Raw genomic sequence first — 57,671 nt, 5'->3', positions numbered from 1 at the left:
GACAAACTAGTACAATTAGAAAACTATCCCCAAAAAGGTCGAGTCATTCAGTTAGAATTGATCTTGTCTGAATCTCAGTCAGTACGCATTCCATTTACAGAAATCCCTCTAGCTGCAAATTGGGTGAAGTATTTACAGGGAGTATGGGAAGATTTAAATACACAACCACATCAGTAATAAACCACCGAATCTTTACCCAAATTTTCCATGAACACTCAAATAACTAACAGAGTACCCATAGCTTTAACCATTGCTGGTTCAGATAGCGGTGGCGGTGCGGGTATTCAAGCTGACTTACGTACTTTTGCTTTTCACCGTGTCCACGGTACCAGCGCCATTACCTGTGTCACAGCCCAAAATACCCTAGGGGTAGCGCGGGTTGATACTATACCCACCGAGGCGGTCATAGAGCAAATTCAAGCAGTGGTCAGTGATATTGGCGTACAAGCTGCAAAAACCGGAATGCTACTCAACCAAGAAATCATCTCTGCTGTAGCCCAGACAGTAGAAGCATTACAAATTAATAACTTAGTAGTTGACCCGGTTATGGTATCACGCACAGGGGCGCAACTCATTGATGATAATGCGGTGCAGACTCTGGCTCATACCTTGTTACCTCAAGCTACCATTGTCACACCAAATCGCTACGAAGCGCAGATATTAAGTGGTTTACCCATCAATACTTTAGATGATATGCGGGCGGCTGCTCAAGTCATACACCGCAATCTCAGGGTAAAAGCCGTTTTAGTCAAGGGAGGCGCAATGACGGGTAACTGTCGTGGTGTTGATATCTGGTTTGATGGGGAAAAACTGGCAACCTTGACCACAAAACAAGTAGAGACAAAAAATACCCACGGTACCGGTTGTACACTATCAGCAGCGATCGCCGCTAACCTAGCCCTGGGTAATGATTTGTGGACATCCGTACAACAGGCAAAGGAGTATGTTACTAATGCGCTGACTTATGCCTTAGATATCGGCAAAGGTCAAGGACCAGTAGGACATTTTTTCCCACTGTTACAGTTCGATAGCATATCTCTACCATCTATAACTTAATTTTTGATCCCCACCTATTTATTTATGCAAACAACCCCAACTTCAGTGCACGGACATCCAGCAAAACCGCCAACATCCCAAAATTACCCTACCTCTGTACCACTGTATGTATATCGGCAATTAGCAACCGAATTACAGTTAACACAAGTAAAATTAGAGACCATCACCAGTCAAAATCACCAACTAGAGCGAGAAAATCAATTACTACGCCAAGAAATTACCAAAGTAGTTCAGTCCTTTTCGCACCTGCAAAATTATGTTAATACTGGTTTTAATCCGAGTCATCCCCAAGCTACTCGTGCCACTGGTGAAGCAAGCAGTCCAGCACCCGTGGTTAACCAAACCAGCCATCACCCTGAGTTATCCACACCTGTAGAAATCAATCACCAGATACCACAAACATTTTATATAGAAGAGCAACCAGTCAACCATTATCCCCCCATGGAGAAAAAAGTCAAACAATTGAGTAGCTGGTGGTTAGCTATGAATATTGTGTTGTTGATGCTCACCGCATTTGGAGCAGCATATTTGATTGTGCCTCTTGTGTTTGAAGCTCAAAACCCCTAGTTTACACTTCCACAACTCCGAGTGACAACTAGGTAGGGGGTACACAGTTTAAAAAAAAGTTGCAATTTTTACATATTTTTGAAATTTAGCGGTAATGGTAAAAGTGGTTGACTTATATCTGCTTAGATAGATAAACAAACCTATTAGAAGTTAGGAGTGAAGATCATGAAAAAAGTAGAAGCCATTATTCGCCCATTTAAGCTTGACGAGGTGAAAATTGCCTTAGTTAATGCTGGCGTTGTGGGTATGACAGTTTCTGAAGTCCGGGGCTTTGGAAGGCAAAAGGGGCAAACAGAAAGGTATCGCGGTTCTGAATACACTGTTGAGTTTCTGCAAAAACTGAAAGTAGAAATTGTGATTGAGGATAACCAGGTTGATATGGTTGTCGATAAAATTATTGCCGCCGCCCGTACAGGTGAAATCGGCGATGGTAAGATTTTTATCTCTCCTGTAGATGGAGTTATACGTATTCGTACTGGCGAGAAGAATACAGAAGCTGTTTGAGTATGGGGTGGTGTGAAGTATGACCCTGAGTCAAGGAGTTCCGATATTGCCAAACAATGGCAGTGGGAACGCCGTTATTGCCGACTCGAGGCGGAGTCAGACCAAGAAACCGCAAGGTAGACGGGTATCTGTCAATCAAGCAGGCATCCTACACCGTAACATCATGTGAGTCAAATCAAAACATATCCCTGATTTTCTACAATAGCGGGCAAAATGCCCGCTCACCTCCCAAAACTCTACTGGTCATTAACTCAGCAATTAAAATTAAGTTTAGTCAAGAATAGTGTAATTTTAAGTCGAAATATTCTCAAATATTGCTGAATATAAGTTGAATTAAGACCCGATCATAATTCCTAATTAGAATTGATATATAGAGTGCGATTCGTTCTTCCTAAATGAGTAAAAATGCTCAAGGACGGAAGGCAAGACTGGATAAAAACCAGACTCTTGTAACTGTGTGTCCATGTGGGTGAGAATCCCACCCCCTAGGTGCAAGGGTGACAGCATCTTCCTTACGGTAGCGACTAGCCATCAATCCGTAAAGCACCGAAGAAAAGGCGTTCTTACTGGGAACCTAACCTGTTACACGTCGAGCAAAGTACCCATGAGTAGTCAACGAAGATGTGTTTGAAGCGTCGTTAATCAAAACCAGCCAAATTAGGTTGATAGGCTGGAACCAAAAGGTAAAGGATAAGGAAACGGCTAATTCTATGTAGACCGTTATGCACTTCCAAGAAACCCGGCGTATAGCATCACTCTAAAGGTACACAGAATGGACACACGGAACGAAGTAACCCCTTGTTAGCTCTTTTAGAAGGTCGAGTCTAGAAGTAGGTGCTAACCGGATGCTGCAAGTGGGAAAGATTGAGTCAGAAGCGAACGCTTAGGGTAATGCCTAAGATATGCTGACAGATTCACGGTGATATGGATGATAAAGTCTCAAGTAGCAATTATGTCTAAAACGAGTGTAAAGACTACGGTAGAATGGAACATGATTAACTGGAAACAGTTAGAACGTCGTGTTTACAAAATCCAAAAACGAATTTATCAAGCCTCAGCCCGTGGTGATGTCAAGGTTGTTCGTGGACTCCAAAAGGTGCTGATGAAGTCCTGGTCTGCCAAAGTTTTGGCAACACGTAGGGTAACTCAAGATAACCAAGGAAAGAAAACTGCCGGAGTTGACGGGGTGAAATCTTTATCACCTAATGAAAGACTAGAATTGGTAGAAGAGTTAAAACTAGGGTCTAAACCCAAACCAACCAGAAGAGTTTGGATAGACAAACCCGGAAAGGATGAGAAAAGACCACTAGGAATACCTACAATGTATGATAGGGCATTACAGGCGCTTGTCAAACTGGCATTAGAGCCAGAATGGGAAGCTAAGTTTGAACCCAACTCATATGGATTTAGACCAGGGCGCTCATGTCATGATGCCATACAAGCAATATTTAAATCCATAAATGTCAAACCTAAGTTTGTCCTGGATGCAGATATTGCTAAGTGTTTTGACAAGATTAACCATAAAGCATTGTTAAAGAAACTCAACACCTATCCTAAACTACGCCGACAAATCAAGGCATGGTTGAAAGCAGGTGTGGTTGATAGCAAAGTCTTATTTTCCACAGAAGAAGGCACACCACAAGGTGGTGTAATATCCCCTCTACTGGCAAATGTAGCCTTACACGGTATGGAAGAAATTCTTAAAGAATATGCTTCAAAATTACCAGGTAAAGGTAAAAGTTCTAAAAAGGAGAAGGCTAAAGCAATATCAATCATAAGATATGCAGATGATTTTGTTATCCTGCATGAAAATTTAGCAGTTATTGAACAATGCAGGGAAATCTTAGTCAAATGGCTAAATGAAATGGGATTGGAATTAAAACCTAGTAAGACCAGATTGGCTCATACCTTGTATGAACACCAATCAGAGAAACCAGGATTTGATTTCCTTGGATTCAATGTGAGGCAACACGCGGTTGGTAAATACAACTCAGGATTGAATACGCAGAAGGAAATACTAGGATTTAAAACCATCATCACCCCATCTAAGAAATCTGTTAAGAATCACTACGAAAAGGTTTCTAGCACCATCAAAAGAAACCTACCAACAACACAACTGGGATTGATAGGTAAACTTAATCCTATAATTAGGGGATGGTGTAATTACTACTCATCCGTAGTAAGTAAAGAAACCTTCAATAGTATCTCTTGTCAGATTTACCAGCGACTATACAGATGGGCAAAGCGCCGACACGCCAATAAAACTGATAAATGGATAGCCAAAAAATACTGGCATACAATCGGAGGTAACAACTGGGAATTTGCAGTAAAGATGGATGACAAATTCATAAAACTGCATAGACACCCAGAAACCCCTATTGCACGTCATATCAAGGTTAAAGGCAACGCTTCGCCATTTGACGGTGATTGGGTGTACTGGAGTTCAAGAATGACAAACCATCCCGAAGCCAACAAAAGAGTATCGACTCTACTTAAGAGGCAAAAGGGTAAATGTCCAGAATGTGGGCACTACTTTAGGGACGGTGATGTAATGGAAGTTGACCACATCTTACCCATATCTAAAGGTGGAAAAGATGAATATAAGAATCTACAACTATTACACAGACATTGCCACGATAAAAAGACATCCAATGATGGAAGTCTTGTAGGTATTCATGACAAGAACCATATTACCGAGGAGCCGTATGAAGCGAAAGTTTCACGTACGGTTTTGTAGACGAGTCGGTTGGGTGACTGACCGGCTTAGTTTAATAATCTGCCATGAAGGATCAATTTATTTCGTAAATAAATATTTTCTTGACAATGAAATTGGAGAAAATTATGAATTACTGTCCTTGTTGTTCCGGATTACTGTTAAGGGATATACGCCCTCCGGGTTTGGCTTGGTTTTGCCCCCATTGTTGGCAAGATATGCCAGTATTTAATCTAGAAAATCCCAGTTCATTAGAAAAGACTTTTGCCGCAGGTAGTTTAGTCGAGAAAATTAACTACCGCAATGGTCATAGAATGTATGAAATTTCTTCTCAGCCTTGATGTGAAAAAGGACTCTTAGAGAATGTTTGATAAGTTTTCCACAGGTAATTTTTATCTTAGGGAACAGGGAACAGGGAACAGGGAACAGGGAACACACCGAACAGGGAATGGGGAACACCGGAATGAGGAATGAGGAATGGGGAATGGGGAACCGAAACAATCAAATCCAATCCCCTTTCCCTTTATAAGGGAAAGGTGAGGGTGGGGTCAAACAATAGTTGATACACTAATCATGACTTATCAAACATCCTCTTAGAGGATGTTTGATAAGTTTTCCACAGGTAATTTTTATCTTAGGAAACAGGGAACAGGGAACAGGGAACACCGAACAGAGAACACACCGAATGGGGACTAGAGTCAAAGTCCCCCTTCTCAAGGGGGATTTAGGGGGATCTAAATTAGATACACCATGAGGGACTTTTCAAACACCCTCTTACAACAGCCCCCCACTTTTAAAACATCCTCTTACTCTCATGTTATTTGATATTTTCAACTCATATTGCGATCGCCCTCCAACTTGTTAGTTCGCTTTTTGGGGTGTGGGAAGAGCGTTAGCGGTAGCTTACCGAAGGAATCGCTCTCTTCCCCCTTACAAAGGGGGGTTAGGGGTGATCAACTTTGGAGATGTGGGAAGTGCGTTAGCGGTAGCTTACCGAAGGTATCGCCTTTTGGGGATGTGAGGGGCGATCGCTTTTCTATTCTTATTTGCTAAACTAGCAATTATGACAACAGCAATAAAACTCTATGTACTCTACCAGTCCACACCAAAAACTACTGGAAGCGATCGCAAACCTTAGTGAGCAACAAATTCCACTTGTTTTACAATTTATCTCATCTTTAGAAACACCAGTTAGCGATTATCAAACTCCAGCTAAAACAGTATTAGAAAGAATGGGTGGTTATCCCAAATTTTTACTAGAAGGATCAGGAGATTTGTCAGATAGAGATGTACGCAAAAAAGCAATTTCTGACATAATTCAAGCAAGAAATCAAACAAGAACTCATGAATAATTATCCCCTAATATTAATTGATACTGGGATTCTTGTTGCTTTCTATGATCGTCAAGACAAGTATCACCAAAAAGTTATTAACTTTTTTAGTACCTGTACCAGTCAACTAATCACAACAATTGCCTGTGTTACAGAAGTGATGTGGTTACTTGCCCCAAATACAAAAGTACAGAACGAATTTTTATCTGCTTTATCACTGGAAGTATTTATATGTGAACATTTACTGCCATCCGATTATAAAAGAATCCAGGAACTTAACACAATTTATCAGGATCTACCAGGAGATTTTACTGATTTATCGCTGATTGCTATTTCCGAAAGATTAAATATCTCTGCTATTGCCACTCTAGACAAAGACTTTAATATTTATCGGCATTATCGCAAGCAACCATTTGAGCGGATATTTTTACCTTAATTGAGAATAGTAAAACTGAACTTATATTATTTGCAAAGAAATGAATCATAGTCGATCGCTTTTAGAGGATGTTTGATAAGTTTTATCAGGTGATTTTAGACACTTCTTGACCCCCCCTAACCCCCCTTACTAAGCTATGCATTACCCACATTTTTCTTAACAATTAAACAAAAGACTTAACATCACAGTGAAAGCCTTGATGGCTATAGTTTTGAAAGAGGAGAGTGGGTAATGGCATCATGGAAAAGTGGGCAGCGAAAGAATTGGCACAGGTAAACTTAGGGGATGCACGTCGAAACAAGCGGTTAATCAGGATAGTAGAAGATTTAGCAGCACAACCAGATAGTAGTGTACCACTTGCTTGTGGAAATATAGCAGCAACAAAGGCGGCATATAATTTTTGGAAATCACCACATTTTCAAGCAAGTGATATTCGTGCTGTCCACACATCCAGCACCATAGAAAGAATCAAAAAACATGAGATAGTATTGGCAATACAAGATACAACAAACATAGATTTGACATCGCACCCAGCCACAAAAGGAGTAGGTTATCTTGACCACAGAAAATCATCAGGATTAAAAGTACATTCAACACTTGCAGCCACAAGTAATGGAGTACCGTTAGGAATTATTGAGCAGCAAGTATGGGCAAGAGAACAAGAGAATTTAGGTATTGCTAAAAAACGTCGTCAACGAGAGACAAAAGAAAAAGAAAGTCAACGTTGGTTGGATGGGTTGCAGACTACACAAAATTTGATTCCCTCAGAAATTGAAGTAATAACAATATGTGACTCAGAAGCGGATATATTTGACCTTTTTAGCCAGCAACGTCGAGAAAAATCACACTTACTAATTCGTGGGACTCATAATCGTAAAGTAGACCATTGTGGCAAATATCTACATCTTGCCATTCGTCAAATCGAAGCATCTGGAACAGTGACTGTAGAAGTCAAACGGTCTCCAGAACATAGTTCCAGACAGGCGAGACTGACAATTAGGTTCACGAGTTTTGATATTCAAGTACCATTACACCATATTGGACGTTTACAGCTAAAACCTGTCAGGTTACAAGTAATTTTGGCAGAAGAGGAAAATCCACCTCCAGGAACAAATCCCATTAGTTGGTTATTAATTACTAGCTTAGAAATTAACAGTCTAGAAGATGCTGCATGTTGTGTTCAATGGTACACTTACCGTTGGTTGATAGAACGTTATCATTACACATTAAAAAGTGGCTGTGGCATCGAGAAATTACAACTGGAAACTGCTGACCGAATTCACATGGCACTAGCCACTTATACTATTGTCGCTTGGCGATTGTTATGGCTTACTTATCAAGCACGAGTTCATCCTGATTTACCTTGTGATGTTGTTTTGGAAAACAGTGAATGGCAGTCCTTATGTGCCACTATCAACAAAAATCCTATTCCTCCAGACCAGCCACCTTCTTTGCATGATGCTGTGCGAATGATTGCCACTCTTGGTGGTTTTTTGGGTCGCAAAGGTGATGGTGAACCGGGTGTGAAAACCATTTGGCGTGGGCTACGACGCTTACACGATATTGCTGCTACTTGGCAATTACTTCACTCCGATTCCCCATCTCATCTTGATATTTAGCGATCGCCTATGGCGGAGGGGTAGCCCCTCGCCCCTGTATTCAAAAACTCAATCACCTGTTGGGTTTTCTCAATGTCCATACTTATTCTTTTTTGTCAATCCTCCCCACTATGCACATCTCTACAACCTTTATTGTGTTTGCCTTCCAGCAATGTTAAGAAAGATGTGGGTAATGGATAGCTTACTAAGGGGGGAACTAGAGTCAAAGTCCCCCTTCTCAAGGGGGATTTAGGGGGATCTAAAAATATTAGATACACCATGAGGGACTTGACAAACATCCTCTGAGAAGTTCTTGGCTATCTTCCTTAATGCCCCGATGTAATAGTATTCGGTTTAATCTTCTTCCCAGGTTTCATCACTCAATAGGTCAATAATTCTATCTCTGAGTAGATATTCATGCCTTTCCAGCTCCTTCTCAAACAATATCCAGTCACGATTAGGAACATACTTACATAGGGAGTAAATTGGTTGTTGGCGGTCAAGTAGTCCCTTTTTGACTAGTTGGCGTGCTTCCTCTCTAATCATTCCAATATCATATCTAACAACAGTATCCATAAATCATTCTTTTTCTTTTTTGAAGGAAATAAGTTTTCTGCGTGTATCTTCAACTGAGCAAAAAAAATAGGAAAAATTATCAAGGATCAAGAAACACCAACCCCACCACAGCCATCTTGTCTCCTGTAGATAGCAGTTACACAGATAAATTCCCCTTTTGGGTCAAGGTAGAGGAACTTTTTACCTCCACACCTTGCTCAGAATCGCATATCTAGGCAGGAATTGGTATCAGTCTTTAGGTAGACCCCTGGAAAACTCTTGTTGAGACTCCCAGACCTCAAAAAGTTTGACACCCCCCAGGGGATTTTAGTTTCCCCCTTGTACCAAGAAACCCTAGGGTAGACAGTTATCTGTCAATCAAGCCGGAAGCCTACACTGACCTAACGGTACTGTGTAGGTAGTTCACATTACCTGGAGATGAGATATCACCAGCCCTAGTACCTTGAGGAATGAGTTAAAGTACATAGGGACATCAGCATTGGGTGTTAGGCAAAGAAAGCAATCTTACAGATGGGGGAAGAACGACTTTTCCCTGATAACCTAGTCCTTCATTCCTCATTCCCTACTTATGACTGCTCCAGAAAAAAACCCTGAGTTTGAAAATCTACTGACTTATCTTAGACAAAGCCGGGGCTTTGATTTTACAGGTTATAAGCGTTCAACTTTGATGCGTCGGGTACATAAGCGCATGCAATATCTAAGTATAGAAACCTTTGGGGAATACTTGGACTACTTAGAAGTTGATCCAGAGGAATTCAATCACCTGTTTAACACAATCCTAATTAACGTCACGGCATTTTTTCGAGATATTTCCGCCTGGGAATACTTAGCTAAACAGGTGTTACCGAAGATTGTAGCCCGGAAAAATAACTCTGATCCCATCCGGGTTTGGAGTGCGGGTTGCGCTTCTGGTGAGGAGGCTTACACTGTGGCTATCCTCATGGCTGAACTTTTGGGAATCGAGGAATGTCGGCAACGGCTAAAAATTTATGCTACAGACATAGATGAAGAAGCTTTGAATCAAGCCCGTCAAGCTGTGTATTCGGCTAAGGATGTCCAGTTAATACCATGGGGACTGCAAGAAAAATATTTTGAGAGTACGGGTAATAACTATGTTTTCCGTCAGGACTTGCGACGTTCAGTAATTTTTGGTCGTCACGACTTGCTGCAAGATGCGCCCATTTCTCGCTTAGATATGCTGGTATGTCGCAACACACTCATGTATTTTAATTCTGAGACTCAGTCGCGGATTATGGCTCGGTTTCATTTTGCTCTCAATGATGGGGGTTATCTGTTTTTGGGAAAAGCAGAGATGCTGTTAGTGCACTCCAATTTATTCAATCCCCTAGAGTTGAAAGATCGGATATTTAGTAAAGTATTAGTAGCAAATATACGCGATCGCTTGCTAGGGATGGCAAATACACTAGAGCCAGAATCTAGCTACCGAGGATCTCGACATATCCGACTGCGAGAGATGGCTTTTGATTCCGCATCTGTAGCCCAAATAGTGGTAGATATCAATGGAATACTCGTACTAAGTAACCACCAGGCTCGCATTCTGTTTGGTCTTTCACCCCAGGATTTAGCTCGTCCTTTTCAGGATTTAGAACTTTCCTACAGACCAATAGAATTGCGATCGCCCATTGAACGGGCTTATATCGAACGCCGTAATATTACTTTAACAAATGTCCATCGCTATTTACCCAATGGAGAACAGCAATATTTAGATGTAGCAATTATACCTTTAGAAGATGTTGACAAGTCCCTGCTAGGTGTGAGTATCACTTTTCATGATGTGACTCGTTTTATTCAACTTCAAGAAGCCTTGCAACGTTCTGGACAGGAATTAGAGACTGCTAACGAAGAACTCCAATCTACTAACGAAGAATTGGAAACTACTAACGAAGAACTCCAATCTACCAACGAAGAATTGGAGACCATGAACGAAGAACTCCAATCTACCAACGAAGAATTGGAGACCATGAACGAAGAACTCCAATCTACCAACGAAGAATTACAAACAATTAATCATGAACTGAGCGATCGCACCACAGCACTCAACCGTACTAATCTATTCCTGACTGGCATTCTCAAAAGTCTACAAATGGGAATCGTAGTCATTGATCGCAACTTGAACATCGTACTGTGGAATTACATGGTAGAACATTTGTGGGGGTTAAGAACAGAGGAAGTTTTAGGAAAATCCTTATTTAGTCTCGATATTGGTCTACCTCTCGAGCAACTGCGATCGCCTATCCGCGATTCCTTATCTGCAAAGCAGAGCTTCCAAGAAATGATTTTAGATGCCACCAATCGCCGGGGAAGAACAATAGAATGTTATTTGGCTATTACCCCCCTATGTAGTACAGAAATTGAAGGAGTGGTATTAATGATGACAGATATAGAACAAGTTAAAAGTATGATTTCTCACGAAGCAATTGCTCAAAGACGACAACAGCAACAGAAGTAATCCAAACATAATGACCAGAAACTTAGAGGAAGCCATCGCCGGGGCGCATCAGCGACTAGAAAATTTATCCCAGCGTGCTAGTCAAATAGGACAGGAGAATGATCCCATAACAGCACTATTGCAAGAAGCCATCAGCGAAACTACAATTTCTTTGGAAGAGCTCGAAGTATTAGCCGAAGAACTCGCACAGCAAAACCGGGAATTAGTTGCTACTCGCCACCTTTTAGAAGTTGAGCGCCAGTGTTACCAGGATTTATTTAATTTTGCCCCCGATGGATATTTAGTTACTGATGTCAATGGTGTAATTCAAGAAGCTAACTATGCTGCGGCCAACTTACTGAATGTCCGCCAGTCTTACCTGATAGGCAAACCCCTGGCTGTATTTGTACATCAGACAGAATTACCCAAATTCTACCAAATCATCGGACAATTGCCCCGGCAAACAGAGAAACGCACAGAACAGTTACGGATATTTCACCAGGAAGGTAGAGTTGACTTTGCCGCTGAATTCACCCTGGGGGTAGCCAAAGATTATTCTCAGGGCAAAATCAAGGGTTGGAGATGGCTACTTAGGGATATTAGTGAGCGGATCAAAGCAGAGGAACAAATTCGCCAACAAGCCACACTACTTGATATTACCACAGATGCCATTCTAGTCAGAGATTTGCAAAACGAAATTTTATATTGGAATCAAGGCGCGGTAAATATTTATGGCTGGCGGGCAGAGGAAGTTATGGGCAGGAACGCCTGGGAAGTTTTATTACCAGAGGCTTCTCCTGAACTTCTAGGGGCGCTGAACACTGTTTTAAAGGATGGAACATGGAGCGGGGAATTACGGAAAGTCACCAAAAGCGGTAAGAAAATCATCGTTAATAGCCGTTGGACACTCATGTATGATGCCGCCATGTTACCCAAATCTATCATGAGTGTTGATACCGATATTACGGAGAAAAAACAACTAGAAACAGAAATTTCACGTACCCAGAGATTGTCAAGCCTCGGTACTCTGGCTCATGCGATCGCCCATGATCTGCAAAATATATTCTCCCCCATGATCACAGTAGCGCAACTTTTACCCCTCAAACATCCCGAGTTAAGTGAAAGTTCCCTACAAATGCTGAAATTATTGCAAAGCAATAGCAAACGGGGGATGGATTTAGTCCAGCAAATTCAGTCATTTACCAGTAACTTTCAAGTTCAAAGCTCAATACCGTCAGTATCACATCTGATCCAAGATGTAGAGCAGACAATCAAACGCATCTTCCCCAAATCCATAGACATTGATATTGATACAGATATACCTACCGATATAGAAATCCTACAGCCATACCATACCGAACTACATAAACTATTAGTTAAGTTACTAGTAAATGCCTGTGATGCAGCGCCTCAAGGTGTGAAGGTGGGAATTTCCGCTAACCAGACCTTCATTGACGAAAGCTATGTGAAACGGCATATGGGCGCTCAGGTGGGTTTGTACGTAGTAATTACAGTTACTGATAGCGCACTAAATATTAATCCTCAAGTCATCGATGAGATTTTCACACCATTTCGCCATACCCAAACTGGGAGTAAAAATACTGACATGGGCGGTTTTGTGGAAGTATCCAGTCAAGTAGGAGTTGGGAGGAAGTTTAAAATCTACATCCCCAGTAGTGAAAGTCATACTTCCCCCAGACTAGATCCGGGTAAACTCCCCACAGGAAAAGGAGAATTAATTTTAGTTGCAGATAAAGAGACGGCAATTACCCAAATTACCAAAACTACATTAGATATTCATAACTACAGGGTATTAATCGCCGAGAATGGGATTGAAGCCCTTGCCCTATACACCCAACACCAGCAGAACGTTAAACTGGTGTTAATAGATCTAATGATCCCATCCATGACAGGGGAAACTGTCATTCGCACCTTGCAAATCATCAACCCGGATGTACCAATTATTGTTATGAGTGAATTGGCTGCTGCTGAGGCTTTAGCACGAACTACTCTCACAGGGATTCAGGGATTTTTAGCAAAACCCTTTACTGCGGAGCAATTATTAAATGTCATACATCATGCGCTTGTGAGTACCACAACACCACCCTGGAAACAGCAGCGCTGAAGTTGGGGTAATAGCCCAGTGACACTGAGGTACAATGCAAACAAATATTTAAATTATGAGTGGCCGATTCATATGATTTCATCAGAAAATAACACAACATCCACCGATAAAAGCCTGGAAGCCATGCGGCACTTTTCCGAACAGTACGCTAAACGCACCGGCACATATTTCTGTTCTGAACCCTCTGTAACCGCAGTGGTGATTGAAGGACTGGCAAAACATAAAGACGAGTTAGGGGCCCTTTGTGTCCCTGTCGCCACTATGAAGACAAAGAAGCCGAAGTTAGCGCCACATATTGGAACTGTCCCTGTGTACCCATGAGAGAACGCAAAGAGTGTCACTGTATGCTGTTTCTGACCCCAGATAATGAGTTTGCTGGCGACCAACAAAAAATTAGTTTAGAAACTATCAAAGAAGTGCGAGCCAGCATGGGATGAGCGACATGATCCCCCCAGAGTTTTGGCAAGGTGTGGAGCAGTTTAATTCCAGACAGTTTTACGCCTGTCATGACACTTTAGAGGCTTTGTGGATAGAAGCCGGCGAACCAGAAAAAACCTTTTATCAAGGTATTTTACAAATTGCCGTCTCACAGTATCATTTATCTAATAGCAACTGGCGAGGTGCAGTAATTTTACTAGGAGAAGGCAGCAATCGACTGCGACCTTATCCCTCTGTTTATCAGGGTATTGATGTAGATCAATTATTGACTCAAACTGCAGCGTTGTTGTCAATATTACAACAAATGGGAGCAGATAACTTTCATGCCTTGGCAGATCCTCAGGCTTTACCTAGTCCCACAATTGCCCTAGTTCACGAGTAAAATATTACCCCGTAGGCTAGCCTACGGGGCTGTTTTTGCCAAAATATTGCATTTCCAGGTTAATCTGGCGGTTGTAGCGGCGGTGTTCTCAGGGAATTTGACGAATGTGTATATGGGTGAAACCTAGAAACTAGATCAAGCGTCAATATTTCAGGAGTTATCCCAACTTGCTCCTAAATCTTAAATGTAGATTTTATATTCGGAAAAAGAAATTGGGATAATTAATATACAATCTGATATCCTAAACTTATGGCTACAGTATTATGTCCTGCTACAAATTTCCAGTATCACAAATGCGTCGCCTGGGATTAGCCTTCATGCTACCAGTTGCACTCCTGGGCGTGGTAACATTTCCTAGCCATGTGCAAACTGTAACGGCACAAACATCTGAGCAAAATGGTCGCCTGACCATCAGCGCCGATATGCAAGAATATAACGCCAATACTCAAGTAGCAACCGCACGCGGTAACGTCCAAATGTTGTATCCTGCTCGCCAAATTAAGGCTACATCTGCTCAAGCACAATTTTTCAGCCGGGAACGCCGTATTGATTTGAGCGGTAACGTCCATATTGTCCAAAATGGAGTCAATAGCATCCAGGCCGAGAAAGTCACCTATCTGATTGATGAAGGGCGTTTTGTGGCTTTACCTCAATCCCGGGGTCAGGTACAGTCCATCTACATGGTCAATGATTCTGAACTGGGAAACCAATCTAATTAATCTGATCAGGATAAATTACCACTACGGGCGCAAATAGTGAAAATTATCTTAGAGAATATTTACAAATCTTATGGTAAGCGCAGTGTTGTCAATAACGTTAACCTCTCCATTTCTCAGGGTGAGGTGGTGGGGTTACTAGGTCCCAATGGTGCGGGTAAAACCACGACCTTTTACATTGCTACCGGTCTAGAAAAACCTAATCAGGGAAAAGTCTGGCTTGATAGTACCGAAATAACCGCAATGCCAATGCATAAAAGAGCACAGTTAGGCATCGGCTATTTAGCCCAAGAACCAAGTGTTTTTCGTCAGCTATCTGTACGGGATAATATTCTCTTGGTACTGGAGCAAACTCATGTCCCCCGATGGGAATGGTCAAAACGAATACAGGCTTTACTGCGGGAGTTTCGCTTGGAAAAAGTCGCTAAAAGCAAAGGAATTCAACTCTCTGGTGGGGAGCGACGACGGACAGAATTAGCTAGGGTTTTAGCAGCAGGTAGGGAAGGTCCGAAATTCTTACTGTTGGATGAACCATTTGCTGGTGTTGACCCGATTGCCGTTTCCGAAATTCAGCACATTGTCGCACAATTGAGCGATCGCGGCATGGGTATCTTAATTACAGATCATAATGTTCGTGAAACCCTAGCCATTACAGACCGCGCCTATATTATGCGCGAGGGACAAATTCTTGCTTCTGGACATCCAGAAGAACTATATCATAATCCCCTAGTACGACAATACTACTTGGGCGATAACTTTCAACTCTAAAGGAGGCCGGTTAAAAAAAATGGTAGTCCTATAGTTATTTTATGAGATTCAAGAAGCTCAATTTATTATACAGACTGAATTCCCTCTTACCCTTGACGCTCATCGACCGCTACCTGACCAAAGAATTGGTAGCACCTTTTTTATTTGGTGTAGGTGCATTTTCATCCTTGGGTGTCACTATCGATGCTGTCTTTGAGCTAGTGCGGCGCATTGTCGAATCTGGATTACCAATCAATATTGCAATTCAGGTTTTTTTATTAAAGTTTCCCAATTTTATCGTTTTAGCCTTCCCCATGTCCACACTCCTGGCTACTTTGATGACTTATAGTCGTCTTTCCAGCGAGAGCGAACTAATTGCTCTGCGTGGGTGTGGGGTCAGCGTCTATCGCATGGTGTACACCGCTGTGATCTTGAGTATGCTAGTCACAGGGATGACATTTGTCTTTAATGAGCAAATAGCACCCGCAGCCAATTACCAAGCAACTATTACCCTGGAAAAAGCCCTCAAGTCAGACAAACCCATCTTACAGCAGTCAAATATCTTTTATCCTGAATACCAAGAGACAGAAGAGCCAGATGGTACTAGAAACAGGAGACTGGCACGTTTATTTTATGCTGACAAATTTGATGGTCAGAAGATGAAGGGCTTAACAATTATAGACCGGACTGGAGAAGGTTTAAATAAAATTGTCGTCTCCGAATCTGCCGAGTGGAACACTGCTGAAAACGTTTGGGACTTTTATAATGGTACCATTTATTTAGTCGCTCCTGACCGTTCCTATCGTAATATTTTACGGTTTGAACATCAACAGCTGCAATTACCCCGCACACCATTGAATGTAGTCGAGAGAAGCCGAGATTATGGTGAAATGAATCTTGCTGAATCTTTAGAACAGTTAGAAATAGAACGGATCGCTGGCGACACTCAGAAGATTCGCAAACTTGAAGTACGTATTCACCAAAAAGTTTCTCTACCATTTGTATGTGTAGTTTTTGGTTTGGTAGGTGCTGCTATGGGAAGCAGACCCCAGCGCAGCGGAAAAGGTACAAGTTTTGGTGTGAGCGTGATCGTAATTTTTACTTATTATTTAATTTTCTTTATTAGCGGTGCCGTAGCACAAGCTGGTATTTTCTCACCCTTTATAGGAGCTTGGCTACCTAATTTCCTGTTTTTAGGAATAGGTTTATTTTTATTGATGCGGATAGCTGAACGTTAATAAATTGACAACTCTCCCCGTTCCCCCTTCCCCAAAACAACCTCTTATCTTTGATACTCCCCACGGCTAGAAGCCGGGGGATTCTTGAATAGTCCATAAACGAACTTTCAATGGTGCTATCAAAGACACCCTACTGACTCCACTTAGGTCTAAACCTAGTTTTATCGCTACTTTAGCTAAAATATTAGCTGCTCCATTAGCATCAGCATTTAAGAGAATATTTTCTGCTGTTCTGAATAATCCACGATTCACGCGTTTTCCTGATGATTGCCACTCTTCCGGTTTTGCACGAAATGCAGGTAGCACATCACCATCTAAAAATGAAGCTTTTGAGGTATATGATTCTTCAGTTTCCACAAATTGAAGCTTATATTGGTTGCACAATTGCTCAATACGATTCTTTAATTTAGCTGATGGAATTTGAACAAAGTTTTGGTTATTAAGTTTTCCCATATTAGCTTGATCTTTTTGCCTTTTATTCCATCCAAAGACAATCGTACCAATACCGTTAGTTAAACAATGATTAATTACCAATCTTGCAGCTTTATTAACAGCATCTCTAGCCTGACGATTGCGTTTTTCAGTTATGCAAGCTAATTTCTCATTCCAGAATCCTTGAGATTTATTTTCTTTAATGGTCGCAATTCGTTTGTTGTACCATTGATTCATTGATTTTAAGTGTTTTCCATCAATAATAAAACTTGTTCCCACATTAGAGACGCAAGTTAACCAATTGTTTATACCGTGATCTATACCTAATACTTTGGATTTATCTAGATCAACTGCAACATCGATCTGCTTGTACACATATTCGATATAAAAACATTTGTTTCTTGGTAAAATCCTAAACTCTTTAATGCTTTTAAACTCGATATTTGATGGCATTGGTAAGTAAAAAGCATCTAGTCCAAACCACGTTTTTACTTTAGTACCAAGGGGAAACCTTAAAAGTCCTTCTTTTAGTTTTACATCTGCTTTTGGGTAAGTAACTAAAGCTAAACCTCCTTTTCTGTATCCAGGTAGCCTAGGACGCTGTTCAATTGTTTTTTCTTTGATTGCTTTAAGTAATCCGATAAATGATTTAAAGGATTCGGCAACTGTAGTTAAACATTGTTGGGCGACGTGTGAATACATTGCCTGAAAATGTACGTTACTTTTAAATAATTTATGCAATTCGTATTTTCCAGGTATCTTGCCAGTTTTAAAGTACAATTAAACTAAGCCGGTCAGTCACCCAACCGACTCGTCTACAAAACCGTACGTGAAACTTTCGCTTCATACGGCTCCTCAATGATATGGTTCTTGTCATGAATACCTACAAGACTGCCATCATTGGCTGTCTTCTTGTCGTGGCAATGTCTGTGTAATAGTTGTAGATTTTTGTATTCATCTTTTCCACCTTTGGATGTGGGTAGGATGTGGTCTACTTCCATTACATCACCGTCCCTAAAGTAATGCCCACATTCTGGACATTTACCCTTTTGCCTTTTAAGTAGGGTCGCTACTCTTTTATTGGCTTCGGGATGGTTTGTCATTCTTGAACTCCAATATACCCAATCACCGTTAAATGGTGAGGCGTTGCCTTTAACTTTGATATGACGTACAATGGGACTCTCTGGGTGTCTGTACAGTTTGATGAACTTTTCATCTATATTTACTGCAAACTCCCAGTTGTTGTCTCCGATGGTATGCCAATACTTATTAGTTATCCATTTGCTGGATTTATTGGGATGTCGGCGCTTTGCCCATCTATAAAGCCGTTGATAAACCTGATTAGAGATATTATTGAAGATTTCTTTACTTACTGCTGATGAGTAGTAATTGCACCATCCCTTAATTATCGGGTTAAGTTTACTTATCAACCCCAATTGTGGCGTTGGTAAGTTTCTTTTAATGGTGTTGGAAATCTTTTCATAATGATTCTTAACCGATTTCTTAGATGGGGTGATGATGGTTTTAAAACCTAGTATTTCCTTATGCGGATTTAATCCTGAGTTGTATTTACCGACTGGATATTGCCTCACATTGAATCCAAGAAAATCAAATCCCGGTTTCTCTGTTTGGTGTTCATACAAGGTATGAGCCAATCTGGTCTTACTAGGTTTTAATTCCAATCCCATTTCGTTTAGCCATTTGACTAAGATTTCCCTGCATTGTTCAATAACTGCTAAATTTTCATGCAGGATAACAAAATCATCTGCATATCTTATGATTGATATTGCTTTAGCCTTCTCCTTTTTAGAACTTTTACCTTTACCTGGTAATTTTGAAGCATATTCTTTAAGAATTTCTTCCATACCGTGTAAGGCTACATTTGCCAGTAGAGGGGATATTACACCACCTTGTGGTGTGCCTTCTTCTGTGGAAAATAAGACTTTGCTATCAACCACACCTGCTTTCAACCATGCCTTGATTTGTCGGCGTAGTTTAGGATAGGTGTTGAGTTTCTTTAACAATGCTTGATGGTTAATCTTGTCAAAACATTTGGCAATATCGGCATCTAGTACAAACTTAGGTTTGAGATTTATCGATTTGAATATTGCTTGTATGGCATCATGGCATGAGCGCCCTGGTCTAAATCCATATGAGTTGGGTTCAAACTTAGCTTCCCATTCTGGCTCTAATGCCAGTTTGACAAGCGCCTGTAATGCCCTATCATACATCGTGGGTATTCCTAGTGGTCTTTTCTCATCCTTTCCGGGTTTGTCTATCCAGACTCTCCGGGTTGGTTTGGGTTTTGACCCTAGCTTTAACTCATCTACCAATTCCAATCTTTCCTTGGGTGATAAAGCTTTCACTCCATCAACTCCGGCGGTTTTCTTTCCTTGGTTATCTTGAGTTACCCTACGTGTCGCCAAAGCTTTGGCTAACCAGGACTTCATCAGCACCTTTTGGAGTCCACGAACAACCTTGACATCACCACGGGCTCAGGCTTGATAAATTCGTTTTTGGATTTTGTAAACGCGACGTTCTAACTGTTTCCAGTTAATCGTGTTCCATTCTACCGTAGTCTTTACACTCGTTTTAGACATAATTCCTACTAGAGACTTTATCATCCATATCACCGTGAATCTGTCAGCATATCTTAGGCATTACCCTAAGCGTTCGCTTCTGACTCAATCTTTCCCACTTGCAGCATCCGGTTAGCACCTACTTCTAGACTCGACCTTCTAAAAGAGCTAACAAGGGGTTACTTCGTTCCGTGTGTTCATACTGTGTACCTTTAGAGTGATGCTTTACGCCGGGTTTATTGGAAGTGCGTAACGGTCTAGTCAATAATAGCCGTCTCCTTATCCTTTACCTTTTGGTTCCAGCCTATCAGCCTGATTTGGCTGGTTTACGCTTACGACGTTATCAAGCACATCTTTGTTAACTACTCATGGGTACTTTGCTCGGCGTGTACCAAGTTAGGCTCCCAGTAAGAACGCCTTTTCCTCGGTGCTTTACGGATTGATGGCTAGTCGCTACCGTAAGGAAGATGCTGTCACCCTTGCACCTAGGGGGTGGGATTCTCACCCACATGAACACAGAGTTACAAGAGTCTGGTTTTTACCCAGTCTTGCCTTCCGTCCCTGAGCATTTCTACTCATTTAGGAAGAACGAATCACACGTTGACATCCGTAATTAGACATTCTTTTGGTTTTCGATATATTGCTTAATCACTGACAACGGCGCACCACCGACGGTAGACACAAATATGAAGATTATATGAAGTAATTTATGTAATCTTGAATGTGGCTAAAGCCACTGAATCGCTTTAATGCGACTAAAGTCGCAATCGACTTATCCCCATGTCTGAAGCCAGGGGCTTGCGTCTCGTTTACTGGTCAGAAACCCAAGTACCATGGAAACCATAAGGTACCCTTTGGGGAATTAGTACCCGCGCTCTGGGTCCCGCGGTGACATCTTGGGCGTTGACTATCACTAGTTCCGAAGTTTGTGAAGTCTCATCGTAAACAAAAGTAATTAACCAGCCATCATCTTCCTTTGTAGCATTAACACTCGGCGCAAATACTGCTTCACCGCCATAACGTCCCGAACCAAATTCATGGGTTTGAGATCTCTGATTATTAAAATCGTATTTAATTATACCATTAAATAGCGGGAGAGGCCTTTGTCCGATTCTCCCAGCATAACCGTATTGGGTTCGTTGCCCTAAAAAGTTTTCGTTAATGCGGGGAAATTCCGCCGGGACATCATCTAGCATTTCTTCTTGCACTTTCCCGCTGCTCAGGTCAAATCGCCAGCGATATAAACGCGGTATATCTGCTTCTCGGTCCGTTGGGGAATCATTAACCTTTAACACTGTGGTCGAGTTCATGCGACAGGCTATGAGTACTATTTCCTCTTCATCTTCGTAAGCGTTAAGTGTATGAAATATGTAACAGGGCGAACTTTCAAACCAGCGGATATTACTGTTATCCCCATAACGGGGGACAATACCAAAGCGACTGGGTCTATGGCTCTCGAACATCAAACCCGGTTCCCCCCTTTGCATTCTTTCCATACTGAAAGTTAAGGGTAAATCCATAAAAATTGTATAGTTCTCGGTGATGGCAAAATCGTGCATCATTACCCCCATCGGTAGCTCAATTGGCACTGTCCGCACTATTTCGCCTGTATCGGAAACTATGCTATATTGCAAGTATGGTGGAGCGAAGGAGTAACCAAAAAACATCATTTCACCCGTCTTTGGGTCTACCTTGGGATGGGCTGTAAAGCCAGAAACCAGCTTACCATTATACGTGTATTCACCAATTGTCTGTAAATCTGGTAACTGGATGGCGTGAGGCGCACCCCCTTCGTTAAGTGCTAACATTTGCCCCGCGTGCCACACTAGGGCAGTGTTGGCAGTGTTTTTGTAGGCACCATGAGGATTATCCATCTGCGGTGGTTCTAATAACCCAGACCAGAGCGCTTTCCCCGCTTGGTGTTCTATTTCCCATCCTTTGGTGCGCACGTAGCGATTACAATATGTGGCCTCACCGTCCCTAATTCTCACACCGTGCAACATTCCATCGCCATCAAACCAGTGATACTGACCAATGGGTGACCACTGGGGATCGGGTCCATTACGGACAAACATCCCTGTTAGGTTGGCGGGTAACTCACCTATGACTTCTAAAGCCTGCGTGGTGATTTCTGTTTGCACCGGGGCAAAGTTATAATTGAGATACGGGTTCAGTGTGGTTGTCATGGTGTCTATGTCTCAACAAGTGATGAAGTGATCATATTAGCGATCGCTGTGATTGTTTCTCCCAATATCGGCAGATTTTTCTAGTATAATTGGGAAATAAAGCCTTTTTCCGGCTCATGAAGTACACACCAATTCCCAATTCCCTGTTCCCTCAAACTAAAAAAAATTGTACCTCACGAGCATGGTAAATGCTATAACTGTCGTTTTTGATATAATCTGACTCTGACTCACAAGCGATCGCCCAAGAGTAGAAAATTAACAAATTCACAGCTAAGACTTAAATAGATTAAACTTATATAAAGGCAGTCCCTGAAAATGCCAGAATTCAATTATGTTTGTTGCTCATTGCATCTCTAATATATGACGGTGGAGCTAAAGGTGACTAGTACTGATTATAACCTCTTCTCTGTTTCAGGAGAAGTATCTATCCCCCAGGCTCCTCCTGAATTTAAATCAGGGTTTATTGGCATCATTGGTCGCCCCAATGTCGGTAAATCTACTTTGATGAACCAATTAGTAGGACAAAAAATCGCGATTACATCACCTGTAGCACAAACTACACGTAATCGGTTACGAGGGATTTTAACTACCCCAGCCGCACAGTTAATTTTTGTCGATACACCGGGAATTCATAAACCCCATCATCAATTGGGGGAAGTGCTGGTGAGAAATGCTAAAAATGCCATTGAGTCCGTGGATGTAGTCTTGTTTGTCGTAGATGGGTCAGTAGCTTGTGGTGCAGGCGATCGCTTTATTGCTGATTTACTGGTAAAAACCCAAACACCAGTAATTATAGGGGTAAATAAAATTGACCAACAACCACCAGATTCTCAGAGCATTGATGATACTTATCAAGCTTTAGCCGCAGGTCAACAATGGCCTGTAGTTAAATTTTCCGCCCAGACCAGCGCCGGACTACCAGAACTGCAACAGTTATTAATTGAAAATTTAGAGACCGGACCATTTTATTATCCCCCGGACTTGGTGACAGACCAACCAGAACGTTTTATCATGGGGGAATTAATTCGGGAACAAATTTTACTGTTAACCCGGGAAGAAATTCCTCACTCAGTAGCGATCGCCATTGATTTAGTAGAAGAAACACCCAGTATTACCCGTGTACTGGCTACCATCCACGTTGAGAGAACTTCTCAAAAAGGTATCCTAATTGGCAAAAGCGGCTCAATGCTCAAAGCCATTGGTAGCGAGGCTCGCCAACAAATTCAAAAGCTGATTGATGGTAAAGTTTATCTAGAGTTATTCGTGAAAGTAGAGCCAAAATGGCGACAATCACGGATGAGTTTAGCAGAGTTAGGCTACAGAGTAGAAGAATAGATAACCTTGTAATGTGGGCATATTGCCCACTTGAGTATAAAAAGTCTGTATGCTAGATGCGACTAGAAGAACTAACCAAAGCCAGCGCAGTTAAAGGAATTTTACCTAACCAGGTAGTCACAGTCGTCGATGTCAAATGGTTTGGTAGCGATGTGGTTGAATTAACCTACAAAAACCCAAGCGGTCGCCTCGGTCAAGAATTGCTATATCGCCATAACGAGGATACATTAGAAATCGTTACTCAAGAGCGCCCCTGGAGTTTCAACGCCGAAGGTCACCTATTGCGGCTAGTATCAGAAGCCCATCGTATTCGCCTAGCACATCTGTTTGACCCCCTCCTCGCCGTACACACATCATTAGTAGAACCCCTCCCCCACCAAATTACCGCCGTATACGGAGAAATGCTCAACCGCCAGCCGTTACGGTTTTTACTAGCTGATGACCCCGGAGCAGGTAAAACCATCATGGCGGGTTTACTCATGGCGGAACTGCATTTGCGCGGTGACCTGCGGCGTTGCTTAGTAGTATGTCCTGGTAGTCTAGCAGCCCAGTGGCAAGATGAATTATACCAGAAATTTCATCTCGACTTTGAAATTCTCACCAATGACCGCATCGAAGCATCTCGCAGCGGTAACGCCCTCGCAGAAATACCCCTAGTCATAGCACGGTTAGATAAATTAAGCCGTAGTCATGACCTCCAAGCCAAATTAACACAAACCGACTGGGATTTAATTATCTGTGACGAAGCCCATAAAATGTCGGCTTCTTTTTTTGGCGGAGATGTCAGAGAAACCAAACGCTACAAACTAGGTAAACTCCTGTCTAGTATTACCCGTCATTTTTTATTGATGACCGCTACACCCCACAACGGGAAAGAAGAAGACTATCAGTTATTTATGGCCCTCTTAGATGGAGACCGTTTTGAGGGGAAATTTCGGGATGGGGTTCATGTGTGCGACACCTCCGACCTCATGCGGCGGCTAGTTAAAGAAGATTTGTTAAAATTTGACGGTACTCCCTTGTTTCCAGAACGCAAAGCTCATACAGTTGATTACCAGCTCTCCAGCCAGGAAGCAGTTTTATACAAGCAAGTTACAGAATATGTGCGCGAAGAATTTAACCGCGCTGATGCTTTAGATAATCAAGGACGTAAAGGAACCGTAGGCTTTGCCTTGACTATTTTACAACGGCGTTTAGCATCCTCCCCAGAAGCAATTTATCAGTCACTGCGACGGCGACGGGAAAGACTACAAAAACGCCTGCGAGAGGAAGAAATATCCAAGCGCGGACAGGATACCCTGGAGTTATCCAGTAGAATCATTGAAGATGTCAACGAATTTGAAGAAGATACCCCCAGCGATGAACGCGAAAGCCATAGAACAAGAAGTTGTTGACCAAGCATCAGCAGCGCGGACTATCACTGAATTGAAAGTGGAAATTTCCCAATTACAAAAATTAGAGCAGTTGGCTTTGGCAGTGCGTCGCAGTGGTAAAGATAGAAAATGGGAAGAACTTTCTCAAATTCTGCAAAATCAAGCCGAACTGTTTGACGCTCGTGGCTATCGCCGCAAACTGGTAATATTTACAGAACATCGCGATACCTTAAATTACTTACACAAGCAAATTAGTAACCTTTTAGGCAAACCCAACTCAGTCGCTACAATTCAAGGCAGTATGGGGCGCGAAGAACGGCGCAAATCCCAAGAAGCTTTTACCCAAGACCCAGATGTCCAAGTGCTTATTGCTACCGATGCCGCCGGAGAAGGTATTAACTTACAACGGGCGCACCTCATGGTTAATTATGACCTACCGTGGAACCCCAACCGTTTAGAACAACGTTTTGGGCGCATCCACCGCATTGGACAGACCGAAGTGTGTCATTTGTGGAACTTGGTAGCCAAAGAAACCAGGGAAGGTGATGTTTATTTAGCACTGCTCAAAAAGCTAGAAAATGAACAAAAAGCTCTGGGGGGTAAGGTATTTGATGTTTTAGGGACAGCTATTGATGGTGTGCAGCTGCGACAATTACTCATAGAAGCCATTCGCTACGGTGAATCGCCAGAAATTAAAGCCCGGTTAAATGAAGTTGTGACGGGATGTCTCGACCCTAAACGGTTGCAAAAACTCCTAGAAGAAAAAGCCTTGGCGCGCGATACAATGGACATCTCTAGAGTGCGGCAAATTCGCCAAGATATGGAACGAGCCGATGCCAGAAAATTACAACCCCACTTTGTAGCTTCCTTTTTCATAGCCGCTTTTCAGAAGTTAGGGGGGACTATTAGGGAACGAGAACCCCAACGCTACGAAATTACCCATGTCCCCGCCGTCATTTGTAACCGGGGACGTGTGGTGGGGACGCGAGATGCAATTTTGACCCGCTATGAGCGCATTTGTTTTGATAAACAATTAATTAGCATCGCAGGTAAGCCCTTGGCGGCCTTAGTCTATCCCGGTCATCCCCTATTAGATGCAGTGATTGATTTGATCTTAGAACGCCATCGGGATGTTCTCAAGCAAGGTAGTATCTTATTAGATGTTAACGACCCCAGCGAACAAATTAAAGCTCTAGTTTATTTAGAACATTCAATCCAAGATGCTCGCACAGATCCTGCTGGTAATCGTCGGGTGGTGTCCCGCAGAATGCAGTATGTGGAAATTCTAGCATCTGGAGAAATTTATAATGCAGGCTATGCTCCTTATTTAAATTATCAGCCAGTCAGTCACCCTGACCAAGCATTGATAGAACCAATGTTACAACAGTCATGGTTACTTAATCATATTGAAGCACAAGCAACAGCCTATGCGATCGCTCACATCGTCCCTCAACACCTCCAAGAAGTCAAAAAACACAAAGAAGAACTCATAAACAAAACCATGGCCGCAGTCAAAGAGCGACTAATTAAAGAAATTAATTATTGGGACCATCGCGCCGCAGATTTACAACAGCAAGAAATCGCCGGGAAAGTCAACGCCAAAATTAACTCAGCCAAAGCCAGAAGCAGAGCCGATGAACTCCAAGCGCGGTTACAAAAGCGCATGGAAGACTTGCAACAAGAGCGCCGCCTTTCTCCCCTACCACCAGTAGTAATTGGTGGGTCCTTAATTGTCTCCCTGGGATTACTCCAACGGCTACAAGGTCAGCAAAAACCCAATCCCAACACCTCCGCCCAAGAAAAACAGCGAGTAGAAACACTAGCAATGCAAGTAGTAATTAATACAGAACGCCAGTTAGGCTATGAACCCAAAGATGTCAGCGCCGACAATTGTGGCTATGATATAGAATCGCGCATCCCCGGTACAGGAAAGCTGCGGTTGATTGAAGTTAAAGGGCGCATAATGGGAGCAGACACAGTTACAGTCACTAAAAATGAAATTCTCACCGCCCTGAATAAGCCTGAAGGTTTTATTTTAGCACTAGTGCAAGTACCATTATCCCCAGAAATTACCACCCCCAGCCATCATGACTGCATCCTACGCTATATACAGCAACCCTTTGAAAAGGAGCCAGATTTTGACGTTACCAGCGTTAACTACAATTGGCAGAAATTGTGGGAACGGGGAAATTTACCCAAAACCTGACCAGAGCCAGGGTGTTCTAAACCCGGGGATGTAGGGTGCGCTTTATTTTAATCACCCTGTTATTTTTGCTCTGAAATCGCTGTAATACCTCATCCCTCTATAGGGTGGAGATGTCAAGCCAATTTTAGCTTGACATTATCAACCAACTATCTATGTAAAAACTCAGTCGGTTTAAACCGACTTGAGCTTTTAGTCAGGGAATTACAGCAACCGCCAAGGTAGTTAGGACATCAAGAGAAGATAAAACCATTGAAATTCAAGCGTTTCAAGGCTTCCCCCTGCTATAATTCCCTGGCTCCGGTATCAATACCAACTATATTAGACCATCCCCCCTACCAAAAATACTTTCCCCCATTCCCCATTCCCTGTTCCGGTGTTCCCTGTTCCCTGTTCCCTATTACTGCGATTGACTTTCTAACCACTGCTGCAAATCAGCAACACAGGAAAAATCTAACAGAACCTCACCCAGTAAATCTAACCCGTCAAAATCCAACGTATAAATTGCTTCCAGTTGGGATGCTTCCACCCCTCCCAAGCGGCGATGTAATTGTTTAATAATCAGCTGTTGCTCCCGTTCAAGACCCCGTTCAAGACCCCGTTCAAGTCCCCGTTCCATTGCGAGTTGTTCCGTCGGACTGATTAAAGGCATTTTTCTCTCCTCCTCCAAGCTCCTAATTTTCCTTACCAATCCTGTTTGTAACTCCTTCGGCAATGTCATCATTGTATCAATAATCTTAAATAGCCTGATGACATCCGTCTTACTTAATCCCCGTTCATACAATCCCCTAATAATTCGCCACTTCCATGCTTCCCGCTCAGAAGGGTTCCCAGTAGTCGCCTTAGTTTTCAAATGCGCCATGACAATCACCGCAAAAGGATTAGAGTTAACCTCCAACTCATCCCACACAGATTCATAATCTAGAAGTTTCGCTATAGGAAATTGAAACCGCAACTCACAATCTAACATCCGGTCTTGGTAACTGTTGGGTCGCCAATTATTATCAGTATCTCCTAAAATTGCCAGACCTACCACGAATTGACGATACAAATCAAAAGCACGGTAATTGTAAATATACATCCGTTGTTGAAAGTCCGTGTCATACTGACTTTGAACCTCAATATGTATTAATATCCAAGCCGGTTGTTTATCTAATAACCAAACCTTGTACAGTTTATCTGCAATGTAAGTTTGGCTAGTCGATGAAGCAGTAATTTCTTGCAGTTCCTTATCTAATGATTCTGGGGTGCGTGTCCAATCTATGGCATCATAGGCACTAGGAAAGAAGAAAGCTAAGAAACTATCAAAGTATTGGTCTAAAGCTTCCTTCCATGGTTCATCGTAATTAGCTCTGACTACAGTCATCGGTTACTTATTCTCGGTTCCTACTGAAATTATCCTCTAAGATAGTTTCCCCATTACCAAAGAATAATTGGCTCAAATAAAACCTTAACATTATGCAAGCAGCTATGTATGTAAAACTACAGGCTATCTATGTAAAAAATCAGTCGGTTTAAACCGACTTGAGCTTTTAGCCAGGGAATTAATTCCCTGGTTCCGGTGGGATATTTTCTAACCACTGCTGCAAATCAGCAACACAGGAGAAATCTAACAGCGCCTCACCCAGTAAATCTAACCCGTCAAAATCCAACGTATAAATTGCTTCCAGTTGGGATGCTTCCACCCCTCCCAAGCGGCGATTGAGAAGTTTAATAATCAGCTGTTGTTCCCGTTCAAGACCCCGTTCAAGACCCCGTTCAAGACCCCGTTCAAGACCCCGCTGTTCTCCCCGTTCCATTGCGAGTTGTTCCGTCGGACTGATTAAAGGCATTTTTCTCTCCTCCTCCAAGCTCCTAATTTTCCTTACCAATCCTGTTTGTAACTCCTTCGGCAATGTCATCATTGTATCAATAATCTTAAATAGCCTGATGACATCCGTCTTACTTAATCCCCGTTCATACAATCCCCTAATAATTCGCCACTTCCATGCTTCCCGCTCAGAAGGGTTCCCAGTAGTCGCCTTAGTTTTCAAATGCGCCATGACAATCACCGCAAAAGGATTAGAGTTAACCTCCAACTCATCCCACACAGATTCATAATCTAGAAGTTTCGCTATAGGAAATTGAAACCGCAACTCACAATCTAACATCCGGTCTTGGTAACTGTTGGGTGACCAGTTATCATCAGTATCTCCTAAAATTGCCAGACCTACCACGAATTGACGATACAAATCAAAAGCACGGTAATTGTAAATATACATCCGTTGTTGAAAGTCCGTATCATACTGACTTTGAACCTCAATATGTATTAATATCCAAGCCGGTTGTTTATCTAATAACCATACCTTGTACAGTTTATCTGCAATGTAAGTTTGGCTAGTCGATGAAGCAGTAATTTCTTGCAGTTCCTTATCTAATGATTCTGGGGTGTGTGTCCAATCTATGGCATCATAGGCACTAGGAAAGAAGAAAGCTAAGAAACTATCAAAGTATTGGTCTAAAGCTTCCTTCCATGGTTCATCGTAATTAGCTCTGACTACAGTCATCGGTTACTTATTCTCGGTTCCTACTGAAATTATCCTCTAAGATAGTTTCCCCATTACCAAAGAATAATTGGCTCAAATAAAACCTTAACATTATGCAAGCAGCTATGTATGTAAAACTACAGGCTATCTATGTAAAAAATCAGTCGGTTTAAACCGACTTGAGCTTTTAGCCAGGGAATTAATTCCCTGGTTCCGGTGGGATATTTTCTAACCACTGCTGCAAATCAGCAACACAGGAGAAATCTAACAGCGCCTCACCCAGTAAATCTAACCCGTCAAAATCCAACGTATAAATTGCTTCCAGTTGGGATGCTTCCACCCGTCCCAAGCGGCGATTGAGAAGTTTAATAATCAGCTGTTGCTCCCGTTCAAGACCCCGTTCAAGACCCCGTTCAAGACCCCGTTCCATTGCGAGTTGTTCCGTCGGACTGATTAAAGGCATTTTTCTCTCCTCCTCCAAGCTCCTAATTTTCCTTACCAATCCTGTTTGTAACTCCTTCGGCAATGTCATCATTGTATCAATAATCTTAAATAGCCTGATGACATCCGTCTTAGTTAATCCCCGTTCATACAATCCCCTAATAATTCGCCACTTCCATGCTTCCCGCTCAGAAGGGTTCCCAGTAGTCGCCTTGGTTTTCAAATGCGCCATGACAATCACCGCAAAAGGATTAGGATTAACCTCCAACTCATCCCACACAGATTCATAATCTAAAAGTTTAGCTATAGGAAATTGAAACCTTAACTCACAATCTAACATCCGGTCTTGGTAACTGTTGGGTCGCCAGTTATTATCAGTATCTCCTAAAATTGCCAGACCTACCACGAATTGACGATACAAATCAAAAGCACGGTAATTGTAAATATACATCCGTTGTTGAAAGTCCGTGTCATACTGACTTTGAACCTCAATATGTATTAATATCCAAGCCGGTTGTTTATCTAATAACCATACCTTGTACAGTTTATCTGCAATGTAAGTTTGGCTAGTCGATGAAGCAGTAATTTCTTGCAGTTCCTTATCTAATGATTCTGGGGTGTGTGTCCAATCTATGGCATCATAGGCACTAGGAAAGAAGAAAGCTAAGAAACTATCAAAGTATTGGTCTAAAGCTTCCTTCCATGGTTCATCGTAATTAGCTCTGACTACAGTCATCGGTTACTTATTCTCGGTTCCTACTGATATTATCCTGTAATATCCTTTCCCCATTCCCCATTCCCCATTCCCTGTTCCCTGTTCCCTGTTCCCTGTTCCCCATTCCCTGTTCCCTGTTCCCTGTTCCCCATTCCCCATTCCCCATTCCCCATTCCCCATTCCCCATTCCCCATTCCCTGTTCCCTGTTCCCTGTTCCCTGGCTCTTATTCTCACTTCCTACTGATATTATCCTGTAAAATACTTTCCCTGTTTCCCACAATGAACAAAAAATTAATCGAAGTCGCCCTACCCCTAGAAGCCATCAACCAAGAATCAGCCAGGGAAAAATCCATCAGACACGGACATCCTTCCACACTCCATTTATGGTGGGTCAGGCGACCTTTAGCCACCTGTCGCGCCGTATTATTTGCTTCCTTAGTCGATGACCCCTCTAGTCACCCCGATAAATTCCCCACAGAAGCAGACCAAGCACAAGAAAGACAACGCCTATTTGATATCATTGGCAAAATTGCTACCCTAGAAAAAAAAGGTAAACAAGAGCAAGTAGTACAAGGTTTAGTATCCTGGGACAGTATCAACAAACCGGAAATTATCCAAACCGCCCAAAAAGAAATCGCCCGTTGTTTAGCCTGGAGTCGCAACGAAACACCACCCACAGACCCCGCAGAAGTACGTACATATTTACAAACCTACGCACCCCCCGTTTATGACCCCTTCTGTGGCGGTGGTTCCATACCCCTAGAAGGACAACGCCTAGGTTTAGTCGCCCATGGTAGTGATATTAACCCCGTGGCGGTGCTAATTACTAAAGCCCTCATTGAAATTCCCCCCAAATTTCACGATCAACCCCCCATCAACCCCCAAGCACAAAGACAGAAAACCGCTAAATGGTACGGCGCGCAGGGGTTAGCTGCTGATGTGCGCTACTATGGCGAATGGATGCGGGAGAAAGCCTTTAAAACTATTGGCCATTTATACCCCAAAGTCACCCTACCCCAGGAGTATGGGGGAGGGGAAGCAACCGTAATTGCTTGGTTGTGGGCGCGGACTGTGAAATGTCCTAACCCCGCTTGTGGGGCGCAAATGCCCTTAGTTAGGTCTTTTCAATTATCCACCAAAAAGGGTAAGGAAGCTTGGGTAGAACCGGTAATTGATAGCAGTCACCAACCCCCCACAGTTACTTTTACAGTCAAAACCGGGGAAGGAACACCACGGGAGGGAACTGTTAACCGCAGAGGGGCGATGTGTGTTTGTTGTAATACACCAGTACCCTTTGACCACATCCGCCAGGAGGGGAAAGCAGGAAGAATGCAGACTCAGTTAATGGCTATTGTCGCAGAAGGTAAAAAGCAACGCCTGTATCTTCCCCCCAATGAGGAACATATCAAAGTGGCTTTGTCAGCACAGCCACAATGGCAACCAGAGGTAAATTTACCACACAATCCGCGAGATTTTAAAACACCAAATTATGGAATGCGTACTTATGGCGACCTTTTCACCCCCCGTCAGCTTGTCGCCTTAACCACCTTCAGCGATTTAGTCACCACCGCCAGAGAACAGGTCAAACTCGATGCTCTAGCTGCGGGTATCCCTGATGATAACTTACCACTTTCCCAGGGGGGTACAGGTGCGACAGCTTACGCCGATGCTGTCGCCACTTACTTAGGGTTTGCTTTATCAAAATTAACAGATTATAACTGTTCAAATGTAACCTGGAGTAATCATAGAGACCAAGCAGCGCACGCATTTACCAAACAAGCAATTCCAATGGTTTGGGATTTTGTAGAGGTTAATACATTTGCCCAAGCTGCGGGAGATTTAACCATCACACTTAAAGGAATTAGAGAAGTAATTGAAAAAAGTTACTCTATATCAATCAATGCAACTTCCCGACAAAATAATGCAATAAATAAATTAACTCAAAATATTTTGCATCCTTTAATCTCCACCGACCCCCCTTATTTTGATAACATCGGCTATGCAGACTTAGCCGACTTCTTTTATATCTGGCTGCGCCGTTCCATTGGCAAACTTTACCCACAAATTTGCAGTACCATACTAGTACCCAAAACAGAAGAACTAGTCGCCACCCCCTACAGATTTGGCGGTGATAAACAAAAAGCTAAAGAATTTTTTGAAACTGGTTTAGGTCAAGCTTTTAGGAGAATGCGAGAAACCGCACATCCTGAATATCCAGTTACTATTTATTACGCCTTTAAACAGTCAGAAACAGAAACCAGTAAAAATAACGAAAGTGTCACCGCTTCCACCGGGTGGGAAACCATGCTAGAAGGTTTAATCCAAGCCGGTTTTACCATTGTCGGTACTTGGCCCATGCGGACAGAGCGCAGTGCTAGAAGTGTTGCTATGGGAACCAACGCCCTGGCCTCCTCCATCGTCCTTGTCTGTCGTCCCCGTCCAGAAACCGCCCCCTCCGTCACCCGTCGCCAATTTCTCCAACAACTCAAGCGGGAACTCCCAGAAGCACTGGAAAAACTGCAACAAGGTAACATCGCCCCCGTGGATTTAGCCCAAGCTAGTATAGGCCCCGGTATGGGTATTTTCTCCCGTTACACCAAAGTCCTAGACGCTGACGGTTCTGCTATCAAAGTACGTACCGCCCTACAATTCATTAATCAAATGTTAGATGAATACCTCACAGAACAGGAAGGGGAATTTGACATAGAGACCCGCTCGTCCTTGATCTGGTTTGAACAACATCAATTTAATGAGGGACTCTATGGCGAAGCCGAAACCCTCTCTAAAGCCAAAAATATCAGTGTTGAAGGGTTGGTGAATGGGGGTATTCTGTCTGCTCAAAGTGGAAAAGTCCGACTATTGCGCCGGGGAGAATTACCAGAGAATTGCAACCTCATGGGGTGTAATTGGTTGATTACCCAACACCTAATCTACACCCTAGATAAAAAAGGAGAAACCGGCGCTGCTGCGGTATTATCTCAGTACAAGGGTCAGTGGGAAATCTTAAAAGATTTAACCTATCGGTTATATAACATTTGCGACAAAAAAGCCTGGACACAAGAAGCCACCGCTTACAACAGTCTGGTAATTTCCTGGTCAGAAATTTGTCGCCTAGCAGCTCAAAGCCGACCAGACAACCTACAGGGAGAATTGTTTTAACCACCTTATACAGCTCCCCGACTTCTAGACCAACTATATTAGACCATTCCCCCCTACCCAGCCCCACCCAGATCCCCGACTTCTGAACCAACTATACTAAACCATCCCCCATACCGAAACAAGTCGCGGATCTCAACCACACCCAGCCCCCCACAACATTAGCCCATTGCAACAGTTGCAAAATATACTATATAGTGGTTCTACATCCAGTGCTAGCTTATAGCTAAAACTTAACAACATTTCCAGACCTTACCCCCAGCCGTCACCAGACCCTTAACCTTGGGGTATAACTTGTCATTGACAAAAATAGAAATTAACAGTTATACTAAGTAAACACCAACAATGACCATCAACAACCGGGAACGAATAGGCAGAGCTTTAGATTTACTCCAAAAAGGCTTGTATCCCTTTTTAGAAAGGGAAATGGGCGCAAAATATGGTGATAAGTGGGTAGTTGCTGCTACTCCCTTCGTTTCCGAAGACCGCACCCTACGCCGCCCTGTGGCTCAAATGCTCAAGCAGGATGTAGCAGAAGTCCTCAAGGTAATGTGGAATCAGTGGAACGAGGTATTTAACCTAACTCTCGGTAAAGCCGAAAGAAGCTTAGTGAGTGAATTAATGCTCACCCGTAACGCCTGGGCCGACAATCAGCCATTCTCCACAGATGATACCTACCGCGCCCTAGATAGTATTAACCGTCTTTTGACCGCCATTTGCGCCCCAGAAGCCGATGACGTAGAAAAGCAAAAACAAGAACTCCTACGCATCCGCTTTGAAGAACAAGCCCGCCGAGAAACCCGCAAAGCCGCCGCCACCTCCATAGAAACCCATCCCGTTAGCGGTTTCAAACCCTGGCGAGAAGTAGTCACCCCCCACCCCGATGTTGCTTCCGGTCGCTACCAAGAAGCAGAATTTGCCGCGGATCTTTGGCAAGTTTACCTAGATGAAGGTTCCGACGAGTACCGCTTACCTACAGAATTTTTTCGCCGCACCTATTTAACCGAGGGACTTAAACAACTTCTGCTGAACGCCTTACAGCGATTCTCTGGCCAGGGTGGTGACCCAGTAATTGAATTACAAACTAATTTCGGTGGGGGTAAGACCCACGCTCTGCTAGCATTATATCATCTGTGCTTTGGTGTTCCTCTCAAAGACCTACCGGAATTGGAACCAGTTTTAACCACCGCCGGGATGTCAGAGTTACCAGAGAATGTGAAAACTGCGGTGATAGTAGGTAACAAAATATCCCCCGGTCAACCAAAGACAAAAACAGATGGTACTGTAGTCAGAACCCTTTGGGGAGAAATAGCTTGGCAATTGGGCGGTAAAGAAGGTTACGAAATGTTGCGGGAAACAGACGAAACCGCTACTAACCCCGGCGATATTCTCAAAGATTTATTTAACCGCTATGCTCCCTGTTTAATTCTCATTGATGAGTGGGTAGCCTATGGGCGACAACTCCATGATGATAATATTTTACCCGGTGGGAGTTTTGATACCCATTTCACCTTTGCCCAAACCCTCAGCGAGTCCGCTAAGAATGCAGACCGCACCTTATTAGTAGTCAGTATACCCTCTTCTGATATTGAAGTTGGCGGCGAAAAAGGTAGAGAAGCCCTCAACCGCTTAAAAAATGCCATTGGTCGGGTTGAGTCCCCTTGGCGACCTGCTAGCGCCGAAGAAAGTTTTGAGATTGTTCGTCGTCGTTTATTTCAAAACCTCACAGACCCTAACTTATTCGTAGCTCGTGATGCTGTCGTACGCGCTTTTAGCGAAATGTACCGCAATCAACCCCAGGAATTTCCCCTAGAATGTCGAGAAGCTGACTATGAACGCCGCTTAAAACAAGCCTATCCCATTCATCCAGAATTATTTGACCGTCTCTATAACGACTGGTCTAGCTTAGATAAATTCCAACGCACCCGCGGAGTATTACGACTCATGGCTAAAGTCATTAATGTACTCTGGGAACAAGGCGATCGCTCCTTAATGATATTACCAGCCAATATCCCCATGGGGGAAAGTCAAATACAGTCAGAACTCACCCGTTACCTAGAAGATTCCTGGGTTCCAGTAATTGAAAAAGATGTCGATGGGACCAACTCCCTCCCCATGCTTTTAGAAGCTCAAAACACCAACCTAGGGAAATACTCCGCCTGTCGCCGTGTTACCCGCACAATTTACCTAGGTTCCGCTCCCACCTTACAAGCAGCAAACCGAGGTTTAGAAGACCGCAGAATTAAACTCGGTTGTGTCCACCCCGGTGAAAGTGTAGCCATCTTTGGAGACGCTCTGCGCCGTCTGAGCGACCAAGCTACCTATATATATGTCAGTGACGGTAATCGTTATTGGATATCTACCCAACCCAACGTCACCCGCACCGCGCAAGACCGCGCTCAACAAATCAGCGAAGACATACACCGAGTTTGGGAAGAAATTATCAGCAGACTGAGAACCGATAAAGAGCGGGGTGAATTTGCAGGGGTGCATATAGCCCCCAGTTCTAGCGCTGATGTTCCCGATGAAGAAAACATGGGCGTGCGGTTAGTCGTCTTAGCTCCCCAGTATAGCCACAGCAGCAAAGCTAAGGATAGCCCAGCCTTAGAAAAAGTGACAGAAATTCTCTCTTATAAAGGCGCTAGTCCCCGTTATTGTAAGAATTTGCTCTTATTTCTGGTGGTGGATAAAACTAAACTAGATAATTTAGTCCAGCATGTTTGTCAATTTTTAGCCTGGGATTCTATTGTTAAAGAAAAAGACTCTTTAAACTTAGATGTTTCCCAAACCAATCAAGCTCAACAAAAGCAAGAGGAAACTAATAAAAATGTCAATCTGTTACTTCAAGACACTTATCAATGGCTGTTAATTCCCCATCAACCAGATGCGCACAAGCCCATAACTTGGGAAGAAATTCGCATTCCTGGGCAAGATTCTTTCATTATTCGGGCTAGTCGGAGATTTCTTCACGAAGAACAACTCATACTTAAGTATTCCCCTTCCCGTCTGCGTCTAGAAATCCTTGACTCTTATATCTGGTCTAACGCCGATCATGTTGACTTAAAAACACTGTGGAAATACTTTACCCAATATCTCTATCTACCCCGCATCAAAGATGAACAAGTGTTACTCAATGCTGTTCAAGAAGGAGTAGCAGCCTTACTGTGGAAAGAATACTTCGCCTACGCCAGCGGCTACGATCAAGCTAAGGGACGCTATTTAGGGTTAAAAGCCTGTGAAGGGATTACAGCTACCCTCAGCAGCCAAAGTTGGTTAGTTAAAGCCGAGGTTGCAGAGCAGCAACTACAGCAAGATACAGCTGTACTACAACCCCCAACCCCACCAACTCCAAACCCAACTAATATTAACCCCAGTAATTCTACTAAATCAGTAAAAGAACCGGTAACAGAATACACCCCTTCCCCACCCCCTCCAAAACTGCGGCGTTTTTATGGCTCCGTCAATTTAGACCCCCAGCGGGTCATTCGGGATGCTGAACAAGTAACTAGCGAAATTGTCCAACATCTGGGGGGTTTAGTCGGTGCAGATATCCAAGTCACTCTAGATATTCAGGTGCAATTACCTGATGGAATCCCAGAGCATCTAATTCGCACCGTCACCGAAAATTGCCGGAGTCTCAAGTTTAAAACTTACAATTTTGAGGAGGAGTAACAAAACCGCTCTTGGCTGCTCTTGTGCGTCAACCAGTAGGTGTCAAAATTAGATTGACAATTTCCCGCATCAGAACCTTTGTATAGTCTAAGTTTCCAGTGTTTTTAGTGGTTTTGAGGTTGACGCATTCTCGGCAAGTCTTACCAGATAAAGGTTTGAGGGATTTTTTTTGATGCTACTCTTGACACCAGGATATCTGAAAAGTTATATTATCTCTAGGTTGACGGATCAGAACCTTGAAAACCAAATATATCAATGTCTCCCAGTGTGGCAGTCACAATTACCTATAATCCCTATCAGGGATTGAAACAACGTAATAGCAGTGGTAGCTGTGGTTTCTACAATGTCACAATTACCTATAATCCCTATCAGGGATTGAAACTTCTGCAATCAGAATGATGGCAAGACAAAAAAAGAGTCACAATTACCTATAATCCCTATCAGGGATTGAAACTTAGGATATCTACAAAATGGGATTAAGTGGGTTGTCACAATTACCTATAATCCCTATCAGGGATTGAAACAACGTAATAATGGGAAACTCAAATTTACCATTGGTGTGTCACAATTACCTATAATCCCTATCAGGGATTGAAACCTGGAGGTAGTACCAGCCCTCTGTCGCTGTCCTCAGGTGTCACAATTACCTATAATCCCTATCAGGGATTGAAACCTAAGTCTGTAAGAGATGACGCTACTCCCACCCGGCGCGTGTCACAATTACCTATAATCCCTATCAGGGATTGAAACCTATGATGTTGCATCAAACACTTGTACCTGTTTTGGTCACAATTACCTATAATCCCTATCAGGGATTCAAACTTGTTACCAACATTTTCAACACTATCACCCTTTTCAAGGAGGACTTTAAAGAATTTAGCCCCCCTTTTTAAAGGCGGTAGCTACCCTTTACGCATTTAACCCTAAACACTTTCTCCAAATAATTTAGCCCCCTTTTTAAGGGGGGTTGGGGAGATCAATCAAAATGTGATTAGTTGAACGACACATAATAAACAGTCACAATTATAGCAACGGACATATTGGTTAGGACATCATCATTATGGTTTTAAGGGAACAGGGAACAGGGAATAGTGAGTAGGGAATAGTGAGTAGGGAATAGTGAGTAGGGAATAGGGAATAGGGGATAGGGGATAGGGGATAGGGAATAGTGAATGTCCTAATTACCTTGGCGGTTGCTATACCTATAATCCCTATCAGGGATTGAAACTACAGTAGGCGATCGCGGTCTAATATATCCCCATACCCGCCACAATTACCTATAATCCCTATCAGGGATTGAAACCAGCTGATGAAACAGGTGATTTTAATTTTTGTAAGGCAGGGAAGAATGGTGTACTACAATACGCAGTTTACCATTGTCATCCTTAATGAACTTCCAGGTTTTGTCCACTGTGGTTACTTTACCAGTCTTGTCAGTAACTAAGACATTGCCCATTGTTGTAGCTACATTACCAACAATGAAGATTCCAGCGTTGCGAATTTCTACCTTTCGCCATCCTTTGAGCGCAAAGCCAGTATCATTAGGGAAAGAAGAATCGTCGCCCACGAAATAAGCCAATGCACCTTCGCGTGTTGTGCGGAAAGTCTGTGGTGCTTCTGCCAGAGTTGGCTTGAACAGCACTGCACCCATCTGGTAACCATAGGCTTGATCAATAATCTCCCCGGCTAATGCCTTAGCTGCGGCTTTTCCCTTCTCATCGTAGGTGGTAGAGATGGCGACTAATGCATCTCCCCAGGCTTTTTGGGCTGCCAGAACTTCAGACTCAGTGATGGTCATATTGACTACTGAAGTTGAAGGGGTTGATGAGTTGGAATTAAGGATGATGTTATTAACTTGAGCTTGAGCTATTGACGGAGTAGCAGCTAAAAACGCCATAGCAGCAGCGGTGACGGAAAGATTGATTCCCATACTTATAAAAAAAACCTCTTAACGATCACATTAAACCACATTAAACCACATTATACAAGCAATTTTTTCTAGTGTTTTGTTTCCATTCAAATAATGTCCCCAGCGAGTGGGAACCATAAAGAATTTAAAAGAGGAGGATTATTGTCTGCCCAGTTTCCATTCGATTAATGTCCCCAGCGAGTGGGAACACATTGAAAATATTATGAGTCTATTAAATGATGTATCGTTTCCATGTAGATTTGTCTATAATTTCACAAACTCTATTGTTGCTTTCATTCCTACATCTCGAACATGAAGGGAGTCTGGAAAAATATCTCTCAAACAGGTGGATAATTTAGGAGATAAGTTTTCATCAAATAGTAATTTCATGCTGATAAAGTCGAAATCATTAACCGACGTTCACGATCAGCCGCATAAGCAATACAAGCCTTTAAATCTTCTCGCGTTAGGTCGGGAAAATCCTCAAGAATTTCTTCTTCTGTCATTTCCGAAGCTAGGTATTCAAGCACCTCATAAACTGTGATTCGCAAGCCACGTACCAAGGCTTACCACCACGTTTATTGGGTTCAATTATGATATAGTCTCTGTAATTCATGATGTGACGAGGGCATTTTTATTAATTTTATCATACCATTTATTTCTGCTAAAAACAGTGAGTTTTGCAAACACTCAAGCTCTAATCACAGTAATTCTATATTGATTTTCTGTCACCACAACTTCAGTTGATAACCTTTCTTCCATTGGTAAGGCATTTTTCCGCCTATCAAAGATAAATAACCAACCAAAATCTAAACCCAAACGCCCTAAATAAGATTCTAACTGTTCAATTCCATCACCTTGCGGATCGCCTTTTTTATCTCTCCACACTTTCAATTCAATTCCTAAAATAACATCTTTATAACGCAAACATAAATCCATTCTATCGCTACCGATCGCATATTCTCTTTCTAAAACCCCTCCACCATTAACCACACGATGCAAAAAAGCCATTAATACAATATGGGGTGCAATTTCATGGTAAGCAGCACTACTTAATAAAGGTTCTCCATGTTGTCGCCAAAATTTGAGAAATGCAGTTAATAAACCATCTATATTTAATTCACCATTTACAGTCAACCAACTAGGACTAATTAAAGGTAAACTATCCTGAGTTCCTTGGACTAAAACACGGGGAATTACTTCCCGATATATGGGATTAGAAATAACTAATCCTCCCCTGGGGTCACGTCTTAATAATCCTAAATCTATTAAAGATTGGCGATCATCTGCTAAGGTATCCGGTAATGTTTGCCCTGCTAAAATGGGTTCAATAATATTTTTAACTCGTTTTTCCCTGAGTCTTTCCGCTAAACTATCTAAATGAGTATCTTGACGAGCAATTAATATTTCCTTAGCTGTTAAAATATGTTCTTTTGTAATAGCAATACTTCTATCTTTTACCATTTTTTCTACAATTTCTTTAGCTAAAGCATTCACCAACCAAGGTTGTCCTTGGGTTAAATCATAAGCTGTTTCTATTGCTTCTGGTGTGAAAATTTGCCCTGTTGCTGCTGTATGTTGTTGATATAATTCTCCTACTTCTGCAAGATTAAAATTTCGCATAGTCAGAGAAGCAACTTTAATATTAAAAGGACTAGATGTATTTAATCTATCACTACCTCCCGATGCTACTTTATAGTCTCGCACATCTCGTAAACCAATTAATCCTACCGATGAGGGAAAATTTTCTGGACGGTTAGGAAAACCATCTCTTAACTGTCTTAAAACTGATATTAATGTTTGATCTTCTAAAGAATCAATTTCATCTATAAATAATACTAAAGGGCGGTTTAAAGATGTTGCCCAAGCTGATAAAAAAGCCTTAATTCTGCTTCCTGGTTCTTCCTGTTGCCATTGTTTAACAGGTGGTTGTAATTCTTTGGGTAAACGAATATTTATTGTATCATACCAAGTTCCTAAAATCGCTAATTCTGCGGTGGTAGGATCATGATTAAATGCACTGCCTACTTCTACAGATACCATAACTGCCGCATAATTTCCGGCATCAGTCAGTTGTTTTGCTAGGGATAACATGGCGGTGGTTTTCCCTGTTTGTCGTGGTGCGTGTAGGACAAAATAACTACGTTGTTGAATTAACGCCTGTAAGTCTGGTAATCTGACTGTGGGAGATAGAACATAGTGGATATCGTTTGAACATGGACCTGCAATATTAAACCAGCGAGTCATAAAATTTTGATAATAGGTGAACTCTTTAAGTTTACACATTTATTTGGGAAAATTATGATCTGACATTAGTTTTTATCCTTGAAAGAAGCTATAATAAATTTTAATCTCATTTAATCTCAGTTTTATATAGTCATCCTATTTGACTTGAGAAATTATCAGTGAGGAAAGGGAACAGGGAACAGAAAGAATGTCAGATATTAATGATTTTAAAGACTTAATGATTTGGCAAAAAGGGATGGATATTGCTGAAAGCTTTCTCCTTCAATATCCGGGGAAAGGACACTTTAATTAATAGCTGCTATATAAAACCTAGACAAAGCTAGACTTTACTTTCTACTTCAAAGGGGGTATGGGAGCGGTTATCCCTGGTGTAGACTTACACGCCTTAGCCAGACGCGATTGTGTTCCAATTAAGTTTCTGAAAAAGACTACCACCATCATTGCTTGGTTTTCGCGTCGGCAATAGTCTCAATTCAATACTTGATATCACCCTATTATATTAGGACTTACGCATTGACAGAATCAACCAAATATTATCTATGAGTTTCGGGCATTTTAACCTGATTTCTTGATTATTTTTGAGCGATCGCGAAGCGCTGCTGCAAGCAGTTCGCTACTGATCGGAAGTTAATCGTCAGAACCCTGAAAAGTGAGTTCTAGGAAGGTCAATATGATTAATTAAAGATTGTGGGTGTGGATTAATAACGCCTTTGCCACAATTTGATGGTTTTATCCCTACTCCCAGAGGCTAATGTGCGACCATCCGGGCTGAAGGCTACTGAATCAACCCAATTTGAATGTCCTGTGAGGGTGGCGATTTTCCTTCCCGTGGCGACATCCCACAGTCGGATGGTTTTATCATTACTCCCAGAGGCTAATGTGCGACCATCCGGGCTGAAAGCTACTGAACTAACGTGACATGAATGTCCGGTGAGAGTGGCGATTTCCTCTTGGGTTGCTACATCCCACAGTCGGATGGTTTTATCATTACTCCCAGAAGCTAATGTGCGACCATCCGGGCTGAATGCTACAGACCGAACCCCTTTTGAATGTCCGGTGAGAGTGGCGATTTCCTCTTGGGTTGCTACATCCCACAGTCGGATGGTTTTATCTAAACTCCCAGAGGCTAAGGTTTTACCATCTGGGCTGAAGGCTACTGAACGAACCGAATCTGAATTTCTGGTGAGGGTGGCGATTTTCCGACGGGTGGCGATTTTCCACAGTTTGATGGTGTTATCCCTATATGCACCTGCAGAGGCTAAAGTACGACCATCCGGGCTGAAGGCTACTGAACTAACCCCAGAACCTGAATGTCTTCTGAGGGTGGCGATTTCTTCTTGGGTTGCTACATCCCACAGTTTTATGGTTTTATCCCCACTCCCAGAAGCTAAGGTTTTACCATCCGGGTTGAAGGCTACTGAACGAACCGTACCTGAATGTCTTCTGAGGGTGGCGATTTCCTCTTGGGTTGCTACATCCCACAGTCGGATGGTCTTTTCGGAATCGACGAAAACACTCCCACTCCCATAAGCTAATGTTTTACCATCCGGGCTGAAGGCTACTGAACGAACCCCATCTGAATGTCTGGTGAGTGTAGCTATCTCCCGCCATAAAAATAGTTCATAAGCTTGTAAAGCATCAATAACCTGAATAGACTTATTGTCTTTAGATCGCAGGAGATTATAAGCGACATACTTGACATCATCTGATTCATCTGTGGTTAAAGCTTGGAGAACTAAATTAATCCCATCATCCCCATAGTTCAAGGCTTGGGATATCGCATTTATCCTCACCTTGGGGTCAGGGTTCTTATATCTCTGTCGCGACGGAGATAGTTCATAAGCTTTTAAAGCATCAATGACCTGAATAGACTTATTATCTCTAGAGGACAGAAGATTATAAGCCGCATCCTTGACATCGGTTGATTCATCTGTAGTTAAAGCTTGGAGAAGTAAGTTAACCCCATCTTCCCCATAGTTGAGGGCTTGGGATATGGCATTTATCCTCACATTGGGGTTAGGGTTCTTATATCTCTGCTGCGCCCCTTGGATTCCCCCTAAGACCAGGGCATTTTCTGGAGCGTTACCAGTACCACCTAGTACTACATCAAATTTCCCTGGTTGTGGCTCGTTCATCTTAGGTTACCACTGGTAGTTAATTTAGTATTGGAGGCATTATATAATGACGTGTCACCCAATACTTGTCACGTGTAAAGGTAATTGTCAAGAATTATTAAAGTACCTATACCAGTAACTTACCAGTGTGTCATCACCTGCTAACACTGTTAAAATCAACATAACGGTAATTATAAGGTATCGCTGTTTGGGGATTTGGGGAATGCGATCGCGCAAGCGCTGACTTGTCAGTTCCCTTTTACTGAATACTTTCAATTAACTTAATATTATTTCTCAACCATTCATTGACTAAGATTTGCACATCAATGTTTTTTTCCTGAGCAATTTTCTTGATAAAATTCTCAACATCTGGTTCAAGGTAAATCGGATAATGAAAAGTCGCATCAGGATTATAAAACTTACCTTGTTCAGCTTGTGAAAAATCATATTCTGCTTTCATGACCTTCTTCCTTGATAATTCTGTTGTTCATTAAAAGTTGCTTTTAATTCCACTTCCGGTGAGGGAAGCGGTCTAAGAATTACTTGGTACTGTGGCTTAAAGAGTTTATTAAGTTTCCATTAATTCCGCTTTTGCGTTTTACCCAGATAAAGTTCATTGTCTATTAATAATAGAGTCATTAATTGCTCAAATTTTGTATCAGCAATCCCAATGCACAAGGACAGTCAACAGTCAACAGTCACCAGTCAACCGATCGCGATTCAAACTTCCGTGTTGCTCCGAATCATGCAGATCGTCACAACTACCTACAATCCCTATCAGGGATTCAAACTAACTGCTAACTATGTGCGATCGCCTAAACAACAACCATGCCCTAATCACCAGGGCATTTAACAAAAAAACAAATGGAGAAAAACAAATAATTTTTAATCAAATATAAGTTTAACCTCCCCTCACCCTTTCATATTCTTGAAGAAATGTCAAGGAGAATTTCACACTACCCCACCTATTGACTAGGTGGGGATTTTACACTTAGTCACAATTACTGATAATTCCTGTTAAAATTAAACATTCAAATACTAACTACCCTAGACCACTATCTAGATTCTCTCCTCACAACTACTTATAACCCCTCTCACGACAAAAATGATATATTTTCTTATTTTCTCAAATTCACAAACCCAAAAGTGATATATTTTCTCATTCTATTCTCCTTATCCTATCTAGTCACAATCATTTAAAATTTCTATCAAAATTTCCATCAACCCAAATCTTAACAGTGATAAAATTTACAATTACCTATGAATCCCTATCAGGGAAAATAACTAGGGCGAAAAAAAAAGGTTTTTTTTTCGCTTCCTGTCGTCATCACCCACCATACTTACCAGTGATTCAACAAATTACACCACCCTACTCCATATATACCCGTAGAGTAAACTTATCCATAATCCCTATTAGGGATGCCAAATTTTCACAACTCGTCCCTGTATTTCTTCACCCAGCCAAGGTGTATTACCAGAAAGTGTATAGAGGTTCCGGCGTTCCACCTTCCAGGTTTTCCGTGGGTCAAATAATATCAGTTCCGCCTTTGCACCGCAGGTAATTGTACTAGCTTGCTGTTGCAAACATTTGGCGGGTTGGGTACTCAGCGCACCCCATAATTCTAAAGCCGTAAGCTTCCCAGTCTCTACTAAATTCTGCCAGAGTAAGGGTAATGCCAACTCATAACCGATCGCCCCTGGGGGTGAGGAGGCGAAGGCTTGCATTTTTTCCTCATAGGTGTAAGGTGCATGGTCTATGGCGATCGCATCTATGACACCGTTTTTCACCCCTGCCTGTAAAGCCTTGACATCACTGGGGTTACCTAAAGGAGGTTCCAACCTTAGACTAGTATTATAACTGGCTATTGCCGTCGTGTCAAGTAATAAGTGCATCCAAGTAGTGCTAGCGGTGATGGGTAAACCCGCAGCCTTAGCGGTGGCGATGAGTTCCACACTGCGAGCGGTAGACACCCGCATAATGTGTACTGGTGTAGCTGTAGCGGCGACCAATTCTAACAAAGCAGCCAGGGCGGTAGTTTCCGCGCTTGCTGGTACAGGGGGTAAACCGAAACGCAGAGCCGCGACACCTTCGCGCATCACCCCATGACCCGATAATAGGCGATCGCCAGGGGAAAAAGCCACCGGTTTACCCCAGGGTTGGAGATACTCCAGGACTCGGTGTACAAACCCTAAATTATCCCAAGGCTGACCATCTGTAAAACCCACGACCCCCGCAGCAGCTAAATCTGCTAATTCCGTCAATTGCTTCCCCGCTAAATCTAGGCTGATAGCTCCCCAAACGTAAACTTGAGGGTGTAACTTTAACTCCCCCTCCTGTTTCCGGGAGTGGGCGTGAGGGGGTGGGGTTTGCTGCAACTGTGTTACCATAGCCGGATGGTCAACAACTGGAGATGTATCTGGGAGAATAGTAATTCTGGTAAACCCTCCCGCTGCTGCGGCTTGTAACATAGATGACAGCGTTTCTCGCTGTTCAAATCCCGGTTGACTACAGTGACTATACAAATCTACTAATCCTGTGCCCAGAATTAATCCCTGACAATCTTGAATAGTAGTGTCACCGGGAATATCAGAAATATCCGGGGCGATCGCGGCGACCTTACCATCAGCTATGAGTACATCAGCTATCTCGTCAGATTTTAAATTAGGATTAATTACCCTTACTTTTTTTAGCAGTTCTGTCATAAAAATATGGTGGTAAGCGGGAAAATCAGCAGCTTTAGCCCTGAGAGGGAGGCCAATTGGTGGTTTTAACCACCATGGTCTTTTCTGGTCAAAAGACTTGTTTTTTACAAAGCGCCAGCCGCAGTTTTATCTAGTACCCCTCCACTTAAGTGGCTGGTAATATTCATTGCTTGTAGCACTGGTAACCCATCTATTCCAGATGGATAGTCAATTACACTTACAGCGCCATTACCTTGGCGGAAGTTCCAGAAATTATCAGTCGATAAACCGAGAACGTGACACAGCAAAGTTTTATTAGTAGCGTCGTGGGCTACCACCAAACCCGTTTGGAGTTGTTTTTCCATCGCATCTTCTATAATTCCTTGCCAAGCTACCACACTCCGCTGCCAAACTTGCTCTAGGTTTTCCCCTTTTGGCATTTGTACCTGGGCGGGTACTAGTCGCCAGCGCTGCAATTCTCCGGGGAATTCTTGCTCTATCTCTGTTTCTAATTTACCTTCCCACAATCCGTGACTGATTTCTCTCAAACCATCTTGTAACTCTAAGTTTATACTAGGATGGTGGTTCAATATCAATTCTGCGGTTTCCTTGGGGCGGAGCATGGAGCTACTAACAGCAAAATCAATCACCACATCTTTGAGAAATTCTCCGGCTATTTGGGCTTGTTCTCTACCATTATCATTGAGGGGGATATCTATTTGCCCTTGGAATCTAGTTTGGCGATTCCATTCCGTCTCCCCATGACGTACCAACAACAAACGGACTCCCTGATGTCCCGGTCGCAAAGAGGGTAAAGTTTCCCCTAAGTGTTGGGTCTGATTCAGAGATTCTAATTGCACCGGTTCCCCTAAACCACCAGCAAAATTCAGGACGCTAATACAACAGTTAGATTGCTGTAAGCTATGGTAACGACTGGGGGAAATACCCAAAGCTGTACTAATCAAAGCGCGATTAATGCCATTATGGGCGACTATGAGGATAGTTTCTCCTTGATGACGGGGTAGAATTTCCTGCCAAAATAACCGCGCTTGTTCATAGATAGCTAGGACAGGAAAATGTTCCGTTGTCCCATCCTTGACCAACATCCGCAATTCATGGGGGCGTTGTTTCCAGGTGCGGTAGTCTTCAGTAAACTTTTCTTTGACATCAGCACTGAGCATTTCTGCCCATAAAGGTAGATCAATTTCCATCAGGTTATCAGCAACTTGGGGAGTTACAGACTTTGTAGAGTCTGTTACCAACTCACTGTATATAATCTCAGCTGTTTTTTTAGCCCGCTGGAGAGGGCTGCTATAAATAGCACTAAAATAAATATTACTGAGGGCTTTTCCTACCTTACTAGCATCTGCACACCCTTTCTCTGTTAATCTTGACACGTCAGTACGTCCTTGGATGCGGCGCTCGATGTTATAGCTGCTTTGTCCATGGCGCACAATGATGACACGGGTCATCGGTTTTGCCCTCCTGTATTTCAAGGAATAATTCTACAACGATTGCTCTTCAATTGAGCATTTTGGCAGACAGATTCACACCTAGGGGTGAATCAAATTTGGCGCAAGTCATGTAGATTTCAAGGTGAATACCTGAGAAGTTATATCAATCATGCTTCATAAAACTGTAATTCTCCTACTGCTGCTGATTTCTGCTCATAGCTATTCAAAATCAGATCAATTTCTAGAGCGAGGTTCAGGTAGGTGAGAACCCACAATTCCCCACCAGAGTAGATACCCGGAATTTCTGGTTGGAAATTCCGGGATCTGAAACTGTGGTTATGTAAGCATGAATAGTGCTAACCTTGACTTTCGTGAAAGGCTAAAAATTGCTCCTGGTTAATTCGCCCACACTGATACAGTGTTTCTGTAATTTCCGCCAGTGTAAACACAGAATGAGCTTGATAACCATGATCTAGTAATCTCGCCTTTACACCTTGTTCATGGTCAATCAAGACTATAATATCCCTAACATTCAATCCTGCTGATTTTAACTTTTCGGCACCTTCCATCACACTTTTGCCCGTGATCAGAATATCATCAACCACCGCCACAGTCTCACCAGGATCAAAATTACCCTCAATTAACCTGCGGGTTCCGTGTGCTTTCACTTCCTTGCGCGGAAAAATTAGGGGACAATGTAAACGCAAAGATAAACCCGTAGCAGTGGGTAAAGAACCGTAGGGAATACCTGCTAATCTGTCAAACTCAAGAGAATTTAAAATTTTCTCATAAGCAGTGAGAACCTGATTAAAAACCTGGGGATTGGAAATAATTTTCCGTAAGTCAATGTAGTAAGGAAAAGTGGCTCCCGATGCTTGTACAAAACTACCAAACATGATGCAGCCGACATCATAAAGTTTTAAAATCAAGTCTTGTTGGGGGTGGAGATTGACAACAGAAACATCAGGTAACCACACAGTACAGGTAGAAGTTTCCGAGAAAATTTCACTTTTAGCTTGATTAATCTCTGCACGTAAGGACTGGATATGATCAGCTAATTTGGGTTGACTGAACATATCTTGAGGAACAGGAATCAATAACCCATCACCGTGACTATTTAACCCAGCTGCTAAAATTTCCTTGATATTGATATTACTTCCCCCAGCCCAAATACTCCGGGCCATAATCAACCTTTCCGGCGCAACTGACCGAATCCGAGCTAAAATCTCAGGGTTTGTCGTCCCCACCTCCAAACCTAATTGTTCTGGAGTTCCCCAATTCCTAGACTCCTTGACTACCTGTAAATATAGAGGTAATTCTTCTGTGGGATATTTTTGTAAAGCTTCTGCTCCCGCATTAGAAGTGCAGCATAAAATAAATACCGCTTGATCAAGGTAAACTAAAAACGGTGCTACATGGTCTTGTCCTGTATAAGGACTCAGGGTCACAGCATCCACATTCAATTGTGTAAATACCCTGCGAGCAAACACACTGCTGGTATTTAAATCACTATGTTTAGCATCTAAGATAATGGGGATATGACTAGGAATAGCTGCTAAAGTTTTTTCTAGCAGTTCTAAACCTGGAACACCCAAGGCTTCATAAAATCCTAAAGTTGGTTTATAAGCACAGACAAAATCAGCAGTTTCGCGGATAATCCATTCTAACCAATTATGTAAATCAGCAATGATATCCTCAGATTTATAATCTGCTGGTAGGAGTTCTGGATTTGGATCAAGACCTACAAATAGTAAACTTTGATTTTGGAATATACTAGCTTGTAATTTATCAAAAAAGTTCATTTTTATAGTTACCCTGGGTTGTATGGTTTAAAAAACCCTATCTTATAGCACCAGTCGGCTCAATCCCACTCCATCAAAATACAGCCCTAGCTTACCTATACCTATGATGGTCTTTTTTGTGCCTATGGCTTACGTTACGTGATGCTATTGTGCGGGAAAAATCATAAGATTAGTCACTAGGATAGCAAGTTTAAAGAGGGTGAGATAATCATTGGAAAAACTATTAAGGATAGCCAAAATCATTGATATCTGTACTGAGCGCATTGGCAAATTAACCAGTGGACTGGTGCTAGTCATGGTCATACTTGGCGCATGGAATGTTTTAGGGCGATACTTAGGGCGGTTGATTGGCATTAATTTAACTTCTAATGCTTACATAGAAGCCCAATGGTATATTTTTGATTTAATTTTCCTCTGGGGTGCAGGTTACGCCTTAAAGCATAATGAACACGTCCGAGTGGATGTGTTTTACAACAATTGGACTCCCCGGCAGAAAGCACTAGCAGATTTACTGGGAACAGTGTTATTTTTAATTCCATTTTCTCTGATGGTGATATTTTTTTCTTGGGGTAGTATCCTGGCTTCCTGGGAAACTTGGGAAACATCCCCAGACCCTGATGGTTTACCCCGCTACCCCATCAAAACCATGATTATTGTCTCCTTTGTGTTGTTGATTGTTCAGGGAATTTCTCAGGTAATTAAAAACTTGGCCATTCTTCAAGGTAGAGTCGATAGCGATCGCCATATCCCCGGAGGAAAATCATGACACTAGATTATGAATGGCTAGGGCCTGCTATGTTTGCGGGGGCTTTGGTGCTGTTATCCCTGGGATATCCCGTAGCTTTTTCTCTGGGTGGCGTATCAATTATATTTGGCATAGTGGGAATTGCCCTGGGTGTATTTGACCCGATATTTTTAACTGCCATGCCACAGCGGATTTTTGGCATCATGGCTAATTATACCCTGTTAGCTATCCCTTACTTTATCTTTATGGGGTCAATGCTGGAGAAATCCGGCATAGCTGAGAACCTGTTAGAAACTATGGGGATTGTATTAGGACGGTTACGGGGGGGACTGGCTTTAGCTGTGGTGTTAGTGGGGGCGCTGTTGGCAGCAACTACTGGTGTGGTGGCTGCAACGGTGGTGGCTATGGGGTTAATTTCCCTACCCATTATGCTGCGTTATGGGTATAATAAAGAATTAGCCACTGGTGTAATTGCGGCATCGGGTACTCTGGGGCAAATTATCCCCCCTAGTGTGGTGTTGGTGGTGCTGGGTGACCAGTTAGGGGTTTCTGTGGGTGATTTATTTATCGGTTCCTTGATTCCCGGTTTAATGATGTCCGGTGCTTTTGCTTTACATGTGCTGATTGTGGCATTTTTAAAGCCAGATTTAGCCCCAGCTTTACCGGCGGAGGTGCGCAACATTGGTGGTAAAGCCTTGGGAAAACGGATATTTCAGGTCATGCTACCGCCGTTAGTTCTGATTTTCTTGGTATTGGGTAGTATCTTTTTTGGCTTTGCTACCCCTACAGAAGCCGGTGCTGTAGGTTGTCTAGGTGCGATCGCACTTGCTGCTGCTAACGGTCAGCTAAATTTACCATCTGTGGCTCAGGTTTGCGATGCCACTTTAAAAATTACCACCATGGTAATTTTTATCTTATTGGGTTCCACAGCCTTTAGTCTAGTGTTCCGGGGGTTGAATGGGGATCAATTTATGTTTGATCTCCTAGCTAATCTTCCTGGGGGAACTACGGGGTTTTTGATTGTCAGCATGGTCACAGTATTTATTCTCGGCTTTTTTATTGACTTTTTCGAGATTGCTTTTATTGTTGTCCCCCTATTTGTCCCCGTAGCTCAACAGTTAGGTATTGATTTGATTTGGTACGGTGTGATTTTAGGCGCAAATCTGCAAACTTCCTTTCTCACACCGCCCTTTGGTTTTGCATTGTTCTATCTGCGTGGTGTCGCCCCCCCAGAAGTCACCACATCTGATATTTATCGGGGCGCTATCCCCTTTATTTTGCTGCAAATGCTAGTTTTGGTGTTAATAATTGCTTTTCCGGGGATTGTCAGTTTTTTACCGAATTTAGGAAGCTAATTGATCAACTCATTGAGAAATTAGCATAACTCAATTCATTGACACGGTTCCAGTCAAAAACTTGTTGACGGAATCCTTTCCACTGTTGGTAAACTTCCTTAAAGGTGCTGTCCTGACTAGCATTTTCTTCTAGGAACTCAAAAGAGGCTGTTTGAGATGCTTGCATAATTTCCCGACTGAAGGGAACTAATTTAGTCCCCCTGCGGTCAGTCTGGTTAATGCTTGGCCATTTAAAGCGTCATACTCAGAGAGCATATTCATGTTTGCTTCATAAGCTGCTGTCTTGAGGATGGCTTTGGTATTCCGGGGGTAATTTATTCCAAGCAGTACGGTTAACTAAAACATCTAATGTCGGTCCTGGTTCCCACCAACCGGGATAATAGTAAAATTGGGCAGCTTTGTGTAAACCCAGTTTTTCATCATCGTAAGGACCGACCCACTCAGCTGCATCAATTGCGCCCCGATCCAGTGCTAAGAAAATTTCGCCTCCTGGTAATACTTGCACATTTACACCCATGCGAGCTATGACTTGGCCGCCGATTCCGGGAATACGCATTTTTAAACCTTGGAAGTCAGCCACAGTGTTAATTTGTCGTTTAAACCATCCCCCCATTTGCGCCCCGGTGTTACCAGCGGGAAAGTTAATGATGTTGAAGTCACCATAAATTTTTTGCATGGCTTCTAGTCCCCCCCCATGATACAGCCAGGAGTTCTGTTGTTGGGCGTTGAGTCCGAAGGGTACAGTAGTAGCAAAGGCTAAAGCTAGGTTCTTTCCGGTATAATAATAACTACCTGTATGCCCACATTCTACTGTTCCCGCTTGCACCGCGTCCATAACTTGTAACCCCGGTACTACCTCCCCCGCAGCAAAGGGTGTAATGGTGAAACGTCCGTTGGTCATTTCTCTGACTCGCTTGGCAATTGTATCTGCACCGCTAAATATACCTAGAGATTTCGGCCAACTGGTGGCCATTCGCCACCTGATATTGGGCTGACTGGTTTGGATGTTGGCGGCAGTTTCGGTACGACCACATGCCGCTAATGTTACCGCAGTTCCTGCGGCGATCGCAGCTGTGTTGAGAATTTGGCGACGTTTAATCATGCTTGGTAAATTTATCAGCGCTAATTGGTGGGTTATCCGTAATTTACCAGTTTTTTACAATCTAGCTGCACGTAAAGCCGCACCAATTAGCCCTACTTCTTGGTTAAGAATAATATGCACGGGTATATCTTCCAGGATGGAACGCATCCGCCCTTTTTGGCTGAAGTTTAACAGAAAATTACCGTTTTTCAGGAGGGGGAGAATTTTGGGCGCGATTCCACCTGCAATATATAAACCACCATAGGGGAGTAATTTTAGGGACAGATTACCCGCTTCAGCGCCGTAAATATCCACAAATAATTTTAGGGCTTCCACTGACAGGCGATCGCTCCCTTCGACCGCTGCGCCACCGATGACCGCCCCCGGGTCAACGCTTTTTTCCATCTGTCCGGCTTCTCTTTCCCAGGTTCTGACAATTTCCGCAATTTCTGGTGATTCGCTGTATACTTGGCGATCGCGTAAAAATTGGTAAATTGCCACTATCCCCTGTCCGGAAACCACCCTTTCTACAGACACCCGTTGAATATCATGTTTATCCAGTAGATATTTCAACAGCTGAAATTCTAGCTCATTGCGGGGGGCAAAATCCCCGTGTCCACCTTCTGAGGGAAACACCTGATAATAGTTCCCCTGTTTAATCAGAAACCCTTGTCCTAAACCAGTACCAGCGCCAATAACAGCAATGGGTGCTTCTTGTTTGTGTTTCCCAACTTGCAAGGTTAGCAGGTCTTTTTTACTTAATCCGAAAATACCGTAACCCACAGCGGCAAAGTCGTTAATTAAGCACATAGAATCAATGCCTAATTCTTGTTTTAACCGGGAGGTATCGAGAAACCAAGTTAAGTTAGTCAGCTTGGCTGTATTATCTACCACTGGTCCGGCGATCGCAAAACAAGCTTTTTGGGGTGTGGGGGTATGAAGCTCAAGGAGGAACTGCTGGACTAAGGGGACTAAATCGGGAAAATCTCCACTAGGGTAAGTTTTCTGTGCAATGGTATGTAAATTTACAGCGTCCACCAACCGCAAAATAGTTTTAGTGCCGCCAATATCTCCTGCTAGTAACAAAGTCATAGAATTGAGGATGGGAATTAATTAATTTGTCTGTGCAGTCAAAAATCCTCATTCAGGATTTGAGCAAATCGAACCACTTCCGATACTTTTTTGCTAACATTCATTAACAAATACACTCTTTAAGAGAGGGCGTATCAACTAATGCACGAAGGAAAATCCTCTATATCCATCAAGTGGGAAGTATCTCCTTTTAGTTCTAGCAACCATTCAGGTCCTGGCGCAGGATTTTCACTAAGGAACATAAAGAAGCCGTGACTTCTGTTTTAGCAATGTCCCCTACTAACCCCATTGCAGCACCCTGTACAGATGCACTATGTCCTACCAGCAAGATATTTTCAGGATAGCATTCACTAGCCAACAATTGGGCAGTTTTTCCAGAACGCTCTTGTACTTGTACCTCAGTTTCTGGATATTCAGCGCTGACAACTGGTGTATAATCAGAATCTATTCTGGGGAATAGTGCCTTTAACTCAGAAATTGAGTGTATTTCCGGTGCTTCGGTCATCCAGTGGGGATTTAACCACTCACTCAAACCTGTTTCTAGTTTAATCCCTAAATTTAAAACTTCTGCCACGGCGTTGGCTGTTTGTACAGTGCGCATAAATGGGGAAGCGAAAATATGAGTAATGGTTTCTGTTTGCAGACGTTGAGCTAACTGCTGAGTTTGTACTATACCATCTTCAGACAAAGGCGGGTCATAACGTCTGACTGCTGTGAGAAACCACTCAGGGTGAACGAAATCCAGACGGTTAGCGTGTCTGGCTATCCAAACTATTTGATTCATAAAACCATTTCATCGCCAGTTTCCTAGATCACCTAGCCCGTGAATTGTACCATGAAGCGGCGGTCAATCCAGTCTTTCCCACACCAGAAAACCCAGTGAGGGGATGAAGTCAAAGCGCCTCTAGTGGCGATCGCTCGTTTGTCCCCAGTCCCGATTAAACTTAAATATTCTGGCTGTGGTCTATAGACTTTCAAAGATTTACCTGATAATATTCTTTGTAAATTCTCAAACAATGGTTTACCCTGGCGGCTGCGGTGGGCGTTGACTATGGGCGATCGCTGCTCTTAATCCCTCGCGTTTGTGGTAGGGGCGATAGCGAAGCGCTGCTGCAAGCAGATCGCACCAGCGCTGGTGATAAACCAGCCGGGGAATAAATTAAGCGTCTGAAAGCGAAACTCCACTAAAAGTGGAGTATTAGGTAACATAAAATACTCTAAGCAATGATTTTTTACCATATTTATAATGTGAGAATTAACACTCAGTCGGATAAATCCGACTTTAGCTATTAGACAGGGGTTTCTAACCCCTGGCTTCTGCTGACCCGTCAACCGTCAACCGTGACCCGTCAACCGTTACTTATTTACCCCAGTACCCCGGAGATAAAATCATTAATTTCGGCTCCCGTGTTTCTTGGTCCTGTGAGTTCACTGGTAAACAGATTAAAGGTAGTTTGCAGAATCGCATTGACGTTAGGATTATTCTTAAGTAACAATCCTTGACGAATTAAGAAAATATCCCCCCCAGTCACTTGCTCATTACCATCAACGTCAAAGGCTAATCTGTTAACCCCATTGGCGATCGCACTTCTCAAAGCTGCACCTGTGGTATTTGTAGCTCCCACAGTTTCAGTGCTAAAGAGATTAAAGGAACTTTGCAGAATCGCATCGACGTTAGGATTATTGCGTAACAGCAGATATTGGTCAATCAACAATAAATCAGCACCAGTCACTCTACCGTTACCATCAATATCCGCAGCAAGTCCACTGACTGTTGATGTATTATCCTCAACAATTAAACTATAACTACCCATACTACCATCAGCGGCATTTTCCCCTGTTAAAGGATCATATTTAGCAGCATTAGCACTTGCTCCATTGACACCTATGTAGTAAGGTGTACCTCCTATCACATCCGCCTCAATCAAACTACTAGTAGTCTGATCATTTTCATTATCATTAGCAACCAGTTGATTCCCCACAGCATCGAAGAATCTTAAAAATGTGTCCGCACTAAATGCTTCGTCGTTTATTGTGCGAATAGTTACCGAACCGCTAGTGGTGGGGATAAACTCATAAATATCAATATCATTCCCACCCACCATGAGAGTATTATCGTATCCGATGTCACCATCAATCATGTCGTCCACAGCAATGCTGGTGATTGAACTTTTGGTAGTGTTATCAGACAAAGTAGTAAACTGATTTGGAGGGAGGACGTTGATACTGAGGGTGTATTCTCCCGTCTCTCCCCTAAAACCACTACCCAAAAGGAAAGGATCAAAATTACTGTTTCCCAAACCAGAAATGGCGACAAAGTAATCTGTATCCGCTACAATTCGTAACTGTAGGCGAGAATTTCCCTCCCCGTCAGGGGTATCGTTACTCGCCAGGATATTCCCATCCTGATCAAAAATGCGGGAAACTAACCTTACCCGCGGGATTACCAGGGAAGACACAGCGTTGATGTCTAAGATTCCTGCTGTGGGTGACTTAATTCTGAAAAAATCGACATCGAGATCGCCTACTTCATAGGTACTATCGCTATCATAGTCCTTGCCAATATGACCAGGAACATTGTTGACTACAGGTAGGGGGATATCACTCCGAGCTTGGGTAATGCTACCATTGAGTCCTTATTCACGAATTGAATAGTTAAATCATACTTACCATCGGCTTCAACCGGGGGGCGATCGTTCAAGTTACGGGGGTCATAGTTAGTATGACTGAAATTAGAAACCCCAATGTAGTAGGTTTCTCCTCTGGTAACTTCAGCAGCGATAAAACTATCTGTGTTGTGTCCTACACGAGTTGTTCCCGTGAATACTAGTTGGTCAATGTTGGTTTCATTGCTTTCGGATAGTACATTACTGACAAATAACCCATTATCATTAGAGAATAGTTCTTTCCCCTGTTTATCAAAGACCCGTAAGTAGGTGTTGGCAAAGTTATTGTCGTAGGGGGTGTCAATATCAATTAATAACCGTCCGTTGTCAGGAGCGATGACTTCATAAAAGTCAACATCGGAGGTTCTCACGGTCAAATTGCCATCTTTGCCATCTTTGCCTAAAAATTCACTCACACTGTAAGGTGTGTTGTAAGTACCAAAAATCACATTAGTGGCGCTACTAATTAAGCCATTGGTATCGTCATTAGTTAAATTGAAGGAGATGGCATATTTTCCTGTGCTCCCGCTATCACGGGGTTTATCTTTATCTACTTTGTGAGGATCATAAGATCCGTTCCCTTCACCGCTAACTCCCACATAGTAATTCCCCAGTTGATCCTTTAACTCTAGTTTAAATAAGTTATCTTTACCACGGTGAGCGTCAAAGAGGATTTCATCTCCACGATCATTGAATAAACGCAATAAGAAGGATGGATCTGATGGATCTTGTAATTCAACAGTGAGGACACCGGGGCTAACTATATTGAATTTATAGATATCAACATCAGTATCCCCTATATTAGTATCTATGCCATCAGATCCCAGTTCACTATTTAGCACAATGGGTGTGGTGGCATTAGTATTAATGTTGCCTATATCGATAGGACTTGTCAATGTACCATTAATATCGCCACCGTCTGCGGAGGAGGATAAAACGCTATTAGGTTCTGGGTTCCGGATATATTCAATGGCTTTATACACATTCACCCGGGTATATATGGTATTGGTAGCAGGGACACTACGAGTGG

Annotated in this window: 41 protein-coding genes, 8 pseudogenes and 1 CRISPR repeat array (2 of these 50 running past the window's edge); of the genes and pseudogenes, 24 read left to right on the top strand and 25 right to left on the bottom strand. The window is 42.7% G+C overall.

The window, feature by feature from the left end:
* From AC6IZ0_RS18405 to AC6IZ0_RS18365, 9 genes are all read left to right on the top strand, one after another.
* Positions 1-177, top strand: partial view of a hypothetical protein gene (locus AC6IZ0_RS18405; protein ID WP_497724296.1) — the end only. It extends 255 nt beyond the left edge of the window; the window shows 177 of its 432 coding nt (coding positions 256-432); its start codon lies beyond the left edge, outside the window; it ends in the stop codon at positions 175-177.
* A 30-nt stretch (positions 178-207) separates the two neighbouring features.
* Positions 208-1,056 (top strand): bifunctional hydroxymethylpyrimidine kinase/phosphomethylpyrimidine kinase, encoded by an 849-nt coding sequence (thiD, locus tag AC6IZ0_RS18400; protein ID WP_497724294.1) that lies wholly within the window; start codon positions 208-210, stop codon positions 1,054-1,056.
* Positions 1,057-1,080: 24 nt separating this feature from the next.
* Positions 1,081-1,623 carry a hypothetical protein gene (locus AC6IZ0_RS18395; RefSeq protein WP_497724293.1) on the top strand — a complete coding sequence of 181 codons (543 nt, stop codon included), beginning with the start codon at positions 1,081-1,083 and terminating at the stop codon, positions 1,621-1,623.
* A 165-nt stretch (positions 1,624-1,788) separates the two neighbouring features.
* A complete protein-coding gene (locus AC6IZ0_RS18390) occupies positions 1,789-2,127 on the top strand; it encodes a P-II family nitrogen regulator (RefSeq protein ID WP_271731296.1) in 339 nt (112 codons plus the stop codon).
* Between the two features lie 952 nt (positions 2,128-3,079).
* On the top strand, positions 3,080-4,864 hold the full coding sequence (gene ltrA, locus AC6IZ0_RS18385) for a group II intron reverse transcriptase/maturase (RefSeq protein ID WP_497724292.1): 1,785 nt from the start codon (positions 3,080-3,082) through the stop codon (positions 4,862-4,864).
* Between the two features lie 104 nt (positions 4,865-4,968).
* Complete coding sequence (locus tag AC6IZ0_RS18380) at positions 4,969-5,181, top strand: hypothetical protein (RefSeq protein WP_497724290.1); 213 nt, start codon at positions 4,969-4,971, stop codon at positions 5,179-5,181.
* Positions 5,182-5,925: 744 nt separating this feature from the next.
* Entirely contained in the window at positions 5,926-6,192 is a 267-nt protein-coding gene (locus tag AC6IZ0_RS18375) for a hypothetical protein (protein WP_497724289.1), read from the top strand.
* Entirely contained in the window at positions 6,185-6,607 is a 423-nt protein-coding gene (locus tag AC6IZ0_RS18370; RefSeq protein WP_497724287.1) for a type II toxin-antitoxin system VapC family toxin, read from the top strand. The genes AC6IZ0_RS18375 and AC6IZ0_RS18370 overlap by 8 nt, the downstream gene beginning before the upstream one ends.
* Before the next feature lie 239 nt (positions 6,608-6,846).
* Entirely contained in the window at positions 6,847-8,226 is a 1,380-nt protein-coding gene (locus AC6IZ0_RS18365; protein ID WP_497723110.1) for an IS4 family transposase, read from the top strand.
* A gap of 333 nt (positions 8,227-8,559) precedes the next feature.
* Here the strand turns inward: AC6IZ0_RS18365 and AC6IZ0_RS18360 are convergent, their stop codons facing one another.
* Complete coding sequence (locus AC6IZ0_RS18360) at positions 8,560-8,781, bottom strand: DUF4327 family protein (RefSeq protein ID WP_271731292.1); 222 nt, start codon at positions 8,779-8,781, stop codon at positions 8,560-8,562.
* A gap of 568 nt (positions 8,782-9,349) precedes the next feature.
* On the opposite strand from AC6IZ0_RS18360, the gene AC6IZ0_RS18355 reads away from it, so the two are divergent.
* The 7 genes and pseudogenes from AC6IZ0_RS18355 to AC6IZ0_RS18325 all read left to right on the top strand — a co-directional run bounded on the left by AC6IZ0_RS18355 (position 9,350) and on the right by AC6IZ0_RS18325 (position 16,876).
* Positions 9,350-11,251: a CheR family methyltransferase gene (locus AC6IZ0_RS18355; RefSeq protein WP_497724286.1), complete on the top strand. Its 1,902-nt coding sequence runs from the start codon at positions 9,350-9,352 to the stop codon at positions 11,249-11,251.
* Between the two features lie 10 nt (positions 11,252-11,261).
* A complete protein-coding gene (locus AC6IZ0_RS18350) occupies positions 11,262-13,355 on the top strand; it encodes a hybrid sensor histidine kinase/response regulator (protein ID WP_497724285.1) in 2,094 nt (697 codons plus the stop codon).
* A 72-nt stretch (positions 13,356-13,427) separates the two neighbouring features.
* A pseudogene (locus AC6IZ0_RS18345) lies at positions 13,428-13,711 on the top strand (ferredoxin-thioredoxin reductase catalytic domain-containing protein); the annotation flags it as partial.
* Between the two features lie 77 nt (positions 13,712-13,788).
* On the top strand, positions 13,789-14,175 hold the full coding sequence (locus AC6IZ0_RS18340) for a DUF309 domain-containing protein (protein WP_497724284.1): 387 nt from the start codon (positions 13,789-13,791) through the stop codon (positions 14,173-14,175).
* A 263-nt stretch (positions 14,176-14,438) separates the two neighbouring features.
* Positions 14,439-14,894, top strand: a complete 456-nt coding sequence (locus AC6IZ0_RS18335; protein WP_497724282.1) for an LptA/OstA family protein — start codon at positions 14,439-14,441, stop codon at positions 14,892-14,894.
* 36 nt (positions 14,895-14,930) lie between these two features.
* Positions 14,931-15,659 carry an LPS export ABC transporter ATP-binding protein gene (lptB, locus tag AC6IZ0_RS18330; protein ID WP_497724280.1) on the top strand — a complete coding sequence of 243 codons (729 nt, stop codon included), beginning with the start codon at positions 14,931-14,933 and terminating at the stop codon, positions 15,657-15,659.
* Positions 15,660-15,760: 101 nt separating this feature from the next.
* The gene (locus tag AC6IZ0_RS18325) at positions 15,761-16,876 is read left to right on the top strand and encodes an LptF/LptG family permease (protein ID WP_497726101.1); all 1,116 of its coding nucleotides are present in this window, start codon (positions 15,761-15,763) and stop codon (positions 16,874-16,876) included.
* A gap of 66 nt (positions 16,877-16,942) precedes the next feature.
* Here the strand turns inward: AC6IZ0_RS18325 and AC6IZ0_RS18320 are convergent, their stop codons facing one another.
* The 5 genes and pseudogenes from AC6IZ0_RS18320 to AC6IZ0_RS18300 form a co-directional block, all read right to left on the bottom strand.
* Positions 16,943-18,088, bottom strand: a complete 1,146-nt coding sequence (locus AC6IZ0_RS18320; protein WP_497724279.1) for an RNA-guided endonuclease InsQ/TnpB family protein — start codon at positions 18,086-18,088, stop codon at positions 16,943-16,945.
* A gap of 35 nt (positions 18,089-18,123) precedes the next feature.
* A complete protein-coding gene (locus AC6IZ0_RS18315) occupies positions 18,124-18,411 on the bottom strand; it encodes an HNH endonuclease (RefSeq protein WP_497726100.1) in 288 nt (95 codons plus the stop codon).
* A 168-nt stretch (positions 18,412-18,579) separates the two neighbouring features.
* Positions 18,580-19,788: pseudogene (gene ltrA / locus AC6IZ0_RS18310) on the bottom strand (group II intron reverse transcriptase/maturase); the annotation flags it as partial.
* 712 nt (positions 19,789-20,500) lie between these two features.
* A pseudogene (locus tag AC6IZ0_RS18305) lies at positions 20,501-20,572 on the bottom strand (IS200/IS605 family transposase); the annotation flags it as partial.
* A gap of 124 nt (positions 20,573-20,696) precedes the next feature.
* A complete protein-coding gene (locus AC6IZ0_RS18300; RefSeq protein ID WP_497724278.1) occupies positions 20,697-22,073 on the bottom strand; it encodes a carotenoid oxygenase family protein in 1,377 nt (458 codons plus the stop codon).
* Positions 22,074-22,433: 360 nt separating this feature from the next.
* Between AC6IZ0_RS18300 and era the strand changes: the two genes are divergently transcribed.
* From era to AC6IZ0_RS18285, 3 genes are read left to right on the top strand one after another with little or no spacing between them, the layout of a single operon-like run.
* Positions 22,434-23,408: a GTPase Era gene (gene era / locus AC6IZ0_RS18295; protein WP_497724277.1), complete on the top strand. Its 975-nt coding sequence runs from the start codon at positions 22,434-22,436 to the stop codon at positions 23,406-23,408.
* Positions 23,409-23,464: 56 nt separating this feature from the next.
* The gene (locus AC6IZ0_RS18290) at positions 23,465-24,802 is read left to right on the top strand and encodes a DEAD/DEAH box helicase (protein ID WP_497724276.1); all 1,338 of its coding nucleotides are present in this window, start codon (positions 23,465-23,467) and stop codon (positions 24,800-24,802) included.
* The gene (locus tag AC6IZ0_RS18285; RefSeq protein WP_497724274.1) at positions 24,768-26,987 is read left to right on the top strand and encodes a protein NO VEIN domain-containing protein; all 2,220 of its coding nucleotides are present in this window, start codon (positions 24,768-24,770) and stop codon (positions 26,985-26,987) included. Before AC6IZ0_RS18290 ends, AC6IZ0_RS18285 begins: the two co-directional genes overlap by 35 nt.
* Before the next feature lie 397 nt (positions 26,988-27,384).
* Here AC6IZ0_RS18285 and AC6IZ0_RS18280 read toward each other — a convergent pair whose 3' ends face one another.
* From AC6IZ0_RS18280 to AC6IZ0_RS18265, 4 genes are all read right to left on the bottom strand, one after another.
* Positions 27,385-28,350, bottom strand: coding sequence for a DUF4351 domain-containing protein (locus tag AC6IZ0_RS18280; RefSeq protein WP_497724272.1), 966 nt, complete (start codon positions 28,348-28,350; stop codon positions 27,385-27,387).
* Positions 28,351-28,528: 178 nt separating this feature from the next.
* Positions 28,529-29,530: a DUF4351 domain-containing protein gene (locus tag AC6IZ0_RS18275; RefSeq protein WP_497724270.1), complete on the bottom strand. Its 1,002-nt coding sequence runs from the start codon at positions 29,528-29,530 to the stop codon at positions 28,529-28,531.
* Positions 29,531-29,708: 178 nt separating this feature from the next.
* Positions 29,709-30,686: a DUF4351 domain-containing protein gene (locus AC6IZ0_RS18270; RefSeq protein ID WP_497724269.1), complete on the bottom strand. Its 978-nt coding sequence runs from the start codon at positions 30,684-30,686 to the stop codon at positions 29,709-29,711.
* Positions 30,687-30,715: 29 nt separating this feature from the next.
* Positions 30,716-30,859: a hypothetical protein gene (locus tag AC6IZ0_RS18265; protein ID WP_497724267.1), complete on the bottom strand. Its 144-nt coding sequence runs from the start codon at positions 30,857-30,859 to the stop codon at positions 30,716-30,718.
* Between the two features lie 86 nt (positions 30,860-30,945).
* On the opposite strand from AC6IZ0_RS18265, the gene AC6IZ0_RS18260 reads away from it, so the two are divergent.
* Together AC6IZ0_RS18260 and AC6IZ0_RS18255 are read left to right on the top strand one after the other, a co-directional pair.
* On the top strand, positions 30,946-33,825 hold the full coding sequence (locus AC6IZ0_RS18260; protein WP_497724266.1) for a DUF1156 domain-containing protein: 2,880 nt from the start codon (positions 30,946-30,948) through the stop codon (positions 33,823-33,825).
* A gap of 342 nt (positions 33,826-34,167) precedes the next feature.
* Entirely contained in the window at positions 34,168-37,494 is a 3,327-nt protein-coding gene (locus AC6IZ0_RS18255; protein ID WP_497724264.1) for a Swt1 family HEPN domain-containing protein, read from the top strand.
* A gap of 273 nt (positions 37,495-37,767) precedes the next feature.
* Positions 37,768-38,316: direct repeats of the CRISPR family, unit length 37 nt; unit sequence GTCACAATTACCTATAATCCCTATCAGGGATTGAAAC.
* Positions 38,317-38,818: 502 nt separating this feature from the next.
* Here the strand turns inward: AC6IZ0_RS18255 and AC6IZ0_RS18250 are convergent.
* The 6 genes and pseudogenes from AC6IZ0_RS18250 to AC6IZ0_RS18225 all read right to left on the bottom strand — a co-directional run bounded on the left by AC6IZ0_RS18250 (position 38,819) and on the right by AC6IZ0_RS18225 (position 44,224).
* Complete coding sequence (locus AC6IZ0_RS18250) at positions 38,819-39,424, bottom strand: metal-independent carbonic anhydrase family protein (RefSeq protein WP_497724262.1); 606 nt, start codon at positions 39,422-39,424, stop codon at positions 38,819-38,821.
* 243 nt (positions 39,425-39,667) lie between these two features.
* Positions 39,668-39,793 carry a DUF5615 family PIN-like protein gene (locus AC6IZ0_RS18245; protein ID WP_271760028.1) on the bottom strand — a complete coding sequence of 42 codons (126 nt, stop codon included), beginning with the start codon at positions 39,791-39,793 and terminating at the stop codon, positions 39,668-39,670.
* Positions 39,790-40,019, bottom strand: a pseudogene (locus AC6IZ0_RS18240) (DUF433 domain-containing protein). Before AC6IZ0_RS18240 ends, AC6IZ0_RS18245 begins: the two are co-directional and overlap by 4 nt.
* Before the next feature lie 74 nt (positions 40,020-40,093).
* Positions 40,094-41,650: an AAA-like domain-containing protein gene (locus tag AC6IZ0_RS18235; RefSeq protein ID WP_497724260.1), complete on the bottom strand. Its 1,557-nt coding sequence runs from the start codon at positions 41,648-41,650 to the stop codon at positions 40,094-40,096.
* A 698-nt stretch (positions 41,651-42,348) separates the two neighbouring features.
* Positions 42,349-43,251, bottom strand: a pseudogene (locus tag AC6IZ0_RS18230) (WD40 repeat domain-containing protein); the annotation flags it as partial.
* Positions 43,252-44,023: 772 nt separating this feature from the next.
* Positions 44,024-44,224: a hypothetical protein gene (locus AC6IZ0_RS18225; protein ID WP_497724258.1), complete on the bottom strand. Its 201-nt coding sequence runs from the start codon at positions 44,222-44,224 to the stop codon at positions 44,024-44,026.
* 210 nt (positions 44,225-44,434) lie between these two features.
* On the opposite strand from AC6IZ0_RS18225, the gene AC6IZ0_RS18220 reads away from it, so the two are divergent.
* Positions 44,435-44,617, top strand: coding sequence for a hypothetical protein (locus AC6IZ0_RS18220; protein ID WP_497724256.1), 183 nt, complete (start codon positions 44,435-44,437; stop codon positions 44,615-44,617).
* 560 nt (positions 44,618-45,177) lie between these two features.
* Here the strand turns inward: AC6IZ0_RS18220 and AC6IZ0_RS18215 are convergent.
* The 3 genes from AC6IZ0_RS18215 to AC6IZ0_RS18205 form a co-directional block, all read right to left on the bottom strand.
* Positions 45,178-46,467 carry a dihydroorotase gene (locus tag AC6IZ0_RS18215; protein ID WP_497724255.1) on the bottom strand — a complete coding sequence of 430 codons (1,290 nt, stop codon included), beginning with the start codon at positions 46,465-46,467 and terminating at the stop codon, positions 45,178-45,180.
* Positions 46,468-46,571: 104 nt separating this feature from the next.
* Positions 46,572-47,918 (bottom strand): histidine phosphatase family protein, encoded by a 1,347-nt coding sequence (locus tag AC6IZ0_RS18210; protein WP_497724253.1) that lies wholly within the window; start codon positions 47,916-47,918, stop codon positions 46,572-46,574.
* A gap of 338 nt (positions 47,919-48,256) precedes the next feature.
* Complete coding sequence (locus AC6IZ0_RS18205) at positions 48,257-49,702, bottom strand: bifunctional orotidine-5'-phosphate decarboxylase/orotate phosphoribosyltransferase (protein WP_497724252.1); 1,446 nt, start codon at positions 49,700-49,702, stop codon at positions 48,257-48,259.
* A 211-nt stretch (positions 49,703-49,913) separates the two neighbouring features.
* On the opposite strand from AC6IZ0_RS18205, the gene AC6IZ0_RS18200 reads away from it, so the two are divergent.
* Positions 49,914-50,468, top strand: a complete 555-nt coding sequence (locus tag AC6IZ0_RS18200; RefSeq protein WP_497724250.1) for a TRAP transporter small permease subunit — start codon at positions 49,914-49,916, stop codon at positions 50,466-50,468.
* Positions 50,465-51,802: a TRAP transporter large permease gene (locus AC6IZ0_RS18195; protein WP_271733637.1), complete on the top strand. Its 1,338-nt coding sequence runs from the start codon at positions 50,465-50,467 to the stop codon at positions 51,800-51,802. Before AC6IZ0_RS18200 ends, AC6IZ0_RS18195 begins: the two co-directional genes overlap by 4 nt.
* 4 nt (positions 51,803-51,806) lie before the next feature.
* Here AC6IZ0_RS18195 and AC6IZ0_RS18190 read toward each other — a convergent pair.
* The 6 genes and pseudogenes from AC6IZ0_RS18190 to AC6IZ0_RS18165 all read right to left on the bottom strand — a co-directional run.
* Positions 51,807-52,901: pseudogene (locus AC6IZ0_RS18190) on the bottom strand (TRAP transporter substrate-binding protein).
* A gap of 57 nt (positions 52,902-52,958) precedes the next feature.
* Positions 52,959-53,975: a glucokinase gene (locus AC6IZ0_RS18185; RefSeq protein ID WP_497724248.1), complete on the bottom strand. Its 1,017-nt coding sequence runs from the start codon at positions 53,973-53,975 to the stop codon at positions 52,959-52,961.
* Between the two features lie 134 nt (positions 53,976-54,109).
* Positions 54,110-54,759 (bottom strand): annotated as a pseudogene (locus tag AC6IZ0_RS18180) (histidine phosphatase family protein).
* 32 nt (positions 54,760-54,791) lie between these two features.
* Positions 54,792-55,007: pseudogene (locus AC6IZ0_RS18175) on the bottom strand (FAD-dependent oxidoreductase); the annotation flags it as partial.
* A 332-nt stretch (positions 55,008-55,339) separates the two neighbouring features.
* Entirely contained in the window at positions 55,340-56,434 is a 1,095-nt protein-coding gene (locus tag AC6IZ0_RS18170; protein ID WP_497724246.1) for a hypothetical protein, read from the bottom strand.
* Positions 56,435-56,559: 125 nt separating this feature from the next.
* Positions 56,560-57,671 carry the 3' portion of a S8 family peptidase gene (locus AC6IZ0_RS18165; protein WP_497726099.1) on the bottom strand. Its footprint extends 625 nt past the window's final position, so 1,112 of the gene's 1,737 nt are visible here — the last part of the coding sequence; its start codon lies off the right edge, out of view — the gene reads right to left on this strand; its stop codon occupies positions 56,560-56,562.

It is taken from the genome of Anabaenopsis sp. NIES-4685, assembly GCF_059725405.1.
This window is presented reverse-complemented; position numbering and strand designations above follow the sequence as displayed.

Excerpts from the sequence above, each read along its gene's own strand:
- AC6IZ0_RS18195 (WP_271733637.1), top strand. The coding sequence starts at position 50,465 with ATGACACTAGATTATGAATGGCTAGGGCCTGCTATGTTTGCGGGGGCT.
- AC6IZ0_RS18265 (WP_497724267.1), bottom strand. The coding sequence starts at position 30,859 with ATGGGGAATGGGGAATGGGGAATGGGGAATGGGGAATGGGGAATGGGG.
- AC6IZ0_RS18355 (WP_497724286.1), top strand. The coding sequence starts at position 9,350 with ATGACTGCTCCAGAAAAAAACCCTGAGTTTGAAAATCTACTGACTTAT.
- AC6IZ0_RS18275 (WP_497724270.1), bottom strand. The coding sequence starts at position 29,530 with ATGACTGTAGTCAGAGCTAATTACGATGAACCATGGAAGGAAGCTTTA.
- AC6IZ0_RS18360 (WP_271731292.1), bottom strand. The coding sequence starts at position 8,781 with ATGGATACTGTTGTTAGATATGATATTGGAATGATTAGAGAGGAAGCA.
- AC6IZ0_RS18210 (WP_497724253.1), bottom strand. The coding sequence starts at position 47,918 with ATGACCCGTGTCATCATTGTGCGCCATGGACAAAGCAGCTATAACATC.
- AC6IZ0_RS18290 (WP_497724276.1), top strand. The coding sequence starts at position 23,465 with ATGCGACTAGAAGAACTAACCAAAGCCAGCGCAGTTAAAGGAATTTTA.
- AC6IZ0_RS18185 (WP_497724248.1), bottom strand. The coding sequence starts at position 53,975 with ATGACTTTGTTACTAGCAGGAGATATTGGCGGCACTAAAACTATTTTG.
- AC6IZ0_RS18335 (WP_497724282.1), top strand. The coding sequence starts at position 14,439 with ATGTCCTGCTACAAATTTCCAGTATCACAAATGCGTCGCCTGGGATTA.
- AC6IZ0_RS18390 (WP_271731296.1), top strand. The coding sequence starts at position 1,789 with ATGAAAAAAGTAGAAGCCATTATTCGCCCATTTAAGCTTGACGAGGTG.
- AC6IZ0_RS18395 (WP_497724293.1), top strand. The coding sequence starts at position 1,081 with ATGCAAACAACCCCAACTTCAGTGCACGGACATCCAGCAAAACCGCCA.
- ltrA (WP_497724292.1), top strand. The coding sequence starts at position 3,080 with ATGTCTAAAACGAGTGTAAAGACTACGGTAGAATGGAACATGATTAAC.
- AC6IZ0_RS18260 (WP_497724266.1), top strand. The coding sequence starts at position 30,946 with ATGAACAAAAAATTAATCGAAGTCGCCCTACCCCTAGAAGCCATCAAC.
- AC6IZ0_RS18280 (WP_497724272.1), bottom strand. The coding sequence starts at position 28,350 with ATGACTGTAGTCAGAGCTAATTACGATGAACCATGGAAGGAAGCTTTA.
- AC6IZ0_RS18375 (WP_497724289.1), top strand. The coding sequence starts at position 5,926 with ATGTACTCTACCAGTCCACACCAAAAACTACTGGAAGCGATCGCAAAC.
- AC6IZ0_RS18315 (WP_497726100.1), bottom strand. The coding sequence starts at position 18,411 with ATGACAAACCATCCCGAAGCCAATAAAAGAGTAGCGACCCTACTTAAA.
- AC6IZ0_RS18255 (WP_497724264.1), top strand. The coding sequence starts at position 34,168 with ATGACCATCAACAACCGGGAACGAATAGGCAGAGCTTTAGATTTACTC.
- AC6IZ0_RS18250 (WP_497724262.1), bottom strand. The coding sequence starts at position 39,424 with ATGGGAATCAATCTTTCCGTCACCGCTGCTGCTATGGCGTTTTTAGCT.
- AC6IZ0_RS18225 (WP_497724258.1), bottom strand. The coding sequence starts at position 44,224 with ATGAAAGCAGAATATGATTTTTCACAAGCTGAACAAGGTAAGTTTTAT.
- thiD (WP_497724294.1), top strand. The coding sequence starts at position 208 with ATGAACACTCAAATAACTAACAGAGTACCCATAGCTTTAACCATTGCT.
- AC6IZ0_RS18205 (WP_497724252.1), bottom strand. The coding sequence starts at position 49,702 with ATGAACTTTTTTGATAAATTACAAGCTAGTATATTCCAAAATCAAAGT.
- AC6IZ0_RS18380 (WP_497724290.1), top strand. The coding sequence starts at position 4,969 with ATGAATTACTGTCCTTGTTGTTCCGGATTACTGTTAAGGGATATACGC.
- AC6IZ0_RS18245 (WP_271760028.1), bottom strand. The coding sequence starts at position 39,793 with ATGAAATTACTATTTGATGAAAACTTATCTCCTAAATTATCCACCTGT.
- AC6IZ0_RS18350 (WP_497724285.1), top strand. The coding sequence starts at position 11,262 with ATGACCAGAAACTTAGAGGAAGCCATCGCCGGGGCGCATCAGCGACTA.
- AC6IZ0_RS18215 (WP_497724255.1), bottom strand. The coding sequence starts at position 46,467 with ATGACAGAACTGCTAAAAAAAGTAAGGGTAATTAATCCTAATTTAAAA.
- AC6IZ0_RS18340 (WP_497724284.1), top strand. The coding sequence starts at position 13,789 with ATGAGCGACATGATCCCCCCAGAGTTTTGGCAAGGTGTGGAGCAGTTT.
- era (WP_497724277.1), top strand. The coding sequence starts at position 22,434 with ATGACGGTGGAGCTAAAGGTGACTAGTACTGATTATAACCTCTTCTCT.
- AC6IZ0_RS18300 (WP_497724278.1), bottom strand. The coding sequence starts at position 22,073 with ATGACAACCACACTGAACCCGTATCTCAATTATAACTTTGCCCCGGTG.
- AC6IZ0_RS18365 (WP_497723110.1), top strand. The coding sequence starts at position 6,847 with ATGGAAAAGTGGGCAGCGAAAGAATTGGCACAGGTAAACTTAGGGGAT.
- AC6IZ0_RS18220 (WP_497724256.1), top strand. The coding sequence starts at position 44,435 with ATGCACAAGGACAGTCAACAGTCAACAGTCACCAGTCAACCGATCGCG.
- AC6IZ0_RS18285 (WP_497724274.1), top strand. The coding sequence starts at position 24,768 with ATGAACGCGAAAGCCATAGAACAAGAAGTTGTTGACCAAGCATCAGCA.
- AC6IZ0_RS18270 (WP_497724269.1), bottom strand. The coding sequence starts at position 30,686 with ATGACTGTAGTCAGAGCTAATTACGATGAACCATGGAAGGAAGCTTTA.
- AC6IZ0_RS18235 (WP_497724260.1), bottom strand. The coding sequence starts at position 41,650 with ATGACTCGCTGGTTTAATATTGCAGGTCCATGTTCAAACGATATCCAC.
- AC6IZ0_RS18370 (WP_497724287.1), top strand. The coding sequence starts at position 6,185 with ATGAATAATTATCCCCTAATATTAATTGATACTGGGATTCTTGTTGCT.